We start from the raw sequence: 51,481 nt of genomic DNA, 5'->3' as shown, positions 1-51,481 counted from the left end.
TAAATGATCGTCTGAATGCTCCGCTTGAACACCATGTGTCTCAGCTCGTTCAGCAATATTGCGACGATAATCGGAAGCGGGAACAGGAATACGATCTTATAGACGGAAATAATAAGCGTATTCTGAAACACCTGCCAGAAATTTTCGTTGACGAGCAGTTTCTCGAAATGCCTCAGGCCTACCCACGGGCTGGCCGCCATGCCTTCGAAGATGTTGAAATCCTTAAACGCAATAACGATCCCGTACATGGGCGTGTACTTGAATAGCAAAATGAATGCGAGTCCCGGAATAAGCGCTACGTATAAGTCCCAATCTTTGCGAATGTCGGTCCATAACGTCTTAGCATACGATTTCCGGGGTGAGGAAGCAGTTGCTCCATTTGTTGCAGGCTCCATCTTGTTGTCGTCCCCCTTCTTGATTCTGTCGAGAAACGGCGCCTGAGAGCTCTTTTTCGCCCGGCGAATCCGTTGTTGTTCCAAGTGTAGCAAACCGGGGGGCCGTTTGTACCGGACTACTTTTACGTCTTTTGGTACTTTCGTGACAACTCCCGGGATGCTAGCTCCAAGTTGCCTTAACCGAGCGCCTCACACAAAAAGCACAATCAATGAAAGCGATTCCAAAAAGAGAAGCCGAATGTCGTAATTTGTCTGAAAATACTTCTCGACAGGCGCGTCGTCTTCCCTTGTCCGGCGAACGTATGTGCGTTATAATCGCGGTACAGCATGGTTTGGAGAACGGATATCTTTATGCCCGAAGAAGAGAGGAAACAGCCGATGCCGCAGCCGATTGCCGTAAGAAGCGTACACGAGGAGTTCGACGAGCAGGTGATGCTTGGATGCGTACACAAGCTGCTCGGCAGGTCCGATGCAGCGATCGAGTCTTGGACGTGCGCGACGATTGACTACCGGACTCCGAATTTCGTAAACGGCGGACTGTTTCGTCTGCATGGCACGGCCACGGTTGACCGAAGCTTCGTCCCGTGGTCCTTGATCGTCAAAATTACTAGGCCCGATGCCGATAGAGCGGCGGGGACGCATTACAACTACTGGAAACGCGAAGCGTTCGCCTATCGTTCGGATCTTCGGGGAATCTTGCCGGAAGGTATAGCCGTTCCGGACTGTTATGCCGTGGAGGAGAAGCCGGACGGGCGGCTGTGGCTGTGGCTGGAGGAAATTCCGGGGAATACGGACAGCGTATGGTCCGATGACGAGTACGGATACGCCGCGTGGCAGATCGGACGATTCCATGCGGCTTATTTGAACGGGCTGCCTATTCCGGAAGAAGACTGGTTATGCCGGTCCTGGCTCCGCTCGTGGGTAGCCGAGTGCAGCAAGTATACGGTCAACGTACGGGAAGCGGACTGGCACCATGGGTCCGCGGACGAGCGGCGGATTCGGTCCGTTCTGGACCGGTACGAGGACTTGCTCCTCCATATGCCGCAGCTGATCGATGGGGTGGAGCGGCTGCCTCGCGTGCTCGCCCACCAGGATATATGGCGCAAGAATATGTATATCCGTCAGGAGCCGAACCGGGATATGCGTCTGGTGCTTATCGATTGGCAGTTTGCCAGCGTATCCGGCGTAGGCGAGGAACTGGGACGGTTTTACGGCTTGACGATGAGCAAGCGGTATATCCGGCCCGAGCGGTATGCAGAGTACGATCGACTGCTGTTCGGCCGGTATACGGACGGACTGAGCGGCTCCGGATGGGGCGGGGACGTCCGTCTGGCGCGTTACGGCTTCTGCACGGCGGTCGCCGCCCGCAGTATCTGGGAAGTGCCCAAGATGATCGAGCTGCTGGCCGCCAGCCGCGGTTCGGAAGGCGCCGAGCGGGAAGCGCAGGAGGAAAGAGCCCGCCTCTTGCTGTCTATTACGGAGGTCCACATGCAGCTGCTAGAGGAAGCCAAACGGCTCCACAAGGAGTTTGGGGGCATGCCAAACTAGCCGCGGAACGCCCCCGGCTAGTAGTTACCATCTATAGCTGTACGTCAGGCGGCGCCCCCTCCATCCCTATTCTCGACGACAGGGAAGGGTTGGGGTTGGGATCGGGAAGCGCTGCTCAGGGCCGTACTTCTCCCGGCGTTACTCCCCAATACTTGCGGAATACGCGGGTAAAGTAGCTGCCGTCGTGATAGCCGACGAGACTGGCCGCTTCGCTGATTTTGGCCCCGTCGAGAAGCGCCGCCTTGGCGCGCTCCATCTTGCGCTCGATCACATAAGCGGAGAACGATTTGCCCGTCTCCTGCTTGAACAGACGGCTCAAGTACGAGGAGTTGACGAACAGCCGGTCCGCCACCTGATGGAGCGATATTTCCTGGTCCATCTCCTCCTCGACGATACCGAGCAGCTGCTTCACGATCTGATGACTGACCGACATCCGCTGCTTCTGCACATATACCGCCGCGCGGCGCACGATCCGCAGCAGCATCGCATGGATTTGCTCCTTATGGCCCAGCGCCTGCGGATTAAAGAAGTGGACGTAGTCGTCCCCGGCAAAATCTTTGAACGGCCATCCCTGCTTCTGCATAATCCGGATCAGCAGCGCGCCGAAAAACATCACGTTCTCCTGTACGTCGTCCATCGATTCGGCCGTTACGATGCCGCTCACCGACCAGAGCCTGTCGAGCGTATCCGCCGCCTTCTCCTCGTCCCCCGTCTGAAGAGCGATCTCCAGCGCCTTCTCCAGATTCGGGTCCGACGGAAGCACCGGTTTATCACCCGACTCCTCGCGGAACGGGATGGCGATATTGCCCCCGTAGATGATCCGGTTCTGCAGCGCCCGCATCGACTGCCGGTACAGCTCCGGCACCTCGTCCCGTCCCCCGGTCGTCCGGCATATGCCCGCGCTTGCGGTCAGCTTCAGACATTCTTTTACGGTGGACAGCAGCCGGGTAATATCGGTATTGACCTGCAGCATCACGACGCCGTCGTCTTTGTCCGCCGGCGCTTTCCATATAAGCGCCGTTGCCCCTCCCGGGTCGGAGCATACCCAATACTCCGGCAGCAGTTCCTTGGCAATCCCGCTTAAAGCAAACTGCAGAACCGGCATGTCCTGCTGCGTAAACCGGGTTTCCTCCTCCGACACAGGGTCCATATCCAGCGCAGCGACCACGTACCTGGCATCATGCTCCAGCTCCAGCTGCACATCCTGGCTGCGCCTCGTAATTTCCCACTCCACAAATTTGCCGTTCAGCCAGTTCACGAAGAAATTGTTCTGCAGATGCGGCAAGTTATGACGCCATTTTTCCTGCAGCGCATCCTGGCTATGCTTCAGCTCCAGCTCCCTGCGAAGCTGCTGGGCGGCCCCGAGCACGGCATCGAGGATTTCCGAATCACCTGCCGGCTTCAGCAAATATTTGGACACCCCGAACTCCAGCGCCTTCTGGGCATAGGTGAAATTGTCGTGTCCGCTCAGGATGATCGTTTTCGTCATCAGCCCCTGCTCCGCCACTTTGCGCGCCACCGTCAGCCCGTCCACGCCGGGAATCTGAATGTCGAGCAGCATCAGGTCCGGTTTCTTCCTCTCGATCAGTTCAAGGGCATCCATTCCGTTATGAGCCATCCCGACGATATCGATCCCGTGCTGCTCCCAAGGAATGTTGTTAGCCAAACTGTTGCATAGTCGAATCTCGTCTTCCACGATCAGCAAATTCATCCCGATGTTCGCTCCTTTCGCTTAATCTGGTTCCGTCTGTTCGGGAGAAAGCTGGAACGTCTCTTTGCATCGGTCAAGCGGCAGACGAACCGTCACCGCCGTCCCCTCCCCTTGCCGGCTCTCCACTTCCATCGCCGCCTGTTTGCCGTATACCATACGGATTCGGGAAGCCACGTTGCGGAGCCCATACAAATCTTTGTTCGATTCCCACGGCGGCAGCGACAATCCGGACTTGTCCGGACCGAAGATGTGCTCCAGTTCCCCGCGGATATAATCGAGCCTCTCCGGCATCATCCCTACCCCGTTGTCCGCAACGATCATATACAGGAAGCCGCCCTCCGTATACGTTCGTACCGTCAGCTGTCCTCCGCGCTCCCGTTGTTCCAGACCGTGAAGAATCGCATTTTCCACAAGCGGCTGCAGCAGCAGCTTCATCACCGGAACCGGCTTGCTCGCTTCGTCGACGTCGTAGGCGACCGAGAACTTGTCCAAGAAACGCAGCTGCTGCACCCGGACGTAGTAGTGCAGATGAGAAATCGTCTCCTCCACCGTGAACGTGTCCGTTCCTTTGCTCAGGCTGAGCCGGAAAAACCGCGACAAGTTCAGCACCATCTCGCTGATTTCGTCCGCTTCATAGTTTTTGGCCGCCCAATAGATCGAATCCAGCGTATTGTACAAAAAGTGCGGATTGATCTGGGTCTGCAAAAATTTCAGCTCGGTAAGCGCCAGGCGCAATTGCTGTTCGTAGCCGTGCTGGATCAGATGTTTCTGGTCGTAGATCATCTGGTTAAACGCCTGGGTCAAATAACCGAGCTCGTCCTGCCGGTGATTGTCCAGCTTGACGTTGAAGTTGCCGCTGCCGGCCCGCTTCATGCCCTGCATCAGCTTCTGAATCGGAGAAGCGATGCTGCTGTAGACGGCCCAGGAGATCCAGAGCGCGAGCAGGACGCTGATCGCGATAATGATATACGTATACGCCTGAATCTGCTTCGTCTTGGCGAACACTTCGCTTTGCGGCTGCATGAGCAGCAGCGACCATTTGTAATATTTGGAGCCGATCTCGACTTGAAACGTATCTTTGTCGGCCATCCGCTTCTCCAGGCTCGCCTCGGTAATGTCGCCCGTCCCCGTAATCGGCTTGCGCTCGTCCGTCAGCAGAACGATTTGCGCATTCTCGGACGGGAGCAACGAGCGGATCAGGTCAAGCAGCTTCGTCTGGTTCAGCGTGACGACGAGCAGATTGGGCTGCCGGCCCGGATTGTTCAGATCCATCGCGCGCACCAGCGAGATTCCGTCCGCTCCGATAATTTGGCCGAACGTCTTGCCGTCGGGCGTAGGCTCGTCAGGCAGCGTGTACATAATCCCGCTTCCCCCGAAACGGGCCAGCAGCTGGAGCCACGATTGCTGCGTCTGGCTGGAAATATGCCGGCTGCCGGTCGTCGTCGACACGGCTACATTGGACAAGGAATGGTACACCGATATTTGCGAGATCATATGATTGATCGACGTAATATTGGACAGCTGCTTCAGCACCTCGGTGAAGTTGGCGACGTCCTGCGGCGACAGATCCGCCCCGGACTGATCGAGCAGCCGCAGCATATTCGTATCGGTTGCGATTAAGGTCGAGATCTCCTCGACGTTCTGCAGTGTTACGTCGATATAGTCCATTGAGGACGTAAGCGCCGCCCTCGTACGCTCGGTCGTCTGGTCGAGCAGCATCTGCCTCGACTGAAAGTTCGAGAACAAGCTGACTGCCACAAGCGGCAGCAAAATAAACAAAAAATATACGGTCAGCCTCATCTGAATATTTTGATGATACAGCCGGTTAAACCAACGGAGCGGATATATGTGGAAAACCTCCGTTTCTGTTAGAGTAAACAAGGGCGTTGCGGATTAGTCCAGAGAGGCCCGGTACCATTCATTGACCTCGCGCGTAATTTCGTCTCCGCCCTCCAGCCTCCACCGGCTAACGTATTGATCGAAATCGTCCAGAGAAGCTACGCCCAGCACGATCTTAATAAACTGCTCCTCCATCGAAGAGAGCTTCAACATATATTTGCCCATGGCCGGAGTTGGAAGCCCGGTGAACCGGTTCACGATCAGGTTGTTTTCGACTCTTTTCTGGTTTTCGTATAACCGGAAATGCTCCCCGAGCGAATCCAGACGCTGTTTATCCAGCTCAGGCTCGATGACTTCCACAAGCGCGGAATAGATGCCCCGGTACTTGTGCTTGTCGTGCTCCGGGAAGTTGGTCACCATCTTGCCGTCCCTCATCGACCAGATCTCGTTCTCGAAACCGAGCTTCAGGTTGCTGTGGCCTTCGCCCGCTATAAAATTGAGCAGCCGGATGACGTCCGCCCCGTTCGGGCTGCCGGCGGGCACGATGCTGAATCCCCGAACAAGCGATGTGGAGTAGGTCCCCTTCTCGCCTCGCGGCCCTGTCGGATATTCGAGCGGAATCCACTCCGCTTTCGGATCGCGCTGCTTGTTCTGATCGATCGGCCCCCGGGTATCGTACCAGGCGGCGGAGAAAATCCCGACTTTGCCTGACGCCACTTTTTCTTCGAGCGTTTTCGTCCGGTTCAGCGGAAATTCCGGATCGATCAACCTCTCCTCATACAATCGGCGCAAAAAAGCCAGCGCTTCCTTCGTCTCAGGCAGCGTATTGGAATAGACCAGCTTCCCGTCCCGCTCCAGCCAGCTATCGAGCTGGGTGCCGAACGCGCCGAAGAACGGAGCGCTTCTCCCAAGCTTCTCCGTCAGCAGCAATCCGATCGTGTCGTGAACCCCGTTGCCGTCCGGATCGCCGAAGGTGAACGCACGGATTACTTCATAATATTCGTCCAGCGTTCGCGGCGGCTTCAGCCCGAGCCGGTCGAGCCAATCTTTACGAGCGTACATCAGCTCGACGCCCTTCACCTCATTCATGCTCGGCACCGCGTAGATCATCCCGTTAAATGTCACCTGATCCCAGGCTTCCTTCGGAATTTTCCTCTTCAGATCAGGACCGTACTGGTCGATCAGCTCGTCGAGCGGCTGCAGCTTGTGCTCCTGCACTTTGTTGGACAGCCATACATCGTCGACCGCATACATCATATCAGGCAAAGCGGTGGACGATAAGACGATGTTTAATTTCTCATGATAGCTTTCGTTCGGCGGCAAGATCACGTTGATGTTGAGCTTCGTATTCCGCTCGATATAGTCCAGATACGGATTATGGTTTTCATCCATACCCGGAGGAAAAGATGTTCCAAGAGAAGTGACTACGATGGAAATTTCCTTCTTTTGGCTTTTTTCGATCCCCGTCTTTTCGCCTGCGGACGACAATACCGCCCATACGGACAACCCCGCCGCTATCGCAGCCGTTCCCGCCGCCGCCAGAAGCACTCTTTGTCTCTTTGTCGTATTTCCCATTCGCGTCTTCCTTTCCGACCGCTTGCTAGCGGATGCGAACTTACGCGATACCCCCTGAAAACGGAACCGCTTTCAGCTTCCTTTCAAGAAATATTTTATCATTCCGGGGGGGAAAAAGAAACTCGTGGACCGCGAAGCGGCGCGTTTCGTGGCGGAATGAGCCACCCTTTCCGCTATATCCAATCTTTCCCTTGCCTTTTGGCTAATGATGCAAGTATGGTTAATACCAAAAAGCCATATGGAGGCCCCTGATGACCGATAATCTTTCCTTGGTCCGCGCCGATCAAGGCCAAAGCGAGTATGTCAGACAAAAGCTGATCGAGTATAATGCCCGCCATGTCGCCGATGAACTAAAATCCGCATACGAGCCGATCCATCTGATCATCAAAAACGAGCAAGGGGACATCGTCGCAGGACTGCTTAGCTGCCTATGCTGGAATTGGGTGGAAGTCGACATCTTGTGGGTAGACGAGCAGTATCGCCATCAAGGATACGGCACCCGGCTGCTGCAAGCGATCGAGGACACGGCCCGCTCCAAAGGCGCCGACTTCCTGAAGCTGAATACATTCGGCTTCCAGGCTCCCGAATTTTACAAAAAGCACGGCTTTCAGCTTCTGTTCGAGATCAACAACGCGCCGCGAGGCAGTCGGCATTACTACTTCATGAAGCCGCTGCAGCCGGTAGAGTGAGGCGGCCGATCCTGCTATAATGAAGACAAACTGGCGGATACAAGGAAGAAATCGAGGTGAACGTGATGGCCAAGAAAAAAAGACCGGCTCCCGCTCCATCCCCTACGGCAGGCGACCAGCCGGCTACCCTGAAAGATTTGCTGAATCCCGACGTCGTCCAGAAGCTCAAGGCCGCAGGCGATGAACTGAAAGCCGCGGAAGAGAAACGCAGGGAAGATCTGCGCAAGCAAGCGGAGTATGCGCGCAAAGCGGAGCAGAAACGGCTCGAGAACGACTTTGGTCACCTGCTCGAGCAAAGCGGGATGGACTGGCGGAAGTATAAATAACCGGACGATTGGTCCGGGCTGATGTGGAAAAGCCGACGCTGATTGTGAGCGTCGGCTTTTGGTTTTGCTCTTATTCCGGCGCATGGGACCCGATTTGCGCTTATTCGGCGCGCAAAGCCAAATACGCCCATGCCCGCTCATGATCCGCGGGCACCAGGAGCTACCATGCTCCGCTTACTCGGCGGGCTTCGCCTGGACCCATTCGGTTTCTCCCGAAGCCAGGTTGTACCAGACCGTTCCGTAGGAGGCCGTCCAAGTCTCGTAAGCACGTACCTTCTCCCCGCTATAGTGCCCTTTGCCATGGAGGCGTTCTCCTCCGACCGGGAAGTAGTAGCTTTCCGTATTCGCATCGACCTCTACTTCTTCCTCCGTAGACACGATCTGCTGCGGATCGTCCAGCAGCGCTCTCAGACTGATCCATCTTGGGCCGTCGTCCGATTGGAGCCGCACCCATTCTCCGGTCGCTTCCACGGTCTGGTAAGTGCCGGGAGCCAGCAGATGGTCCTCCCCGGTAGCATACGAGTAAGGTTTGTCGGAGTAGTACACTTCCGTTCCGATCTCGAGCGCCTTATCCATCGTCCGGTAATATTTGAGCGCCTCGTGCTTGGGCGTGATCCAACGTGTGCCGCCCTTCCATTCGATCTGATACCAGTACGGCGACCATGGTCCTTTGCCTTCCCATCCGAAGGCGACCACTTGGACGACTCCGGCGGCAACCTTCTCGCCTTTTCCTTCCGTTTCGTAAGGAACCGGATAGGCGGTCTCGTCACCGGTCAGCTTCATCGCATACGACTTCTTCCATACCGGCACATGTTCCAAAATCGCCGGGTCCTTGATCCACTTCTCTCCGAGCCACGTCTTCACCCGGTACCACGTGCCGCTGCCCGCACTGAACTGACGGGCGGTATCGGCATATTTGGGACTGTATGCGACGGTTCCCGTCACGTGAAGCTGCTGCGGCCCGATGGAAGCTCCGGTTTCCCTGGCCGGGTCCGGCCCGTCATACAGCGCCACGGTGTTCAGTAAAGTCACTTCCTTCCGCTCTTCTGCATATCCCCCATACAACACCGAGGCGTCGTCCCGAATCCATTTCGCGCCAAGCCATGTCTTTACCCGAATCCAGTTGCCGAGCTGAGCCGGATCTTCGCGACCGGTCCAATCGACCTCCAAAGACTGAAAAGCCGCAAGCGCCCCGACCGGTGTCCCGCCTTCTTCCGGACGATCGAACAGTTCCGTCTGTTCCGAGATCGTAACCGACGTCGAAAGAGTCGATCCGGCCTCCGCCTTCTCAGACGCCCAGACCGATCCCAGCAGAATAGCCGCAGAAACAAGGATAGCGAGCCTGCGTTTTCTTGTCATACCGCCTGTCCCTCCCAACATTCTTGGATATATCCGTTTAGACGAGTGCGCGGTTCATTAGTTGCGGTGCCCTCTTGCCGCGTCCGCCTTAGACGATGATTTTGCTGACGAAATAATCGACGTGTTCGCGCATCCCCGTCTCGATATCCCACGTGCTGCTTCCGTCCACCCTGAGCAAAACATAAACGCCGATCATCGCAAACAACGGGTATTGATACTCCGCCGCCAAGATGCGCGCGTCGGCTGGCTGGATGCGCCCCGCAGCGATCCAGATCGAAAACACCTTTTCCAGCGACTTCAACATGTTCCCGACTATGTCGTTTAAATAAATATCCCGAACCATCGGGTCCCGGTATTGTTCGAGATACATCATCCGCCACACTTTGGCCATGACCGGGTCGTCGATATGTTTCATCAAGCCCGCCAAGCTTTGCTTCAGGAAAAGCTCCGGACTCACGGACTGCAGCATACCGCCAAGATGGTCCTCCTGCGGTAAAATCCGCAAGATGGAACGCCGGAAATTAAAGAAAATCGTGGAGAGCAGTTCCTCCTTGCTGCGGAAATGGTTGTACAGCGAGCTCTCCTTAATGCCGACTTCCTTCGTAATATCGCGGATCGATACGCCGGTGAACCCTTTGCGGGAAAAAAGCTCGATGGAAATATCCATAATTTTGATCTTATTCGGACTTTCAATCGGTTTCCCGTCCATATCCTGGTAGAAGATCGAATCGGTTGTCATCGCCACTAGGCTGCACTCCTTTGCAAGTCGATTTAGAAGTGTTCATACGCTGCGGAGGACACAAACAGTAAGGGCGGGCACGCACTCACGCGTTATGCAACGACCTATATTATTTATAATGCTAACTAACGCCCGTTACCCTGTCAACTTTTCCCTTGCTTTGTATTCCGGCTTTCTGCCTTTGTGGTACAATCAAGCTTATTAAAAATCATTCGGGGAGTGAAGCCGCATGAGTCTGGTTATAGACGTACGCAACATCACGTGGAACCGCGATAATAAAACCGTACTGAACCATATCGATTGGCAGGTAGCGAACGGCGAGAATTGGGCAGTTCTGGGATTAAACGGCTCAGGCAAAACGACGCTGCTTAATATGATTACCGGTTATATTTGGCCGACGGAGGGTCAAGTCTCGGTGTTGGGACATCTGTACGGAACTGTAGACTTGCGAGAGCTGCGCAAATCGATCGGCTGGGTCAGCTCCTCGCTCCAGGAGAAGCTGCACATGAACGACCGGACCCAGCATGTCGTGCTGAGCGGAAAGTACGCAACTATCGGCCTGTACGACAAACCGTCCGAAGAAGACGCCCAGCGGGCCGAACAGCTGATGAAGCAGCTCGGCGTGTGGCATCTGTACGACCGGCACTATCATTCCTGCTCGCAAGGCGAGAAGCAGAAGGTGCTCATCGCCAGAGCGCTGATGGCCTCTCCGCGCCTGCTTATTCTGGACGAGCCGTGCAACGGCCTCGACGTGTTCTCGCGGGAACAGCTGCTGTCGAGCATACAGGAGCTCGTCTCCAGCCCCGACGCGCCGACGCTCATCTACGTCACGCATCATATCGAGGAAATCGTACCGGCGTTCACGAAGGCGCTGCTGATCCGCTCGGGCGAGGTTTATCAGGCCGGCCCTACGCGAGACGTACTGACCTCGCATTATTTAACCGACTTTTTCCAGGCTCCGGTAGAGGTGGAGTGGCGGTACGACCGCGCTTGGCTCAAAGTGATTTCTTGATACGGAGCGTCTGTTGCTGCAAAAGTTCGTTCTACTTATATTTAACCGGACTAATCTTCCGTGCCTGCTCCAGCGTCCTTCCTCCGCCGATTGGCGGGGCGGGACGCTTTTTGGCATTCCCCTGCCCTTCGCTTTCGCCGTCGAGCATTCGGTCGGATCGCCGCTGATCGCTGCCCTGCTGCTCAGCTGTCCGTTCGTCAGCCGCTTCTCTTCAGCAGCGCATCAAATGTGATATTGCGACGGGGGATTTTCTTCGGAGCTTGCGTAGTACTCTATAAAGGTCATCATTTTCATCTCACAAAGGGGAGCTTCGAGCGCCTATGGAACCTAGAAACGACGACCGGCTGGCCGAGCGGCTCAAGCGGAAGGATACCGAAGCTCTGGCACAGCTCATCGAGGCGTATGCCGACAGCCTGTACCGGCTGGCCGAACGGATTCTGGCCTCTGACTATAGAAAGGAAGACGTCGAGGAATGCGTCAGCGACGTGTTCCTGACCGCATGGGACAAAATCGGGCAATTCGATCCGGCAAAAGGAACGCTGCAAGTATGGCTGTTCATGCTGACCAAGTACAAGTCGCTGGACTACCGCCGGAAGCTCGCCTCATGGCGGGACCGGACAGAAGCGGAAACGGGAGCGGAGGAGCCGGCCGATCGCGGACAAGGGACGGAGGAACGGGTGCTGGCTAAGGAAACGTGGGAAGAGGTGATGCGGATCGCTGACTCGTTCGAACCACTGAACCGAACCATTTTTGTCAAACGGTATCTGTACTACGAACCGGTCGACACGATTGCGGGAAGTACGGGATTGACGCCCAAAGCGGTGGAGCGCAGACTGGCGAGGATTCGCAGCCTGTTCCGGCAGCGGATGCCGGACCGGATGGAGGAGGAGAGCTTATGAACGCTAACGAGGAAAAAACGTTGTTCCGCCTGGCCGATTCCATGGAGCCGGAAGCCGCAGCGGACCGCTTCGGCGACGTAGAGCCCTCCCGGGAGGAAGCCCGGCTGGATGCGCAGGCGCTTGACCGCATCCGGTCCAGAACGTTCGCCAAGCTCGGCCTGGCAGCGAACCCGGCCCTCTCTCCCGGAAGCGACACGGCAGCCGCCCCCGATACGCCCGCAGCCGCAGAAGCCCCGTTGTCCTCGGAAGCGGTAAAGCGCCGATCGCCGCTCCGCAGACGGCTGCTGGCCGCCGCCGTAGCGGGATTATGCCTCCTGGCAGGCGCACTGGCCTTGTATGCGTCGCCGGATGTCCGCGCACAGGTCCGCAAGATGCTGCAATTCATCCCCGGCTACGGGACCGTCCAGTCCAGCGAGGACAATGAGATCCTCTACATTTTGCCCGCACCGGTTGCGCATCTCGACGGAACGGGCCGGATCGATATTCGCGGAGTCTCGATCGGCAGCACTCATTCTTCCGCAGCTTTAACGGGGACAGCCGCCCCTATCAAAACGATGGAATTGATTAACGCGGACGGCAACCGGTACGAGTTCAAAGCCAGCATGATCGCCAGCGCCGGAGATTGGACCGGGGGCTTCTATTACACAGGGCCTATTAAGGTGACAGAGGAGATGTCCGTATCGTTTGACGGCACGCCTTCCGATATGAAGATCCGCCTAACCCCTCCGGAAAAAGTAGACCGCGTCGAGGATCTGGGCGTAACGGACGTACGAAGCGGGATTACCTTGACGGCGGTGGCGACCGCTCAACGCAACGGGCAGATGAGAGTCACGCTCGTGCCGCAGCTTCCGTCCGCGAGCCGAATCGAATCGTTCGGCCTCGGTTCTTACGAAAATATCGATGCGCCGACGCTTACCGGGCCGGCAGGAGAGCCGATCCCTTATATGCGGGACGAGAACTTCCCGAATCCGAATGAATTGATGTTCGGGCATAACGGGCAAGGAGAGGCCGGCTACAAGCTATATATTCCGGAGCTTGCGCTCGTCCGGCGTGCGGAGAAGCCGGTAAAGCTGACGATCCCGCTTCCGCAGTCGGGCGTACTCGAGCTGAACCGGCAGTGGGACCTGCTAGGTTTCCCGGTTAAGGTAAAACGCGTGGAGCGGCTCACTTACGATTCCTACGTACCGGGATCGATCCGGATCGAATTCGATCTCCAGCACGACGATACAGAGATGGAATCACTGCTCCATTTCTTTCCCGACTTTTCGGTAAAAGGCCAAAGCGGAGGAGCCTCCTCCCGGCTGAACGAAGTCACCCGAGCCATGGAGGATATGACGCTGGAGGCGGAGCCGGACCAGCAAGAGCTTACGATCTACGTCACGGAAATCCGCACGGTCGTCCGCGGTCCGTGGGAGTTCGAACTGAATACCGCCGCCAAGTAAAATGCAGCCGTCGCCTCATCCAATCGCGACGGCTGCCAGTATTGCGGCTACAACTGCCGCGACCGCCACCACGGCCCAGTCCCGGCGGCTCATAACGAGCTGCACGGCGGAGGTGCGTCGCTGCCCGGTCCGGGTATAGCCGCGCGCTTCCATCGAGACGGTCAGGTCCGTCGCCATCTGCAGCAGCGACATCAGCAGCGGCACGATCATCGCAGGCAGATCGCGAAGCCGGGTCGCTCCGCTGCGCCTCACCCGTTTGCCCCGCGAGCGTGCAATCCGGTTGAACTTGACGGCTTCCCGCCGCAGCACCGGGATGAAGCGGAGCAGCAAGGAGCCGGTCAGCGCCACCGCTTCGACCGGAAAGCGGATATAGCGCAGCGGAAGCAGCACATACTCGATCGCCCGCTTCATCTCGAAAGGTGTCGTCGTAGCCGACAGCAGGATGCCCGCGACCATGACGCAGCCGATCTTCAACAGCTCGAACGACGTAACCCCGGCCGCAGCCGCCGAGAACGTAAATACGCCAAAGCGGATCGGAGCTTCGGTTGCGCCGCCTCCCGCCCCCGGCTCCCATGCGCCGCCGGAAGAGCTTGCAGCCGGACCCGCCTCCCCGATTCCGAGGCCGGATACGGCGACAGAGGCCGCGGCAAACCATAGAAACGGCCGCATCAGCGGCACGATATGCCGCGCCGGCACCCGGCACAGCAGCAGAAGCGCCGCAGCCGCTATAGCGCCCAGTCCGAACCCGAGCCAATCGCGCTGGATCAGCACGCCGATCGAGAAGGTCATCATAAACAGCCACTTGGCACGCGGATCGAGCGATTCGACAAATCGTTTCGGCGAGCCTGCTATACGTCCGCTGCCCCGCTCCCGATCTTGTTCCGGCTCCCGGTCCCGCTCGAGCGCGGCTCCCGGTTGCACCGCCGCCCCTTCCCCGGGCGGTTCCCCATAAGCGTCCGTCTCCGAGGACGGACGCCCCCCGGCGGCACGCAGCCGGCACGCAATCAGATCGGCCGCTTCCTCCGGCGCAAGAAACTTCGCAGGTACCGGCAGCCCTAGCAAGCGGAGCTGCCCGGCCAGCTCGGCGGATGCCGGTCTGCCGATGCCGGCGCGGTCCCATACGTCCGGGCGCAAGGCCAGCTCGGAGGCAGGCATGTCCGCGATCACGCCGCCTTCGCGCAGCACGACGACACGGTCAGCCGCCGGCAGCAGCAGGTCGAGATCGTGCGTGGCGGCGATGATGCCGCCGGACGGCCTTCCCTTCCGGCTGAGCAGCGCGCTTACGAGCCTCGAAGCCGCTTCCGGGTCCAGCCCGGCCGTCGGCTCGTCAAGCATCAGCCAGTCCGGATCGGCCGCCAGCGTGGTGGCGATCGCGACTCTCCGTTTCTCTCCGCCGCTGAGCACCAGCGGCGATTCCCCCTTGAGCGAATCCGCCAACCCCATCTCGCTCATCGCACGGTCCGTGCGGGTTCGGTTCTCGTCGTCCGGCAACTTCATATAACCGAGCGAATAATCGAATTCCTTCTGCACCGTCGCAGCGAACAGCTGCGACTCGGGATACTGGAACTGGCGGCCGATCCGGTAAGCCGCCTCCCGGTTTAGCCGGCGCCCGTCCCGGATCGGTACCCCGTCCAGCTCCACCGTTCCTTCGCAGGCGGTTAGTCCGGACAACACATCGAGCAGCGTCGATTTCCCGGCTCCATTCGCTCCGACGAGCAGGGTCAGCTCTCCGCTGCCGAACGTGCAGCTCACCTCGCTCAGCAGCCGGCGGCCATCCTCGGCGACGACCGTTGCCTTCTCCGTCCTTATCGGCATAATTCCGTCACCGCTCTTCTCAGCTGCCCGTCAAGCATCGGACATTCGCCCAGCTCTATGCCGCTCTGAAGCAGCCGGTGCGCCACCTGGATCGCATAAGGCGGCCGGAACCCGAGCGACAGGCAGGGCGTCTCCGCCGGATCGAACGTTCCGCCGTTCCCAGCCGATCCGTAGAAAAACCGCTCAGGCGTGCCGTCGTACGCGATGCCCCCATTCACGAGCGCAATGACCCGGCTTGCAGGGACGAGTTCGTCCATCGATTGCGTCGTCCATACGATCGTGGCGCCGCGTTCATGCAGCTCGCGGGCAATCCGGAGCACGGCCGATCTGGTATCCAGGTCGAGCATGGACGCCGGCTCGTCGAGCAGCAGCGACTGCGCTCCGGTGACCATAGCCCCCGCGATGCACAGCAACTGCTTCTGGCCGCCCGACAGACGTTCTACCGGCGTGTCCGGATGAACGTCCATACCCGCAGCTGCCATCGCCCGGCGGAACCTTTCGGCCATCTTCTCCGGCGGAACGCCCCGATTTTCCATGCCGAAGCATACTTCCTCGTACACCGTTTCACCTACGATTTGAGCGTCCGGATTTTGAAAGACATACCCGGGCTGCCGACTCGCCTCCCCATTCGCCGTCAAGGAGCCTCCGGACAACGGGCATAATCCTCCGAGCACCCGCAGCAGCGTGCTTTTCCCGCTTCCGTTACGTCCGACGACCGCGATATATTCGCCCTCTCCGACAGCTAGGTTCAGCCCCTGCAGAACCTTTCTCGGTCCGCTTGCAGCCTGAACCGTCACTTCCGCGTTATCCAACCTCCACAATGGCCGCACCGGCATAGGCCCCTTTCCGAATCCGCATTGACAGGCTTATGCCTATCCTGTAACTTCGAATATGGTACCATAACCGGTCGCTTTCGAGAAAGAGAGGAGTTAACCACGATGAAATCGGGCCGCACGCCGCTAACTGTGAAAGGCATCGTATTCAGCGCCCTGTTCGGCGCCCTACTGGTCGCCATGAGTTATATCCAGATCCGTTTTTCTTTCTCTCCGGTGCAGATCACACTGGAAAATATGGCCGTCATGCTGGCCGGAGCTTTGCTTGGGGCTTATTACGGCTTCTTCAGCATGTTTACCGTCGTCCTGCTGCTGGCGCTCGGACTCCCGCTGCTTCACGGACAAGGGGGGCTGGGACTGCTGCTCGGTCCGACCGGAGGCTTTATCTGGATGTTTCCGGTCAGCGCCATGCTGATCGGCTGGTTCGTCAACCGGATTAAAGGAACAGGCTGGGCCGCTTATGTCGCGATGTTCCTCGTAATCGAACTGTTCGGCTCCCTGCTCCTGTATGTAACGGGCGTCCCCTGGCTGATGTACAAGCTGAACGTGCCGCTAAGCAAGGCGATGCTGCTCGGCTGCTATCCGTACTTGCCGTTCGACGCGCTCAAGGCTGCTGCTGCAGCCTTTATCGTCATGCAGCTTAGACCGGTGTTTCCTAAGTTGCTCTGATCATTCCCGCATGGCGGATCCGGACCGACACTTCAACATCGGTGATCGAGTCCTTCCGCAGCGGAAATCCCTTTGCCCCCATCCTCTTCCAATCCTTGTAGTGGCTCTTGTAAGTGTAGTATTCGAGCTGGTACAAATCGGCCTTCATCGCGATTCCGCTGCGGAATGTGCGTTCAATCTCTTCCCGGATCAGCTTCTCTGCTATCTCTTTCAGCTTCTCCTCGTCCGATGACGCGACTTGTTCGACCAGATTGGCTTCGATGGACAGTTTAATCTTGTAGAAATAGCGCCCGTTCTCTTTATAATCATTCACATGAATGCGCGGGTCCTCCATAGACAGCACGGCGAGCAGCTCCCCCTCTTCCTCGATGAGCAGAGGAGTCCGCGAAGTTTGGGAGGTCATCCAGCGCAGCCCGGACAACCGGTCGTTATCGAGCCAGCCCAGCAATTTTTCCCGGTGAATCGCAAATACTCCGTCTATATACATTTTGGTTTCGGGCTTTCCGTTTTTTTCCCATTGGTCGGGCATTATGTCGAGACTCGGCAGGATCATCGTCTTACTCGGCTCCCGAAGGTCCGACAGCATTGTCACATACCGGACGGGAACGACCCGGGAAAACTGGCTGTACGTCTCCTTAGGTTTATGAGATAACGTGGAGAGCGGAGTCAGCTCGAAAAAGGCCGGAACGACGAACAACTCCTCAATCGGCATCTTAGTTCCGAACATCCAGGGAGTAAAACGGATTTCCCGGTAACGGCTAATCGCATCTTTAAACGTGGAGATCCCCTGCTTCAGTACATTCTCTCCAAGTACGATCAGCGTAAGCTGGCTCCACATGATCCGCCCCTGTGCCGTTTTGTACAAATCGTTCATCGCCAAGTTTAAAGTTTTGCCCTTCCCTTTCCCTACCCACACTAGCGTCGGCCCGGGCTTTCGCCCTCCTTCCTGCTTGGCGATCGAAGCGAAATCGATCAATTGGGCGTATGCCGTAAACTCCCCCTTCTCGTAATCGACCCCTAGAGCGGTCACGTAGCTGATATTCTGAATCTCATGCATATCCCAGCAGCCTCCGGCCAGCAGCAGAAGAGGCACAAGCATCAGCCTCACCAAAGTTCTCTTCACGATCTGCTCCCCTCCTGATCAGGATGAGGGTCCTTGCTCAGCATATTCGGAATTTCCCGCTTTTTCTTCAGAGGCGGCTTCATCAGGGCCGGGATGAGATCGCGGAAAGAGACCGGGGATAACGGCTCCAGATAACCGACTCCGAACGACCTCAGGCCCGATAAATAAATAACGATCGTAAACATGCTAATAAAAAAACCGAACATGCCCAGCAGGGACGAGCACAGCAAGGTAAACAGGCGCATCAGGCTGACAGTGCCGCTGAGCGATTGATTGACCAGAATAAACGTGGACACTCCCGTAGCGGCCGCCACGAACAGCATCGTCGGCGATGTCAGTCCGGCGCGGATCGCGGCGTCGCCGATGATCAGCCCGCCTACAACCGCGATTGTTTGTCCCAATCCTTTGGCGAGCCGCAGCCCGGCCTCCCGGAAAATCTCAAACAGCATGAGCATGAGAATAATCTCCATGGGAGCGGACAATGGCAGACCGGACCTCGAGTTGGAGATCGTCGCCATTAGCGGAAACGGAAGCTGGTCAATATTGAAGGAGATCAAGGCGATCAAAAATCCCGGCGTCAGTATCGATACAAGCAGTCCCGTCACGCGCAGGAAAACCTCAAACGTAACAAAATAAAACGGAAAATGCAGATCCTCCGGCGATTTCAACTGAGCCGTCATATTAGTAGGAGCGATCAGCGCCATCGGAGATCCGTCCACCAAGATGGCGAGCCTGCCCTTCAGCAGAACCTGGGCGATAAAATCGGGTCTGCCTATATAATCGAGAAGCGGGAAAAGCGAATAGGAGGAGTCCGAAATCCCTTCCTCCAGCTGCGCGCTGCTGAGCAAGGCGTCAATCTCGAAATGATTCAGCCGTCTGCGCGCCTCCTCCACCAGATCGGGTTTGGTAACTCCTTGCAAATACAGCAGCGATACCGCCGTCTGGCTCTCCGTTCCGATCACGAATACCTCGTTATGCAGCTTGGTCGTTCTCAGCCGTTTGCGGACTAGCGCGACGTTGGTGGCAAGTTCCTCCGTGAAGCCGTCGCGGGGACCTTTGATCGAGATTTCCGTTGTCGATTCGTCGGGTGCGCGCTGCGGTACGTCGCATATATGGAGCGTGAACATCAGATCCGATCCGCTCAGCCGTACGATCAGTTCTCCGCTTAACAGACGTCTCATCCACTCGCGGTCGCTGGTCGCTTCGCTGAGCTGCAGCTTGTTTCTCAGCTCGGCCGCAATCCGTGCAGGCTCCTCCTCACGGTTCATCACCTCTTCGAAAGCAGGCAGTGCAAAATCGGTGATTTGCGTCCGGCTCGCCAGTCCCTCGCAAAACACCAGCACGATTTTTTTATCGCCCCGTTCGCCGTAAACGTACGACTGAACCACAATATCCGCCGACAGCTTGAAGTAGTCGCGCAAGCTCGCTTCATCCCAGTCGGAAAGGCGGCCAAGTCCCGGTTCCTCCTCCACATCGCGTAGAATATCCGGTACGGGCCTTCGGTGCCGGGTTAACCATTTTTTCCACTGCGGTTTCATTGGGATTCCCCCTTCTTGCGTGCTTGGATGTATACGATCAGGAAGAGAAGCAGGGACAACGCGAGCAAATACCAGAATACCGTGGTATAGTACCCCGTCAACAGCTTAAGAAATCCGGTATCGCTTAGCGGCGCGACAACGAGCACGAGAAGCAGCCCGCATAGTCCGAATTGGAATCCGTTTTTTTGGCGCGGCGCCTTGATCCGCCATACTTCGGAGATGAGCAGTACCATAAGCGAAATACGCACGAACGCTCCGGACAACCATTGGTAGATAGACAAAAAATCGACATGGGCAATGTAGCTTCCGATCGTAACCAGTCTCCACTGCTCATAAGACGGATAGCGCAGTTGCACGGATTCCAGCCCAAACGTCGCAATCGCTCCCATCAGCGGACCGATCGTCAGACCGCCCATGACGAGCACCAGGACGAACAAGTGAGTCCGTTTCAAGGAAGAGATCAGATAATGCTGGAGAATCAGCAGGACGATCAGCTCCATAATACTTGCCGCGACGTACTGCGCCGATTTCACCGTAGGCATGACGCCATTCATAAAAGGGGGGAACAGCAGCTCGTACCGTTTGAACTGAAAGTTGCTCCCCATCACGAAATAGCCGAACACGAGAACGGCCGGCAGCAAGAAACCGGATGCGATCGCCAGCGATTTGATGCCTTTTCTGGAAGAGTAGTAGCATAAAGTAAGCAGAACGCTGCCTGTGACGGTGATCGGTGTCTGCGGTAAAAACGTGACTTGAATCCACATAATGGTTTCTTTGAACGTAATATAAGCGTTGGCAAACAGATACAGGGAGAACAGAGCGGCGACGAGACTGGACAGCCACACGCCGGTACGATCGCGAAGCCAGCCCATGAAGTTCCGCTGATGGGTCGCTTTGGCGATATAGGCGATCAGCAGCACCCAGAGCATCAGCGGCCCCAGCGACAGAAGCACGCCCATCCAGGCGTCTTTGGCGGATGCTTGAAGCAGCAGCGGTATAATCGTTACGTGGTTTACTAGACCGACAACCAGGATGAGCATGAAGTAGATCTGCAATGGCGATAGCTTGTCTGTCCGAAGCACGGCCCACCCATCCTCCCTTAAGTTCCAATCTGCCCGGGGCGTACGATAGCCATTGTTGCCATAAGACCGGCCCGTTAGACACGAAAAGAAGGTGTTTTCCCCTCCCGCCGGGCGCAGCGCTTGCCGGCATTCGGTTTCTCCTCGACAGGGATTCGCCGGGCTTGCTGCGGCAAAGCGAAGATCGTCCCGTTGTTTGGACCACTCCCGCACCGGGTAAGTGATGTACGATACCGGGCTTCCGGACTTGATAAGCTGAAGGAGGCGTACAGCTATGCCATGGACGAAACGCAATTATCCGCCGTCGCTGAAAAATTTCGAACCCCGCGTCCGCGGAAAAGCGGTCGAAATTGCCAACGCTTTGCTGGAGGAGGGTTATGAGGAGGGACGAGCGATCGCGATCGCAACGTCCCAGGCCAAGGAGTGGAACGAGAACCATCCGGAGCAGGATGCCGCTTCCGGCGCTGCGATCAATCTCCGGGTAGTCCCGCATGAAGGAAGCTGGGCGATCAAGCGGCAAGGCTCCCGGCAGCCGGAGGCAGTCGCCCCCACCAAGGAGGCGGCGGAAAATAAAGCGAAGCAGATCGCCTCCGACGAGAACATCTGCGTTATCGTACACAGGAGAGACGGAACGGTGGAGAAGTCCTTCAATTATCGGTAGTTCCGTCCCGTCCGTCTGTCCGGGATGCGCCGGCCAGCCTGCTCTCGTCCAGGCCCCCCTGCGATCTGCGGCTCGGTGTGGGAGTGCTCGAAGCGATCCGCGAGGAGCTGAAGAGCTACTGGTCCCGGCTTGAGGACGAGGTTACAGCTTGCAGCGGGACCACATCGCACCGGAGTCTTCCTCGCGGCAAGAGAGGTACTCGCAAGTGCGATGAAGGAAGGAGTTCTCGCAGGCAGCGCACCCGGAGAGCTTCAGCCTTCCAAGTCCATTACCCGGGCGGAGGCGGCGGCGATCGTCCACCGCATGCTCGTCTGCGCCGGATTTATATCCGCTCCTTAACAACTCGCCTGACCGGATTTCGGGCTGCTTCCAAGCAGTCTGAAATCCGGTTTTTTTCATAAAAAAATAAAGAGTTGCAAAAACTAATATCATTAGTTATAGTAAAACTAACAACATTAGTTTTGATCCGAAAAGGAGATCCGGACGATGAAAACAACACATATTGGGACCCTATATCAATTAACCTTTATCCCGCACTTGTTCCCTGTCAACTGTTATCTGGTCGAGGAGGAAGACGGCTTAACGCTGATCGACGCCGCTTTGCCTTACAGCGCATCGGCTATCCTGCAAGCTGCCGCCAAGATCGGCAAGCCGATCACGCGAATCGTGCTGACGCACGCCCACGACGATCATGTCGGCGCGCTGGACGCGCTTAAGGGATCACTGCCCGGCGTGCCGGTCCATATCTCATCCAGAGACGCCCGGCTGCTGGCCGGAGACGTCTCGCTCGAGCCGGACGAGCCGAATTCACCGATACGCGGCGGCGTTCCCAAGAAACTGAAGACACGCGCCGACATCATGCTGCGGGACGGCGACCGGGTCGGCTCGCTGCTGGCGGTATCGGTTCCGGGGCACACGCCCGGCTCGATGGCGTTCCTCGATACCCGCAGCCGCACCCTGATCGCCGGCGACGCCATGCAGACTAGAGGCGGAGTCGCCGTCTCGGGACAGGTGAAGCCGCTGTTTCCGTTCCCGGCCCTCGCCACCTGGAATAAGCAAGCGGCACTGGATAGCGCGAGGAAGCTGGCGGCGCTCTCCCCCGCTCTGCTGGCCGTCGGCCATGGCAGGATGCAACACGAGCCGCTGGCCGACATCAACCGTGCTATCGCCGAAGCCGAAACCAAGCTGCGCCCGAACACGTCGGAAAGGACGGTGTAACCGCCATGTCACCCCGAATCGGACTCGATCTGACGACACTCCTGCTGGCCGCTGCGGATATCGCCGATACGCAGGGCATCGACGAGCTGTCGCTGGCCGCGCTGGCCAAGAAGCTGAATATCCGCACCCCGTCGCTATATAACCACATCGATGGCTTGCCCGGACTGCGCATGAAGCTGTCCGTCTACGGACTCGAACAATTGTACGCCACGACCCATAGCGCGGTGACGGATTTGACCGGCGACGACGCGATCCGTGCGATGAGCGCCGCTTATCTGGCTTTCGCCCGTGCGAGACCCGGCGTATACGAGCTAACGCTGCGCGCCCCGGACCCCGGACACCCGGAGGTTGTCGAAGCCGGCGGCAAACTCGTCCGGCTGCTCGTCGCTCTTTTCGAAGATTATAATATGACGGAAGACGCAGCGCTCCATGCGGTTCGTTGCCTGCGCAGCGTGCTGCACGGTTTTGCCTCGCTGGAGCAGAAGGGGGCCTTCGGCTTGCCTCTTGATCTGGACGTCACCTTTCGTCTGCTGGTGGATACGTTTATTGCCGGACTCCAAACGATCCGGACCTAATCTCATGAATGAGGTCCCGCCATGTCCATCGTCTCCATGCTTATATTAGCCGTCCGTTTTCTGCTCGAACTAGCCGCTCTGGCCGCCCTCGGGTATTGGGGATTTCGCGCCGGGGCGGGCGGCGGGCTGCTCATGAAGCTGCTGCTCGGGCTCGGCGCGCCTCTGGCCGCTGCGGTACTCTGGGGCGCCTTCATCGCACCGAAGGCTTCCTTCCCCGTAGCCATCCCGATCCGCATCCTGCTCGAAGCCGCCGTCTTCGGTTCGGCTGCCGCCGCCCTGTACGCCTCGGGCCATCCCCGACTGGCGCTTCTCTTCGTTATCGTTGCGGTGGTGGACTCTGCGCTCGTATATTCGCTCGAGCTATAAAGCTTCTACACAACTAAACAAAACCTTTCCCACGGTTAAATGACTCGGCGTGATCGGTAGCTTTTCTTACAAGCAGAAAGGATTCAGCTTCGCTGAAACTTCACCTTTCTTAGCTCTTATGAAAAACCGCCCGGTAAAAAAGCGTCCCGGACGGTCCTTTGACGTGCAGCGGAAACCCTATGTTGGTTGTGGGAGGGAATGAGTGCATGGGCTCCAGCCGCTCGCTGACGAGATTTCATGGGATCCACTCGACTCCAATAGAAGCCAGCCCGTTACCCTCCTTCTTGCGAGCAGCTCATGGTTAGCTTCGCTGACCCCGCTTGAAGCAGGGCAGAAAGCTGAGTGGCCCCGAAAAGCGACTGGCACACTTGCTGAATATCGGCACAAGTAAGAGGCCCCCTTCTCCGGGAGCCGTCTCCTCACCAGCATCCGTTTATTTGCATCAGCCTCTACACGACCGTATCGGGATTATGGAAGTTTCTCGGCCAATTAAACGACCGCAGCAGCTCCAGCAATTCGGGATTTAGCGGCTCCATACCCGATACACGCAGGTTCGCCGACAATTCGCTCCGGTTTTTCATCCCCGGTATGACGCAGCTTACCGCTTCATGCGACAGGCAGAAGCGAAGCGCCATCTCCGCCATATTGATTTCTGGCAATTGAAGCGCCTCGGCCAGCGCCGCTTTTAATTGTGCAACCTTCTCCAGCGTCTTGGGGAACCGCTCGCCTTTGAAATAAACCCTTCTGACATCGCCCGGCGCAAACGTGTCGTACGTATCCGCCGTCCAGTTGCCGATCAGCGACCCTTCGTCGAACGGTACGCGGGCCAGCACGGCTGTTCCGCTGTCCATACACGCCGGAAACAGCTCATCCGCCGGACGCTGCTCGAACAAGTTGTAGACGACCTGCTGCGAAGCGGCCAGTCCGGAACGGGCCAGAGCGATCCCGTCCTCCGGCCGGTAATCCCGGATCGATACGCCGAACTCGCGGATTTTCCCTTCACGCTTCAACTGCCGCAGCGCCTCCAGCCACTCCGTCTGCTCCAGCCCCTTCGGGAACCAGCCGTGGAGCTGGTACAAGTCGATCGCTTCCACCCCGAGCCTGCGCAAGCTGGCCTCGCACTGCTCGCGCACATATTCGGCCGGGTACCGGCCGGCCATCTCCGGATCGTCTTCCCTCGGGTGAGGCCACTGCACCGGCTGTACTTTCGTTGCGATGTAAATAGGGCCGCCGCTCCACTCCTTCAGCGCCCTGCCGATCACTTCCTCGGAATGGCCTTTGCCGTACATTTGTGCGGTATCCACCAGATTGATTCCCTGCTCCCACGCTTCAAGCAGCGTACGGACGGATTCGTCGTCATCGACTGCGCCGAATGCGCCTCCTCCCCCGATCTGCCATCCGCCGAAACCGATCTCCGAAACGTTCCATCCTGTCGAACCGAATGTGCGATAGTTCATCTGCAACAGCCCTCCGCATTCCCTTTAAGTTGTTCCTGCCGCATGGCCGGACCACGCCCGCCATCGGTGATCCCCCGTCGTATACTTCCCGAGCGGGAACTGATAATAAGACAACACCGGCGTCCGGTGTACGTCCGTACCGTCGAGCCTCAAGCCGCACCCGTTCACAAAGCCGTAGCACGCCGGACCCGTCCCCTCCTCCTCCACAAAGGCGAAGTCCGCATCCGTCCCGATCCGGTCCGTCCCCCTGCCGGACGCCTCCACAGGAGTCAGCACGGTGACGAAACTCATAGACGATTCCACCGAACGACTGAAAATGCAGCAGCTCGGTCGACATTAGAACCGCATTTTCGTCGGCATGGCCGCGATGGCTCATACCCGCACGTCACCGCGGAGTAGCGCTCGATCCACTCGATAAGGAAGAACGTCTGTACAGCTTCCCAATCTGTGATATATTTTAAAAAAAGAATGGCCCGACCGGGCCGGGAGGTGCTGGCATGACTCGATTCCATAACGCCGATTATTTGGAAAGCGCGGACTTTCCGTTTCATACGGGGCCGTATGTGCTGAAGGCCAATCAGGTCGTGGAGCCACACTCCCACGAATTTATCGAGTTCGTCTACATTGCGGAAGGCAGCGGCTATCACGAATACCGCGGGGACCGGTACCCGCTCCGCGAAGGCGACGTGTTCATTATCGAGCCGGATGCGGAGCACGCCTATCAGGTCGCCTCCGGAGGCAGTCTCCTCGTGTACAACATCCTGTTCCATGCGTCCTTTCTCGAAAACGAGCTTCAAACGCTTTCCCTCGTGACGCCGTTCGTCGATTTTTTTTACGTGGAGCCGTTTCTGCGGCAATCGGTTCAATTCCAGTCCCACCTGATGCTGGATACGCATCAGCGGATCGAGATGAAGCTGCTGCTTGACCGGCTGACCGCCGAATATAAGGACAAGAAGCTCGGTTATCGGATTCTGGTGAAAACCCGGCTGATCGAGCTGTTCGTCTACTTAAGCCGCTGCTACGAGCTGCAGTTGCACCGTCCGATGACGGCTATGGCATCGGAAAGCAAGGTGATGGAGCGGGTGTGCGAATTTATCGAGCTGCATCATTCCAGCCCTCTGTCGCTCGCCCAGGTGAGCCAGATGTGCGGTATGAGCCAGTCCGCGTTCATCTCCAAGTTCAAGCAATATAACGGCAAGACGTTTATCGAATACCGCAACGAGATCCGCATCCGCATCGCCAAGGAGCTGCTCGCCGGCACGGACGGCAAAATATTGCAGATCGCCCAGGAGGTCGGGTTCGACGACCTGAGCTTCTTCAACAAACTGTTCAAGCAGTTGGAAGGAATCTCTCCGGGCAAATACCGTCAGCAGATCAGACGGTCGTAACCGGCGGACACCCTTACTTTAGATGAGCCGGACGGCGGAAGGTATGGGCGATTTCGCACTTTTATTAGTTTTTTACGTCCGGTTTTGAAACTTCCGGGGTGAGGTTCCTTCGAATTTTTTGAACACCCGATAGAAGTAAGCGTACTCCTTGTAACGTTTGTAAAGCCTTCCGGCTTCCCGCTTTCAGTTTACCTCGAAGATCGGCTTCGAAACTTGGAGCATCTGCCAAACAGTTAAGGCGATCTACCAAACGAATATGGGGAAAATGCCGGGAAACGTTATAAACCCGCACGGCATCGCGCCGTACGGGCTCCAGACTTTTTTAGGTTATGTGTGACTTCGGCCGTCTTCCGGAGGCGAATCGCCACCCCGGTCCGTTCAGCTTCCGGTTTACAGTCACTCGGCAGTTCCAACCGAACACTTCTTAGAAACCGGCCTTGTTCCGGTACCGAATCCACTGGTAACGCACAAAACATCCGACGCAAAATCCCATAATCGCAACAATCGCAGCCAATGCTACCATGGCTGTAAAGGTATAGGCAATCGCCGTCCATTGGAACGAATACGCAGCCAAGGCGATCAGCAGAAAGCTCGCCGCCAAAATCTGATTGAACCGCTGCTCGGCCTTATCCTCCGGAATATAGGCGGAAGCAGACTTTCGCAGAAATAGCCTGGCCAGCCTCATGATCGGGTTGAAATCGAACAGCACGCCCAGCGACCCGGCCAGAAGCGGAATGACTAATATCCAGTACACTCCGGTGATCCAGGTTGCCAGGACCGACAATACGATCACCCACTGATTCGTCCGGACTAGCGGCCTCGGAATGAATTCGGGCTTATCGCTCATTCCAATCCCCTCTTTTCCACTCGGTTTATAAGATGATTATACACCGATAGCGGATTTTTGGGAACAACTCCATGCCCGCGCTGAAGCCATTCCATTACTCCCTTACCGCGGAGATCATAAGGAAAATCGGGCGGCGCATTTCATCCCGCATATCGGGGTTTGTCTCCAGCATTTCTTGGGTCGGCTTCGGTTCGGCCACGCTTCGAATCGAAAATCCCGATGCGATTAAAGTATTCATATACGTCGCTACCGTTCGATGGTATTTGATCACATCATGGTCCAGAAACCGCGCCTGCCGGGAGTCTTCCTGATGATAGCCGTCGACGGGCCAGTGCAATTTCTCGCCTTGCGGTCCGTAGTGCCAGTCTTGGGAGGATAGCGCGGTGAAGACCGGGTGCTCGACCGACAGCACGAAAGCGCCTCCGGGGGCAAGACAATGATAAATGCGCCGGCAGAGGATATCCAGACGCTCGATGTAGTGCAGCGCCAGCGAACTGATCACCACATCGAATTCGCCCGCGCTAAAGTCGATATCTTCGATCGCCAGCTGCATATACCGGATTCCGGGATCGTCGGTCATCGCTCTGGCGCGCTCCAGCATATTCCCTGACAGATCCACGCCGACCACGGAACGGGCCTGCTGCTCCCGCGCATACCGGCAGTGCCAGCCGAAGCCACAGCCCAGATCCAGTACTCTTTTATCGTGCAGCTCGGGGAGCATCGCGCGAAGCTCCTGCCACTCTCCGGCCGCATTCAGTCCCCCGACCGAACGGGGCATCCGGCTGTAATTCGCAAAAAAATCGGAGTCGTCATATTTGTTCTGTTTCACGGCCGCGGCCTCCTGACGTCTATTTTCTTGGTTCCTTGCAGCGGAGTCCTAAAGCCTCGCCGAAAACGTCATAGGTACGTACGGGGCTCTATAAGGGGGCCGCCGCACCCTTTTCGCGAGTTTTAGAAGCTTCAAACCGCTCTTATTTCCCCATAAGCGGTTTCGGACAAAATAAAAGTTATCCGGCACCGTCGCCCTGCCAAGAAGCGTGCACAGGGCCAAACAAAGCACGCTCCGTTCCGATCAGCTGACTTTACTTTTCAGCCTGCGGATCTCATCGGCCAGAGCCAGATGCACAGCGTCTTCCCCGTATTTGTTGGCCAAATGCAGTTTGCGAAAGTAGTCCTTCGCATGGATGTGATTCATTTGCTGGAACGCGAGGTTCAGTCCGCCGTTAATGACCGCACCGGCCACCGGCACAATCATGCCAAGCTCCTTCTGGGTAATCACGACGCCCAGCCGCTCGGCCACCTTCTGAATGAGTCTGATCAGACTCGGGCACGATTTCTCGGCAAGCTCGGCTGTTAATTCACCCGACATGCCTTTGGCAAACTCCGTTGCCGCCCGAACCTCGGCGAACGCCGCCGCTTTGGCGGACAAAAATCCTTCATCCGACGATGCGGACGCCGGGGCCATCGCTGCCAGCACATGCGGGATATTCATCGAATCGACGGGCGTATAGCCGTACGAAGCCGCAATTTGGCATATATGCCGGGACATCAGCGTCATCGACGCGGTCACATCGGCCGCCACGGTCGCCGGGATCAGCACACCTGCGGATAAAGTCGTCACCGCCCCCATAACGGCGCCCTCTGCCGTTACAAAAAAACCGTTGCTGACCTCGAACGTATCCGCCACAATATCCATCTCTTTGAGCGACAGCTGCCGGATCTCTTCCATCCGGCCGATCTCGATCCGGTGGTTTTTGCGGTACTCTTTGCGAACGGCATCGTCGCTTGTCATTCGTTTAGCTATTTTAATCGTTCCCCGCAGCGACTTCTCTATCGTCGCATCAATCGAGGACACCGCTTTTACGACATATTTGTTCGTAGAGGAATGAGCCGCCTCCATCAGCTTGGCCACAGGTTTTCCCATCAGCTCAAGCGTTGCCTGAACGGGATTGGTCGAAACCGCGTTTCTCGCCATCTCTTGCAGCACGAACTGTTCATATTCATTGAAGGTTGTCGTCATTGGCGCTCCTCCATCCGTATGGTAGTTCTATCGTACTGATTTCCCGGCGTTTACACAAGAGCAGCCGCTGTTGAAGTCATGTTGTCATCATCCGGCGGTATGGCTAACGAACTTGGCGATCGTTATCGGAGCCCATGAGGACGTTTGAATTTGCAACGAACCCTTGTATCGTTATCCCCGCAGATCTGGTCGTTTTTTTTCCGCTTTCGGCTCGATAACGATGCCCCGATTCGTTAGCCTGGAAAAACATCGCTTCTCCGCCCATAAGCACGATACGATTCGTTAACCATGGAACCCACTGAATGGACCGGGTCCTCAATAAGAACACTTTGCCCGGTTCTGGAAAGCCGCTCTTTGCTTGAATACTTTTGCGAAGTTAAACGGCGAAACTTACTTTTTTATAACGCCGAAAAGGCTCCGGACCTTTCTTTGCGCACCGGAGCCTCTCCCACCCACTCTATTCAATATGCGGAAGCTATTCCGTCCATGCGTTCCCGGTCGATCCGGTATAACCGGTACCTTTCCATCGTTCCTTCCGGCACGCACTCCTGCGGACGGGATCGCGCCCACTCGTCATACGGCGTGTCCTTGACCGTAAACACATAGTCAATCCGGTTGTCCTTGAGAAATTGCCAAAATTCATTCTCCGACTGCATCCTTAGCTGGTACACGGTATGCTGGAGCCGGTTGCCGAAGAACGGATAAGCGAAATCGCCAAACTTGATCGCAAACCGGGTCCCATCCGGAACCTGGTCGATGAACGCGTAATCCGGATTAAACAACCGTCCGAACGTCCGCTCCTCCCGGGGCAGGCTGGCGGCCTGTTGCAGCAGCTCGGGGCTGTATACCTGGTGCTGATAAAAAACCGATACGGCTACAACCGCCACGAGCGCTCCTTGCAGCAGGACGGCCGCCCACCGCTTCAGCTTTTCGGACAACAGGACGAACGAGGCTGCGCCCAGCGCGACGAACGAGATCGTGTAACGCGACCACCAGGCGGCCGGCTGGGTAACAAAAATGACGATCAGCGGGAGGCAGAGGAGCAGAAACGCCCGCTGCCGCTTCCAGGCGGCCAGTACCGTGAATAGCACCAGAGCCGGGAACAAAAAGACCGGCCACTGCAGGCCAAATCCGCCCAAATGCTGAGAGTAGACGACCGGCTGGGCGGGCTGCATCCAGGCTAACCAGATCTGTTCCCACCACGGGAGCCCGAGCAGCTCCGGCGGCGTATTCGGCACCATGATCATATCATGAACCGTCCCTTGTCCCGGGAACAGCGGATGCCCGAGAACGTCGATGCGGAACGGGTGCAGCGGATTGCCGTAGGTCAGCCAAGTGCGGATATACCAGAAGCTCCCGAGCAGCACGATCGGCACTACCATGAGCAGATGAAGATGAGCCGCCTGCCTGACGCTCATTCGTTTCCCGAACACTTCCCATACGCACCAGACGAACAAAATCAGTCCCGTCACTCCGACACAGGCCAGCGCGGACGACTTGATCCCCAGCGCAATCCCCCCGGCAATGCCGGACAGCAGCAGATCTCCCCTATGCCGGCTGCGGATGAAGCGGAGGACGAACCAGAACGCCACGAGAAACATCGAAGCCATCGCCGTATCGACATAATCGGCCGTTAACTGGGCGAGTACGATCGGCGTCGTGAGGAACAGACACGCGGCCCCGGCAGCCCCGGCCCGGCTCGCGCCAAAACTGCGGGTGATGCCGGCGATGGAGGCCGCTCCCGCTATGGCGAACAGAAACTGTCCCGCATCCACGATGATATCGTCCCGCAAGAATAAAACGAGCCACGTATAGATCAAATGCGCATTTTGCGGATATACATTCGTCCATATGGCGAACGGGGTGATCGTGATCTGCCGCTCCTGCATCCAGTAGGCCGGAGACACCAGATGATAAAACAAGCCGTCCCAGTCATTCGCAGGCAGCAGGCAGATCAAATAAACGCTCCATGCGAGCGCCCAAGCGGTGATCAGGATCAGGGCCAGCCATGCCGGGGAATGCAGGATTTCCCGGATCAAGGCGCTCCACCACAGGCGGTTCACCGCTTTCCCCCGGTCTCCGATCCGGTAATAGAGGATGCCCGCAACCGTCGTTATTCCCGCATTAAGCATCAGGACGACGGAAGGAACCAGCATTTCCAGAAAAACGCCGGCCGCGAGCAAGGAAACGATAATTTGCGCGAAGCCAAGCACCCACCAAGCCGCAAACTGACCGATCGCTCCCTGGATATGGAGACTTTTCATAAACCAATAAGCGCCGAAGCCTACGATCAGCGTGGCCGCGATAAATAATCCGATAGACACAGAGGCACCTTCCAATGGCATCATTAGCAACAACCCGTCCAAAGACCGGCGTTACTACTGCAAATAGCGAAGAATGATAAACACGGAAAACCCGTACAACAGAACCGTGATCAGCATGGGCTTGTCCTCGAGCAATATTTTTTCGGGGCTCCCGCCCTCATCCTTCATATAGATCAAATACAGGTACCGGAAAATACCGTACATGACAAACGGAATCGTCCACATCATATGGTAATTGCTGCCCGAGGTAAAGGTAAACAACGAATAACTGATGATCGTCGACGTCGTAACGATGCTGATCAATTGATCAAGCAGTTGCGTCGAATACAGCTTCAGCACTTTACGTCGGGAAGCTTTATCCGGCATGCTGATGAATTCGTGTCTCCGCTTGCTGACTGCCAGAAACAAGGCCAGCAGCATCGTGCATACGAGAAACCACGGGGTCAGCTGGACGCCGATAATCAGGCCGCCCCCTACAGAGCGCATCACGAACCCGGCCGCGATCATCATAATATCGAGAATGACGACATGTTTGAGCCAGGCCGAATACGCTACATTCATCAAGAAATACGCGATAAGCAGCAGCCCGAACATCGGATTTTTGGAGAGAGCGAAGGCGAAGCTGGCTCCCAGCAAAATCAGACCGAATGTTAAAGCCGCGTTTGGCGCTATTCGGCCGGCCGCCATCGGCCTGAACTTTTTGACAGGATGGGCCCGGTCTTTCTCCAGATCGAACCAGTCGTTCACGATGTACACCACACCGGATGTCGCGCAAAACAGAAGAAATCCGATGAACGCGTCCACTCCGGCGGATAAGCTGATCTTGTTTAGGGAGAAGAGGAACGCGGCGATGACCAGCACATTTTTGGTCCATTGCTTCGGTCTCAGGCATTGGATGAACGGGATGATTGAATGTACCATGAGGAACGTAACGACTCCGTTTGCAGGGATATTTTGTATGAACTTAATATAGACGGTTGATATCGACATTTGGTTACAATCCGCTACAAAAAATTCATCATTCCGACAAACTTCGGAACACGTCAAAAACCCGCACACGACGGTGCGGGTTCCCCAGCCTTATTGCGTTTCTTACTCTGCGGCTACTAACGGTGCGTAACCGGCAGCCTGATAGATCGATTCGGTCAATTGGATGACCTTAAGCGCATACTCCCCCGGTACGAGCAGCTCCTCGCGTCCCAGTATGGCGGCGACGAAGTTCCGGTCCGGGTCGGTCGTCTCCGCAGGCAGCTCCGGTGTTACCGGCTCTTCTCCATTACGGCGCAGCGTGATTTTACCGTTGTCGTAGAAAATGCCTCCGTCTTCGCCGACAAACCCATACGTTTCCAGGAAGCTCCGTTTCGGCGCTTTGCCGATAATATTCAGGCCCGCCACCGGGCCCTCGGCAAACCGGATCGCTGTGAAGGTGTCGATCTCGACCGGCGAGTCCTGACAGCTCAACTGGGTAACGACCGATTCCGGCGTCAGCCCTGTCGTCCATAACAACACGTCGATAATATGACTACCCGAGTCCATCAGCATCCCGCCTCCGGATAAAGCCGGGTTTTGTCTCCAAGTACCCGTCTGTGCATCTTTCCAATCCTGGTACAGGGTAGCGGTTATCGAGGTAAGCTTCCCGATCTGTCCCGCGGCGATCGCGGAACGGATATACATGAAGTGCGGCGCACAGTGGCGCTGGTACGACACCTGCAGCAGCTTGCCGGTTTCCTTCGCGTGAGCGATCAGCTCCTCGGCTTCTTTCGATGTGCACACCATCGGCTTCTCGAGCAGCACGTGCTTGCCCGCCGACAACGCGTCCCATGCCTGCTCGAAATGAAGCGTATGCGGCGAGCAGATAATCACCGCATCGATATCGCTGCGCTTCAGCATCTCCGAATAGTCGTCGTATTCGTCCGCTCCGTCCAGCGCGAACTTCTCCTTCAGCGCCTTTCTACTTCCCGCGCTCGGATCGGCCAGCGCTACGATAGCCGCTTCCTGGGCTTTTTTCAGCCGCGTGGCATGCGAGTGGGCGATGTTGCCCGTCCCGATCATGCCGATTCGGATTGTTGTCATTGTCGATTCCCCCATATCCTGTCGTACTGGTTTCTTCCTTGCTTCCAGTATAGGGGGGGCCGCACCCGGGTGTATTTGGCATTTACGGTTGAAAAATTGTGCCATTCCGGTTTTTTGCCCGTCCCGGCCGACTCATTTATACTGCGGCCGCTCGCACGAACGCACATATTCCGAAGGCGGGACGCCCATCGCCTTTTTGAAAGCCCGGCTGAACGTATGGATCGACTCGTACTGCATCATCGAAGCGATCTCCGTAATCGTCCGGCCGCCTTCCTCCAGCAGCCCGACCGTTTTATGCCATTTCCGCTTGGCGTAATATCCCCTCAGGCTGTCGCCCGTCACTTTGACGAACAAATGCGACAGATGAGACAAGCTGTAGCCGAGCGCGTCGGACACTTCCTTCAAATCCTTGATCGACAGCAGCCGGTCGTCAATATAAGCGACCGCCGAATAGACGGCCCGCTGTGCGGAGCGTTCGCGATGTTCCCCCGGATAGTCGGCCTGCCAATCGGAGAAATAGTTCCGGTACGTCAGCACGAGGAGCTGCTCCAAATACATGCCGGTCATCGAATGGGAGTATTGGGCTTCGCCATTCAGTTCCTTCAGCGCATGGACGAACGGCACCGTAACGTCCAGCCGGTCCCTGCACCGCATCGGCCCGGCATGCTCATCCATCGCCCGGCGGATCGGCAGCAGCGGATCGTCGGCTCCTGCCGCCTCGTCAAACCGGAAGCCGAAATAATAATAACGGAACGGGTCGCGCCCATCCACGCCGCCCTCGTGAATGTCGCCGGGCCGGCACAGAAACAAATCGCCCGCCTGCATCTCGTATCGTTTTCCGTTGACGGAAAACCAGCCCGCGCCCGATACGACGTAAGAGATCTCGTAGCACGACTGCTTGTGCGGATGCAGCGCAAATCCGGAGTCGCAGCTCAAATCTCCGAGCTGATACAAATGGATGGGACCGTACCGCTTCAACTCCGGAGCATAGACATAATCATAATGAAAGCGCTTGAAACCGGGCTTGCTCGAAATGTTCGTCGACAAAGAACCGGACATGTTCGCCGCTCCCTTCAAGGCATATGCTTCTCGTTCCTCTAAAAAAGCCGATAGGATATAGAATAAAAATTACTCGTCAGTCAACCCGATTATAACACAGCGACCCATGACGGAATATCCGTGAAATCGCGACAGATCAGCCGCTCCGGCAGCAAAAAAGCCGCATCATGGCGGCTTTCTGCAGTCGGTCTGCACTCTATATGCGCTTGTCACGCCTCTGCCTCTGCCTTGCAAACTACCCCCGCTTCAGCAGGTCGTCCCTGAGCGGCGTGAAGGCGTCCAGCAGCGCGCTGGGCTCCAGCGCTTTGACTCCGTGCTTCGCCCCTCCAGGGATAATAATCGTATCGCCGGCGCGAATGACCGTTTTTTGCTCGTCGATCGTAAATTCGATCGTTCCTTTCAAACAATAAGACATCTGCTCGTGAGGATGACTGTGCACATAGCCTTCAGCCCCTTCCTCGAAATGCACTTCCATCATCATCAGCGCTTGGCCTGGCTCGAATATTTTGCGCTTGACGCCGGGCTCCGCCGGCTCCCACTCCCCGATCGGACTCATCCTGGTAAGCCTCCTCTTGCGTAAGGTTCACGCGTACTCCAATCGCACCCTACAATTCGACGCCTGTTTGAACTTATTGGGGTGCGCGATGCCCGCGAACCCCCAAGCTTATCTGCTCTTGATCAGCAGCTCCACCGCTTCCTGTACGAGCTTGCCTGTATCGTTGCCGGCTTCGCGTTCCTCCACGATACACTTCTCCAGATTAACCGCGACTACGTAGGCCATCGCTTTATCGACGGCGCTGCGAACGGCGGACAACTGGCTGACCACGTCCTTGCAGTCTTTTCCTTCTTCCATCATCTTCAGGATGCCGCGGACTTGTCCTTCCACCCGCTTCAGCCGCCGCTTGATATCGTCATCGTAATCCATCGCCATGAGCGCCAATCCTCCCAAAGTTTGTCCGGCCGATCAAGCATTGTCGGACACCCTGTTAGTAGTTATAGATCTATTATATCGGAATAGGAGGAATTCGTCGCATCGTAGTTATCCCGGCATCTTCGATAGACGGCTGCTTATGGGCCGGACAACTGAATAAGCACGCCAGATTCAGTTTGAGGACGTGCCAGGCCCGTTCCTTCAACCGTTACGTTTACATCCTGCCGCTCGAATACATAATCAACTGTGGGCGCCACACACCGCGCTGCCACTGTCCTACATCGCAAGCGGCCCGTCCCAGGACGATATACCGCCTGTCAGATGGGATACGTCCGTATACCCGTGCTTGGCCAACACTTTGCCTGCTTGTTTGCTTCGCATCCCGCTCCGGCAATATAAAAAAACGGGCGTCTCCTTCGGAATATCCGCGAAGCTGCGCCCGAGCCGGCCGAGCGGAATGTTGACCGCACCCGGCAGATGGCCCTGTTTATATTCGTGCGGCTCTCTCACATCGATCACTTTGGAGCCTTTGGCCGCTTGGCGAAACTGCTGAGCATTCATATTCTTCAGCCCCTTCACTGGGGCAAATTGCTTATATACAAACCATACCGCCAGAGCAATGATGATCACATATCCGATCTTATCCATCCCGGATCAGCTCCTTACCTGCTTTTGATTAGCAAATCAACGGCTTCCCGGACGAGTCTGTCCGTATCGTTGCCGGCTTCCTTCTCTTCAACGATGCATCGCTCCAGATTTGTCGCTACGATATAAGCTATCGATTTATCGACCGCACTGCGTACAGCCGACAGCTGGCTGACCACATCCTTGCAATCCTTCTGCTCTCCGATCATACTCAGCACGCCGCGGACTTGTCCTTCTACACGACGCAGCCGTTTCTTGATCGCATCGTCATACATCGCGTCCCCCTCCTACTACATATATGTGAACGGCGTCCTGGAACATGCCCTTCGTAATAATCGGCGGCCTCCCGGATATCCACCAGTTTCATTCATCGCCCGTATTAGGTAAAGATTGCATATCGGATAACGCTACATACGTAAGACCGGGAGGACTAAAGAGGAACGCTTTGCATTCCTCCCGTCCCGTTCGGTTATCCTTTTCTTACGAGAAACGTAAACACTCCGTTATTTTCCTTCGCTTCGACCATTTCGTTTTTCGTCTGGCCTACCCAAGCCTGGAAGTCGTTCATGGAACCTTTGTCCGTCGTTTCCAGCTGCATCAGCTGACCCGGCTGTAGCGAGTCCATCGCCTTCTTCGCTCTGACGATCGGCATCGGACAGGCCAATCCTTTAGCGTCAACCACGATATCCGCCATAATGCATCCCTACCTTCTCTTCATATTTCGTACCTATGGAGATTAGTCGCGCTCCGTAGCGCCCTGCCACCCTGACATGCCCGGCACAACATTGTACACGTGCGCGAATCCCCGCTCCGTCAGCTTCTGGCATGCTGCATCGCTCCGGCTGCCGGACCGGCAGATGACGTAATACTCCTGATTCGGATTTAATTGATCCAGACGACGCTCCAGCTCACCGGCCGGCACCGAGACCGCTCCCGGAATACGTCCAAAGGCGAATTCCGCGGGCTCGCGAACATCCAGTACCTGTACGTCGCCTCCGGAAGCCAGCTTCTCCTGCAGCTGCTCGCTGCTGATTACATGCGGATATTTGACCTCCGGCTTCGTCTCCTGTTCGTTCGACTTCCGGATGAAATGCCGGTATACCCCCTGATCTTCCTTTATGCCGACATATTGGTGACCCGTACGGCCCGCCCAGCTTTGCAAATCCGCTACAGATCCTTTGTCGGTAGCCCGCACCTCAAGCACTTCGCCGGCTTGCATCTCTTCCATTGCTTTTTTGGTTTTCACGACCGGCATCGGACAAGCCAGACCTTCGCATACCAGCACGCGGTTGGAATGAATGTCAACAGTCATAACTGCGCAGCCTCCCTTGTTTGTTTGATAGACCTCTGAAATCCTGCTTTACTTTCCGTACTCTACCTGTCCGTCCCAGCTCATCATGCCGCCCTGCATATTGATCACGTTGTACCCGATCGACTCCAGAAACTCGCAAGCCAACCCGCTGCGGTTGCCGCTTCGGCATACGATAATCGTCTCCTGCTTGGTGTCGAGCTCTTGATGTCTTTCGTTCAAAGTCCCCAGCGGGATGTGCCTGGCCCCCGGAATATGCCCGGACTCCCATTCGTCCTGCTCGCGCACATCGATGATGGGGAGGCTCTCCCCTCGCTCCAGCTTTTGTCTCACTTCGTGCGGTAAAATATCCTTCGAATATTGACCTGCCATAATAGAATCACTTCTCCTTCAAGTTATAAGGTTCACGCCCGCATTCCATTCCTCTTTGGAAGCAGCGGTAACGTCATTCATCTAAAGCTGCGGGTGCCTCTTGCTGATTAAACTTCCCCGTCCCTCCGCCATACATGCCTGCGCATTAGGAAACGCCCAGGTTATTTATCGTGAACGGCGCACCGGTTCGGTCCAAGCTCCATGTTCTGCTGCTCTTCCTCGCCAGGAGTCAACCTTCCCATATTCGTCTGCCGGATTTCCTGATACGCATTCGGCTGCGGCGGCAAATGCTCCGTAACCGCTGAGCGGAACAATTCTTCGTCCGTTATATTGAGACCGGGGTTGGAAAGGTATAAATCGCCTAGACGAGCGGACACGATTCCGCCTTCCCCGAGCTCCGACGTTTTGCCGAAGTGGGCCGGAAGTACAAGCAGTTCCTCCGGAAGCTCCCGGTAAGTCGTATACAGCGAGGTCCGCAGATCCCCCACCCAGTCCTCCGCTTTGCCGGCGAGATCGGGACGGCCTATAGATTCGACAAACAGGATATCACCGCTTAACAAATACTTCCCGTCGACGATCAAAGACGTGCTGCCTATTGTATGTCCGGGTGAATAGATCGGCTGGATCGCAATTTCCGTGCTCCCCACCGTAATCGAACTTCCCTCTTCGAGGGGAACGTAATCGAACGTTACTTCCGTCGCATCTTTCGGGGGAAGCCAGTAGGCAGCCAAAGCGTTAATCGCAAGCTTTCTCCCTCCGGATATATGATCCGCGTGGAGATGCGTGTCGATCGTATGCTTGATGACAACCCCTCTTTCCCTCGCATACCGCTCGAACACATCGGTCATTCGCACGGCGTCGATGACAGCCGCCTCCCCGCCCGAGATCACCATGTACGAAAGACAGCCTTTTCCGATCCGCACGAACTGGATCAGCTCGCCGCCGTCCTTCAGATCCCCTACCTTAACCGGCTCCAAATACTCGATCCAGGCTTTCATCCCGCCTTGCAAATACGAAACGCCAGTCCTCCCCGCTTCGATAAGCTGCTCAGCTACATAGATCGAAGAGCCTTCCTTGGCGCATACGACCAAAAGCTCTTTTCCCGGCGGAATAAGCTCAAGCGCCGGCTCGATGCTGTCCAGTAGATCGAAATACGGGATGTGGACAACTTCGACCCGCCCGCCTTCGATCCGCCATTTCTCATAGTCGGAAGTATTGCGGACATCGAGGATCATCAGCTCCTCCCGATCTAAAATCTTCTTCGTCAACTGCTGTGCTGTCATCGCTGTTAAGGATGATGTTGTCATCTCTTATATCCCTCCCTGAATGGATCCCGTTTTAAAGGTCATATTCAATATCAAATACCCATGGGGGTATTGATTTGAGTAAAAATATATACCCTTACAGGTATACGTATATATTAATCGTTTTGAATCGGGATGTCAACCTTGCGGGAAGCTTCCAACAGTTTCTTGCATGTGCGGCAGGTTCGTTATGAAAACTAAGGAAAAACAAAAAAACCGGCATCGCCGTTTTTGGATATCAAGACGGCAACCCGGTTCCCTATACCTATATAAACGATTCCAAACGAAACGGCTGCCCGCTCTTTTATTGCCGGCTGAAATATTAGCTGCCCGTCCGGTCACCAGCCTGAATTAATATCGATTTCATCCTGCTCATATGCTCATTAAGCTCCATAAGCTCGTTTTCATCCAGCAAATTCAGCATGCTCTTGATCCGGTCGGAGATGATCCGGTGGTATTCGGCACACACTTGATCTCCGGCCTCGGTTATTTCCACGTATACGGAACGGCGGTCGTTCAAGCATGGAAGCCGGGTAATCAAGCCTTGCTTCTCCAGCCGATCCAGAAGAGGGGTCATATTCGGCCTCGAAATGTTCAGCTTCTCCGACAGCTCGGATACGATGGAACGCCGGACTTCGCGCAGCAGCACAATAATATGGATGCTGGAACCGGATAACTGGATCTGGGGCATATCGCATTTCGGAAGCGGATCGAAAATTTTCCTTTTCAGCAACGGCATCAGCAACATGAAGTTTTCTACAAAATGCTCAAGCAGCAACTCTCTTTCTCTCATGACCGCACCTTCCTTATAATTATAGTTTACCATAACGGTGCCCACTTTTCGATTGAACGGAATTAGTTATTATTTTATAATTACCACGTATATAGATAAAGGAGGAGAAGAGAAATTGAATTCCACTGCTGCTTCAAGCCCTGCGGCTCCCGTGGATGTGGGGAACGTCAAGAGGCTTCCTATCTTGATTTCGCTTATTATCGGGGCATTTTTCTCGATTTTAAATGAAACATTGCTGAACATCGCCTTCCCGCAGCTGGTGATCGAGCTGAATGTGTCGCCGTCGACACTGCAATGGCTGGCCACCGGCTACATGCTAGTGGTCGGAGTGCTCGTGCCCGCCTCTGCCCTGCTCGTGCAATGGTTTACGACCCGGCAGATGTTCCTTGGGGCGATGATCTTGTTCGCAATCGGTACGCTTATATGCGGGATCGCGCCGGGGTTCTCGTTCCTATTGGTCGGCCGTCTGCTGCAAGCGGGCGGAACCGGATTGATGCTGCCGGTACTGATGAACACCATCCTCGTGCTGTACCCTCCGGAGAAGCGGGGAGCCGCTATGGGAAGCATCGGGCTGGTTATTATGTTCGCCCCTGCCATCGGCCCGACCTTATCCGGACTTATTCTGGAGTCGCTGCAATGGCGCTGGCTATTTTTTCTCGTATTGCCGTTTGCCATATTTTCGATCGTGTTCGCATTTATTTATTTGAAAAACGTATCGACGCCTACGAAACCGAAGGTGGACGTCCTATCTATCGTCCTGTCTACGCTCGGCTTCGGCGGCATCGTATACGGGTTCAGCAGCTCCGGCGAAGGACACGGCGGCTGGTCGAGCCCGCAAGTGTACGGCACCGTTCTGGTGGGCGCGGTCGCTCTGCTGCTGTTCGTATTCCGTCAGCTGCGGGTGCGGGAGCCGCTTATGGACCTTCGGGCATTCCAGTTCCCGATGTTCTCCCTGACCACCGTTCTGCTGATCATCATGATGATGACCTTGTTCTCGACGATGTCTTTGCTGCCATTCCTGTTCCAGGGCGCTTTAGGTCTCACCGTATTCGCTTCGGGCCTGCTCATGCTGCCGGGCAGCTTGCTGAACGGATTAATCTCGCCGCTCACAGGCAAACTGTTCGATAAGTTCGGGCCGCGGGCGTTAGTTATTCCCGGAACGGCTTTCCTGGTCGTGATTATGTGGTTCTTCACCCAAGTGTCGGTGGAAACGCCCAAGACGACGTTCCTGATCCTGCACATCTGCATGATGGTCGCCATCTCGATGATTATGATGCCTGCCCAGACGAACGGCCTCAACCAGCTGCCGCCTCGTTATTATCCGCATGGCACGGCGATTCTGAATACGCTGCAGCAAGTCGCCGGCGCGATCGGCGTCGCATTTTTCATCAGCGTCATGTCTTCGGGGCAGCGGCGTTTCCTGGAGCAGTCGGCCGATCCGACCTCTCCCGCACAGGCGGCGGAAGCGATGGTGGCCGGCGTCCATAACGCCTTCATGATCGGCTTCGGCTTCGCCGTCGTCGCGCTGATCCTGGCTTTGTTCACGAAGCGTACTCAAGCGCCGAAGCAGTAACAGCCTGCAGCCACAACAAAAAGAGGTCTTCCCGCATTTGGTGCGAAAGACCTCTTTTAACGTTCGCCTGACGCTTAGCTTAGCGGCACACGTTGCTCGTCGAACCTGATTCAAGAGCGATTGCCCGGGTCCTGACGCTGCTCTTTAAGCAAGTCCCGGATCTCGGCGAGCAACTGCTCCTCCTTGGACGGGGCCGGCGGCGCAGCCGGCTTCTCCTCTTCCTTGCGCTTGAGCAGGCTGAGTCCTTTGATGAACATAAAGATCGAAAACGCTACGATCACGAAATCGATGACCGTCTGCAGAAACGCGCCATACTTCAATTCCGCTCCGCCAAATTTGAAATGGAGTGCCGATACATCAAGCCCTCCGAGCAACAGTCCGAGCAACGGCATCAACAGATCGTTAACAAGAGAGGCCACAATTTTGCCGAACGCTCCCCCGATAATGACCCCGATCGCCAGCTCCATAATATTCCCTTTGAGAGCGAACTTTTTAAATTCCTTCATCATTGCCCGCACGCCACATGCCTCCGCTTCTAATCTCGCTTACACCGCTTCGGGAGGTATGTTCCGGCTAAAGACCGTGCTTGTCCGGCTCCCCCCGCTGCGATGCGTTTTTTTGCGAATAATCCGCTATATCGTGAAGCATACCATAAAAACAGACGATTATGTATACCCGAAAATAACTACGTTTGCATGCCTCCGGTCTTGTCAGCCCTGCTTTTCGCGGCCCAGCGAACTCCCCTGATGAACCTGCCGCCGCCGGGTTTATTGACAGTGATCGCAATCTCAATCCGATACTTGCGGCAGGTCCGCGCGCTTCTTCACCCTGTACCAGTACGTGTAGATTTCCTGAAAGTTCAGCTTCTCGTATAGCCGAACCGCGGGTAGATTTTGCTGCACCACGAGCAGATAGCACCTTGCAGCGCCCTCTCTCCTGGCCCATTGGAGCATGTGCAGAATCAACTGCTCCCCGTACCCTTTATTCCGTTCATTCGGGTTCGTGACGATATCATACAATCCGATGTCCCCCTGCTCGATCACGCCAAGGCCGCAGGCAACCGGCTTTCCTTCCTTGTAGAGCGTGAAAAACCCTTTCTTTAAACAAGAGGGTTGCAGCAGCCGGGCCGTGATGCCTTGATTCGTCTCGGACAAATGCTGAAAAGCCGCCATCGTCCGCAGCCAGTCCGTGCTTAACGTTTCTTCGATGCGAATCTCCGGCAGGCTTGGTTCCCTGAGGCCGGTTAGCGGGGCCGTCTTCACGCTGGTGGGATCAACCCGCTCGTAGCCGCGTTCTTCCAGAAACGGGTCCAGGTCGCCGGGAGTAACGAACGGAGTTATTTTGAAAATTGTATCCAACCCCGCACTGGTGTACAGACTCTCGCACCGCCGCACTTTCCCGCTTATAGAACCGGATTGCATCTCCGGAGCATACAGAGGCTGGATCGAATTGGATCTCTTCGTGTATCCGTCCGCGAATCTCAGCAGCCAGCCGTCGTACAGAAACGTTTGCAGGGCGGGCCATGCGTTCAACGAACGTTCTTCGATTTGCTTGTGTTCTTCGATCTGCTTGTGCATGGATTCACTCCTTTCCCTAATGAATTGAGAATTAATATACATAAACATGTATATTAATTCAATATGTTTTATAAAATCGTCCTCTAGCCGAGTCCCAGCCTCACCGGTATCTTGGCATTTCATTCCGTATATCTCTCTATCTGTACCGGTACAGATTCCGATTTTCCATAGCGAACGGCTTGTTAAAAACAGGTACAATGAGGGTACCGTACTCCACTACGAAAAGAGGTACTTCCCATGTCAGCAAAACGAAATGCCTACATCGCCGCGATCGTGTACGCCATGATCATCGGCCTGTCCTTCCTGTTTGTCAAACAAACGCTCACCGTCGCCTCACCGCTCGATACGCTGGCACACCGGTTCTCGATCGCATGGCTGGCGGCCACCGTCTGGCTGCTCGCGACGAAGCAATCCGTACGGGTGACGAAATCAGATTTGCGGACGATCGCTCCTTTAGCGGTTTTATATCCTGTCCTCTTTTTTGCGTTTCAAGTATTCGGCTTGCTGTACAGCTCCTCTTCGGAGGCCGGCATTATTTTGGCGACCGTCCCGATTTTCACTCTCGTATTCGCGGGACTTGTATTAAAGGAGACTTCCACACCGAGGCAAAAAATCGCGATCGGCCTGTCCGTGCTCGGCGTCATTTACATTTTGTATATGAACAGTGCGGGAACCGGCACAAGCGGCAGCATACTCGGAAGCGGACTGCTCGCCCTGTCGGCCGTCGTCGCCTCGCTGTACAACGTGCTGGCCAGAAGACTGACGCAGCGTTATTCCTTATTTACCTTAACGTATGTGATGTCTTTTTTCGGATTTATCACGTTTAACGTACTGGCGATCTCCGATCATCTGATTCGAGGCACCGTCCATCAGTTTTTCCAGCCTTTCCTGCACGCCGATTTCGTCGTTGCGGCTTTGTATTTAGGGGTGTTGTCCTCTCTCTTGACGTCCTACTTGTCCAACTTCGCTTTATCGCGGCTGCCCGCGTCCCAGATGAGCGTGTTTAGCAATTTGGCTACTCTCATTACGGTGATGGCCGGGATCGTGTTCCTGCAGGAGGCGTTTCATTATTATCACGCCATCGGCGCCGGCATGATTATAGCCGGGATTATCGGCGTCAACTATTTGGCGAAGGCGAAACGGGAGCGGGAAGAAAAACGTCCGTCCAACTCGTGACATCCGAGGCCCCCAAGGTGAAAAAAGAGGAGGCATCCGCCCCCTCTTCCGATCCGTTTTATACCGGCTCCAGCAGCCGTTTTTCCAGACAAGTTGCGATGGAGAGCGCCTTCTCGGTTTTTTCGAACCGGATATGAACCCGCTCCCGATTCACCCTGACAATCGTACCGCGCCCGAACACCCGATGCTTCACTTCCAGACCGGGGGCCAGCTCCTTTTGGTTCGTGATGGCGTTCGGATTAAAAGCTTCCGGAACCGCTGAATTCCATCGTTCCCCCATTTGCCCGGGCGACTGCTTATACCCTCTCCCGGAAGACGCAGCCGCCGGTTTCCTTTCGAATGTTGCAGGCGGCTTCGGAGGATTCAGGATGGTCATGACCGCAGTGACGAAACGCGACGCCGTTGTTTTCTCTGTGTCCCGTTCCTTATACGTAAGAAGCTCCAGATGCTGCTTCGCCCGGGTCATCCCGACATAGAACAGCCGTGTGGCCTCCTCGATCAGAGAGGCGCCTCTTTCAGGGGAGCCGGATTTGAGATCTTCCGCCGACGGGATGATGCCCTCCACCAGATCGATCATATATACCCGCTCGAACTCCAGCCCCTTCGCACTATGGAAAGTTGAGAAGGTGACCGCATTTTGCCCCTTTCGCGACTTCGCCGTTTTCAGCACCGACTCCAGATACTTGAGCCGGCTTGCGAATTCCTCCATCGTTTGCAGCGTATCGGCGATTTCCTCCAGCGTGTTCAGAATGCCCAGCAAATATTCCTTGCGGAATCCGAGACGCTCGCACATCTTCTCCAGCGCTTTCTCGTACCCGAGCCGCTCGCGGATGACTTGGATCGCCGGACGCGGCGGCATCCCCCGCATTTGCCGAAACGTCTCTTGGCTTGCCTTCAAAGGTTTGATCTGATACTCATTTAACTGAACCCGATCAAGCAGCGTATCGAATACCGATTCGTTGGTATGGAACGCTTTGACGGCCGCCATCTGCTGCTTCGTAATATATCCGTTAAATTTCGCGTAGATTTTCTCCAGAAGTTCGGGACGCCTGTCGGTATAGGTCATCCTCATGAAATTCAAAATATCTTCAACGACCCAATGCGAGAAAAACCGGTTGTCCGCATCCTTCATATAAAACGGAATACCGGCCCGGTCAAACTCGTTCATCAGCGGGATCGAGGACGAATTGTTGCGGTACAGCACCGCCACCTCCGTCAAGTTTTCCACCTTCTGAATCTCCCGTACCAAATATTTGGTCTGATCGGCGAAATTCGCCAGGCTCCGGACCCGGATCGGCTTCCCTGCCGGGTTTCGGGTAAACATGTTTTTGTTGTACCGGTCTTTGTTGCGCTTGATGAACTGATTCGCCACGCTCACGATATCTTTGGTCGACCGGTAATTTTGCTCCATCAACAGCGTAACCGCCTTCGGATGCACGCGCTTGAATTGAAGCAAATACGAGGGCTCCGCCCCTCTCCAGCTGTAGATCGACTGGTCGTCGTCCGCCACCACGCATAAGTTGCCGTGCCCCTTCACCAGCTTCTCGATGATGGCATGCTGCACGACCGACGTATCCTGGCTTTCGTCCGTCAGCACGTAATCGTACTTCTGCTGATAGCTGCGAAGCAGCCCGTTCTCCCGCTCCAGCGCTTCGTTTGCGATCGTGAGCATGTCGTCGTAATCGACCAGCAGCTTCGGGCGGCCCGAACGTTTGAACGCCTCGTATTCGCGCAGAATACGTTCGGCTTGCTTGACGTCAGTCTTCACCGCGTTCCACCGCTCTTCGGGGATCATCTTGTTTTTGATATAGCTGATATAGGTGGTCAGCTCGTCCATCTGGTCGTCGGTGATGTTCTCCCCGTTGATCGACTGGAACAGTCTCCGTAAAATGATTTTCTTGTGAAGCGGCAAATGTTCTGCGCCGGGGTCTCCCTGATCCTGATCCTGCACTTGCTCTTCCGGATCGACATCGCCCTCTATGATCTGGAACGGGATTTCTTTTCGGTGCAAATAGATACGCATCACTTCAAAAGCAAGACTGTGAATCGTCGAGAAGTGGACCGGCGGCAGGTCCGGGAAAAAACGTTGAAACCGTTCTTTCATATCGCTTGCCGATGCCCGGCTGAACGTGACCGCTTTGATTCTGGAAGGGTCTACTCCTTTCCCTTCGATCAGGTGGCCGATCCGCATAATAATCGTCGTCGTTTTCCCCGATCCGGGCGATGCCAGCAGCAGCAGAGGGCCTTCCGTCTGCAGAACCGCCTTTTGCTGCACTTCATTCAAGGCAACGCCCAGTTCCCGCTGCTTGCGGGCCAAAAAAGCATTCCCTGCACTCATAGTTCGACTTCCCTTTCCGCTCTACCAACTACCGTTTCATTCCGATACTATCATTATAGCATTTCAATCATTGAATAATTCATCCAGCACTTTGGCCCGGTTCTCGAGAAAACGCCTTGTGATGATGTAATGCAGCGTCTCTTCATACCGGATCTCCGATACCGGCAAAACGTCGAAATTTAATATTTGCGCATCCGGGTATCCGAGCAGCACCGGAGAATGGGTCGCGATAATAAACTGGGCTTCGTTCTCCAGATCCTTCATGATGCGCATAAGCGCCAGCTGCCGGGCCGGCGACAACGCCGCCTCCGGTTCGTCCAGCAAATAAATCGCCTTCCTGCCGAATCGATGCTGAAAGAGAGAAAGGAACGCTTCCCCGTGCGATTGCTTGTGCAAGGAGCGTCCGCCGTAATATCTCAAGCTTTCGGGCATCGTATCCAAATGAGAGGCGAACTGATAAAACGTCTCCGCCCGCAGAAAAAAGCCGTTCGTTATTTTCGGCATCCAGGAAAGCCGGATATGGTCGCCCAGCGCGGATTGGGAAGCGTCTACTTCGTATCGATTATTTTTGCCGCCGCCAGCCGTATGAAAGCCGCATTGATAGGCAATCGCTTCGAGAATCGTCGATTTCCCCGACCCGTTCTCTCCTACGAAAAACGTAACGTTCGATTGGAACGACAGCCGGTCCAGCGCATTCACGGCCGGGATCGAGAACGGGTATTGGCCCGGATCGGTTTGCCCGCTTCTCATCACTTCAAGACTTCGCAAAAACATCGGAATCAACTCCTGTCTGCCTAATGAATATGGGACTGTTTGCGATAGTCGGTCGGCGACATTCCTTTCCACTTCAGAAAAGAACGGGAGAACGTCTGAAACGACCCGAAGCCGGCCTCGTAGGCGATTCGCGACACCGGCAGCTCGGTCGAGGCGAGAAGCCCGCAAGCGTGACGAATTCGCAGTCCTTGCACAAAGGGAACGAAATTTTGCCCGGTTCGCACCTTGAAGCATTCGCTCAAGTGGGAGGCGTTGTAATGAAACTGCCGGGCTAACCGCTCCAGCGTCAGCTCTTCCCGGTAATGCCTATGAACGTAACGGATCATTTGCCAGAAGCCGGCCTTTGCGGACGGGGATTCTTGCCTGCCATCACAGGCGGTCTCCGAACCGCCCGCATGCCGACTGGATCTCCACCGTTCAAACCATACCAGCGCCTCAAACAGCTTGGACTTAATCATGATGCTGCGCATCCGTTCGTCCCCGGCCGCCTCCCGCCTCATATCGTCGAATAGGCCTTTCGCCTGCACCATCTCGCGTTCATTCAGCTGGATATACGGCGGGAGCCGGTCGGATTCGTCCAGCACGATTCCGGCCAGCCCCTGATCCCCTTCCCTAGAATCAAACAGCAGCTCAAGATCAAAATTGCATATATACAAATGCAGACACGCCCCGGGATCGCTCCGGATCGCATGAAACTGATACGGGAGCAGGAAGATCATCGTGCCGGGCTCCATCGGATGCTGAAGTCCGTTGATCGTTTCGGTGCCGCGGCCTTCCAGGACCAGGATGAACTCCAGAAAATCATGACGATGCGGAACGACCGACTCGACCTTCTCGATTTTGAGACTGAACGGAAACGAACTGTTCATGTTCGGATAATCCGTCAAATATATCGGATTCACGGGCATACCTTCCCTCCCGGTTACTCGTCTGTTGGTATTCCCATTATACCAAAAAAATGAGATAGGTTGCCGGACGGATGGAATGTGATAAAGGGGTCCTCTCTCTATAATGGAGACAGAAAACCGCCTGAGGAGGGATCTGACGAATGATCGAAAGAAGAGGGATCGTACTCGATTTGGACGACCTGCACGACGAGTGGCCTGGCCTTCTGCATCAGGCGAATCTGAATGTGCTGGGACTGCATAATTGGGGCCCGGAGCCGGAGATTCGCTCTAAAATCGATGCGATGATCCGTTTTTTTGAATCCGCAGAAGGTTTCAGGCTCGCTAACCGGTTAGACGATCTGAACATTGGGCTGGAATTCGAGCTGCACGCCATGTGCTGGCTGCTGCCAAGCGAGTACTATGGAAGGCATCCTCATTGGTTTCGGATGGACGAGAACGGCGTTAGAACGCCGCACGACAACTTTTGCCCGTCAAGCGAAGGAGCGCTCGAAATAGTTAGGGACCAGGCGATCCGGCTCGCCCGGAAGCTAAAGCCTACGACCGGCCGGTACTACATGTGGCAGGACGACAACAAGCCATGGTGCCGCTGCGAGAACTGCCGGACGTATTCGGACGGCGACCAAAATCTGCTGGTCATGAATGCGATACTGGAAGCCATACGGACCGTGGATCGCCACGCCAAGCTCTCGTACCTCGACTACATGGCCACACTGGAATCGCCTCCGGGGAAAGTCCGGCCGCACGAGGGGATTTTCCTCGAGATTACTGGCCCCGGCATACACCGGATGAATGAATCGGGACTCCGAGGAGTGGACGGGGACGAGAAATTCCAACAGGCGCTTGCCCGCAATTTGACTGTATTCGGTACAGAGGAGGCTCAGGTACTGGAATATTGGCTGGACGTCTCGCTTCAGTCCAGATGGCGGAAGCCGGCCGGCAAGCTGCGGTTCGACGAAGTGGCCGCCGCCAGGGATATCGCCTATTACAGATCACAAGGCATTCGTTCCATCACGAGCTTCGGCGTGTTCATGGACCAATCGTATTTCCGGGAACACGGCATTCCTCCGGTTGAAGCTTACGGACGGCTGCTGGAGTGAGAACGAAAGGGATGTAAATATCCAAAAAAAACAGGTTACCCTGTTACGCCGTACTAGCGGCATTTACCAAGGTAACCTGTGCTCGTTTTTTATAACCTAAATCAAATCCGAAGATTTTAACAGCCGCTCCACCATAACCGCAACCTCAGCACGAGTCACGAAGGCTTTTGGCGCCAGCAGGCCTCCGTCTCGCCCCGTCACAATTCCGGCCGCTATACTTGCCGAAATGCCGTGAGCCGCCCAGCCGGAAGTCTCCGCAGCATCGGTGAACCCGTATAACGCACCGTCTGATGCATCCGCTGCCAGTCCTGTAATGGACATCGCTTTCGAAACAATGACCATCGCTTGCTCACGGGTAATCCGTTCGTTCGGGCGGAACGTGCCGTCCTCGAAGCCGTTGATCAAGCCGTACGCATACGCCGTCCCGATCACACCGCTATACCACTCCGATGCCTGCACGTCCGAGAAAGCTGCAGACCCGTCCTCAGGTTTCAACCCCAGGCCTCGGACTATAATCGCAGCAAACTCGGCCCGTGTAATATTTTTGTCGGGACTGAATACGCCGTCGCCTGTCCCGTTAACGATTAACCGTGAGCCCATATTGTTAATCTGATCCTTGGCCCAGTGACTCCCTGCATCAGCAAACTCCAGCGGATGCCAGATTACCGAATACGTACTGTTAGTCAAACTGTTGATTTTGGCCGTATATCTCCCGTCTACAACCCCAATCCTGGTCGGCACATGGCGTACGGTTCCGTCCGGTTCCACAACCACACCGGTTGTAATTCGATTCGGGTGTGTGCCGTCCGGCATAACGATGGTGCGTTCGACATACGTATTGAATTGGCTGACTTCAACTGTCCGCTCCCCGTACACCGCATAAATTTTGAATTCAAGCGGAGGAGCGGCGAGCTGCCATTCCCCTTTTGCCGCCGCGGTTTCAACCAGACGCAGCGTATTTGCCGATGGCACGGCAATTTCAATATGAATGCTGATGTCCCGCAGGTCGGTATCTTTCCCGATTTGCTGTGCAATGGAATCTATGCTCATTTGCTGTACAGGTATCGTGTAGGCAGCCTGACCGGTGCGAAGCACGAAAATTGCTTGTTTCATTTGCATTAGCTTGACCATGCTGCCGTTAAGCTCGGCGATAACTACGTCGCTGGCTTTTGTCACGGAAACCGTGACGACGGCCCCCTGATCTTCGCTCTCCAAGCGCTGCCGCAGCTTGTTCTCATCTACGGCAATCGACAGGACTTGCCGGCCGTTCACTTCCTTCACCGTTGCAGTGCCCGCGCTTTCGGCCCGGCCGTTCACGAGTACATTCGCACCGCCGGTTCCCTGCGAATCCGTTTGTCCGGCCGGGCCCTTGCCGCTTGCCGAGCCGCTGCCGTCAGAGGAGCTTTCGTCGTCTTCGGACGAAGCCAACGGATAAACGGCATTGGATTCCGCCGACCATTCGCTTTGGCCGACCGCATTTTTGGCCGCCACCTTGAATGTATACCTTGTTCCATTGGTTAGGCCGGTTAGCGAAATCGGACTTGATGTTCCGCTCACTCTAATATTGTCGGGCAAGGCAATGACCTCATACTCCGTAATGGCGCTTCCACCATTGTCGGCAGGTAGCGTAAAACTGACGACGGCTTGCCGATCCCCGGCTGACGCCGTTACATTCGTCGGTACGCCCGGAACCGATGGGAGCGTCACAAAGCTGCTATTTACGCTGACCACGCCCTGGATGCTCTGAATGACATAATACGTCTTGCCCGCTGTCAGGCCGCTGAATCGCCATACGCCGCCGCTCTGATCCGAAGGACTGTCCGAAATCACATGCCCGTCCGTGTCATACAGTGTGATCGTGGCCCCTGACAATACGTTGCTCACATCGACTAAACCAAGTCCAGCCGAAGCCGTCGGGGTCCTTAAAGTCACGCCGACAAAAGCGGAGTTCTCGCTCTCCTCGCCACCTACCGTCTGTGTGGCATAAAAGCCGAGACTGTTCGGCACCACACCGGTGAACGCGTAAGTCGCTCCCGTTACACTCGTCGCTGTCGCTACCAACGTGCCATTGGTCAAGTACAGCTTCAAGGTTGCGCCCGCAGTGA

50 protein-coding genes and 1 pseudogene are annotated in these 51,481 nt (G+C 55.9%); 16 read left to right on the top strand and 35 right to left on the bottom strand.

Annotated elements, in window-relative coordinates; genetic code table 11:
* Positions 1–395, bottom strand: a pseudogene (locus PV433_RS16340) (sugar ABC transporter permease); the annotation flags it as partial.
* A 378-nt stretch (positions 396–773) separates the two neighbouring features.
* Here PV433_RS16340 and PV433_RS16335 point away from each other — a divergent pair.
* Positions 774–1,943, top strand: a complete 1,170-nt coding sequence (locus tag PV433_RS16335; protein WP_332073137.1) for an oxidoreductase family protein — start codon at positions 774–776, stop codon at positions 1,941–1,943.
* A gap of 115 nt (positions 1,944–2,058) precedes the next feature.
* On the opposite strand, the gene PV433_RS16330 is transcribed toward PV433_RS16335, so the two are convergent.
* The 3 genes from PV433_RS16330 to PV433_RS16320 form a co-directional block, all read right to left on the bottom strand.
* Positions 2,059–3,654 carry a response regulator transcription factor gene (locus PV433_RS16330; RefSeq protein WP_332073136.1) on the bottom strand — a complete coding sequence of 532 codons (1,596 nt, stop codon included), beginning with the start codon at positions 3,652–3,654 and terminating at the stop codon, positions 2,059–2,061.
* A gap of 21 nt (positions 3,655–3,675) precedes the next feature.
* Positions 3,676–5,454: a cache domain-containing sensor histidine kinase gene (locus PV433_RS16325; protein ID WP_332073135.1), complete on the bottom strand. Its 1,779-nt coding sequence runs from the start codon at positions 5,452–5,454 to the stop codon at positions 3,676–3,678.
* Between the two features lie 93 nt (positions 5,455–5,547).
* Positions 5,548–7,068, bottom strand: coding sequence for an extracellular solute-binding protein (locus tag PV433_RS16320; RefSeq protein WP_332073134.1), 1,521 nt, complete (start codon positions 7,066–7,068; stop codon positions 5,548–5,550).
* A 251-nt stretch (positions 7,069–7,319) separates the two neighbouring features.
* Between PV433_RS16320 and PV433_RS16315 the strand changes: the two genes are divergently transcribed.
* Together PV433_RS16315 and PV433_RS16310 are read left to right on the top strand one after the other, a co-directional pair.
* Positions 7,320–7,757 (top strand): GNAT family N-acetyltransferase, encoded by a 438-nt coding sequence (locus PV433_RS16315; protein WP_332073133.1) that lies wholly within the window; start codon positions 7,320–7,322, stop codon positions 7,755–7,757.
* Between the two features lie 65 nt (positions 7,758–7,822).
* Positions 7,823–8,083 (top strand): YqkE family protein, encoded by a 261-nt coding sequence (locus tag PV433_RS16310; protein WP_332073140.1) that lies wholly within the window; start codon positions 7,823–7,825, stop codon positions 8,081–8,083.
* A gap of 174 nt (positions 8,084–8,257) precedes the next feature.
* Here the strand turns inward: PV433_RS16310 and PV433_RS16305 are convergent, their stop codons facing one another.
* Together PV433_RS16305 and PV433_RS16300 are read right to left on the bottom strand one after the other, a co-directional pair.
* A complete protein-coding gene (locus tag PV433_RS16305) occupies positions 8,258–9,442 on the bottom strand; it encodes a hypothetical protein (protein ID WP_332073132.1) in 1,185 nt (394 codons plus the stop codon).
* Positions 9,443–9,530: 88 nt separating this feature from the next.
* On the bottom strand, positions 9,531–10,181 hold the full coding sequence (locus tag PV433_RS16300; protein ID WP_332073139.1) for a TetR/AcrR family transcriptional regulator: 651 nt from the start codon (positions 10,179–10,181) through the stop codon (positions 9,531–9,533).
* 229 nt (positions 10,182–10,410) lie between these two features.
* On the opposite strand from PV433_RS16300, the gene PV433_RS16295 reads away from it, so the two are divergent.
* The 3 genes from PV433_RS16295 (at position 10,411) to PV433_RS16285 (ending at position 13,534) form a co-directional block, all read left to right on the top strand.
* Positions 10,411–11,193: an ABC transporter ATP-binding protein gene (locus PV433_RS16295; protein WP_332073131.1), complete on the top strand. Its 783-nt coding sequence runs from the start codon at positions 10,411–10,413 to the stop codon at positions 11,191–11,193.
* 320 nt (positions 11,194–11,513) lie between these two features.
* Positions 11,514–12,092: a sigma-70 family RNA polymerase sigma factor gene (locus PV433_RS16290; RefSeq protein WP_332073130.1), complete on the top strand. Its 579-nt coding sequence runs from the start codon at positions 11,514–11,516 to the stop codon at positions 12,090–12,092.
* Entirely contained in the window at positions 12,089–13,534 is a 1,446-nt protein-coding gene (locus tag PV433_RS16285; RefSeq protein WP_332073129.1) for a hypothetical protein, read from the top strand. The genes PV433_RS16290 and PV433_RS16285 overlap by 4 nt, the downstream gene beginning before the upstream one ends.
* A 15-nt stretch (positions 13,535–13,549) precedes the next feature.
* Here PV433_RS16285 and PV433_RS16280 read toward each other — a convergent pair whose 3' ends face one another.
* Complete coding sequence (locus PV433_RS16280) at positions 13,550–15,349, bottom strand: ATP-binding cassette domain-containing protein (protein ID WP_332073128.1); 1,800 nt, start codon at positions 15,347–15,349, stop codon at positions 13,550–13,552.
* A complete protein-coding gene (locus PV433_RS16275; protein WP_332073127.1) occupies positions 15,340–16,179 on the bottom strand; it encodes an energy-coupling factor ABC transporter ATP-binding protein in 840 nt (279 codons plus the stop codon). The genes PV433_RS16280 and PV433_RS16275 overlap by 10 nt, the downstream gene beginning before the upstream one ends.
* A gap of 108 nt (positions 16,180–16,287) precedes the next feature.
* On the opposite strand from PV433_RS16275, the gene PV433_RS16270 reads away from it, so the two are divergent.
* Positions 16,288–16,851, top strand: a complete 564-nt coding sequence (locus PV433_RS16270) for a biotin transporter BioY (protein ID WP_332073126.1) — start codon at positions 16,288–16,290, stop codon at positions 16,849–16,851.
* Here the strand turns inward: PV433_RS16270 and PV433_RS16265 are convergent.
* Genes PV433_RS16265 through PV433_RS16255 form a run of 3 tightly spaced genes read right to left on the bottom strand, consistent with a single transcriptional unit; the run spans position 16,838 to position 20,594 of the window.
* Entirely contained in the window at positions 16,838–17,974 is a 1,137-nt protein-coding gene (locus tag PV433_RS16265; protein ID WP_332073125.1) for a Ger(x)C family spore germination protein, read from the bottom strand. The two genes, PV433_RS16270 and PV433_RS16265, sit on opposite strands and share 14 nt — an antisense overlap.
* Complete coding sequence (locus PV433_RS16260; protein ID WP_332073124.1) at positions 17,971–19,512, bottom strand: spore germination protein; 1,542 nt, start codon at positions 19,510–19,512, stop codon at positions 17,971–17,973. The genes PV433_RS16265 and PV433_RS16260 overlap by 4 nt, the downstream gene beginning before the upstream one ends.
* A complete protein-coding gene (locus PV433_RS16255; protein ID WP_332073123.1) occupies positions 19,509–20,594 on the bottom strand; it encodes an endospore germination permease in 1,086 nt (361 codons plus the stop codon). The genes PV433_RS16260 and PV433_RS16255 overlap by 4 nt, the downstream gene beginning before the upstream one ends.
* A gap of 271 nt (positions 20,595–20,865) precedes the next feature.
* Here PV433_RS16255 and PV433_RS16250 point away from each other — a divergent pair, with 271 nt between their 5' ends.
* From PV433_RS16250 to PV433_RS16230, 5 genes are all read left to right on the top strand, one after another.
* Positions 20,866–21,252, top strand: coding sequence for a DUF2188 domain-containing protein (locus PV433_RS16250; RefSeq protein ID WP_332073122.1), 387 nt, complete (start codon positions 20,866–20,868; stop codon positions 21,250–21,252).
* Between the two features lie 210 nt (positions 21,253–21,462).
* On the top strand, positions 21,463–21,591 hold the full coding sequence (locus PV433_RS34120) for an S-layer homology domain-containing protein (RefSeq protein ID WP_442951535.1): 129 nt from the start codon (positions 21,463–21,465) through the stop codon (positions 21,589–21,591).
* Between the two features lie 147 nt (positions 21,592–21,738).
* Positions 21,739–22,470 (top strand): MBL fold metallo-hydrolase, encoded by a 732-nt coding sequence (locus PV433_RS16240; RefSeq protein WP_332073120.1) that lies wholly within the window; start codon positions 21,739–21,741, stop codon positions 22,468–22,470.
* 5 nt (positions 22,471–22,475) lie between these two features.
* Complete coding sequence (locus PV433_RS16235) at positions 22,476–23,045, top strand: TetR-like C-terminal domain-containing protein (RefSeq protein ID WP_332073119.1); 570 nt, start codon at positions 22,476–22,478, stop codon at positions 23,043–23,045.
* A 21-nt stretch (positions 23,046–23,066) separates the two neighbouring features.
* Positions 23,067–23,411 carry a DUF2568 domain-containing protein gene (locus PV433_RS16230; protein WP_332073118.1) on the top strand — a complete coding sequence of 115 codons (345 nt, stop codon included), beginning with the start codon at positions 23,067–23,069 and terminating at the stop codon, positions 23,409–23,411.
* Positions 23,412–23,860: 449 nt separating this feature from the next.
* Here PV433_RS16230 and PV433_RS16225 read toward each other — a convergent pair whose 3' ends face one another.
* Both PV433_RS16225 and PV433_RS16220 read right to left on the bottom strand, forming a co-directional pair.
* The gene (locus tag PV433_RS16225) at positions 23,861–24,868 is read right to left on the bottom strand and encodes an aldo/keto reductase (protein WP_332073117.1); all 1,008 of its coding nucleotides are present in this window, start codon (positions 24,866–24,868) and stop codon (positions 23,861–23,863) included.
* A gap of 24 nt (positions 24,869–24,892) precedes the next feature.
* The gene (locus PV433_RS16220; protein WP_332073116.1) at positions 24,893–25,159 is read right to left on the bottom strand and encodes a hypothetical protein; all 267 of its coding nucleotides are present in this window, start codon (positions 25,157–25,159) and stop codon (positions 24,893–24,895) included.
* 206 nt (positions 25,160–25,365) lie between these two features.
* Between PV433_RS16220 and PV433_RS16215 the strand changes: the two genes are divergently transcribed.
* Positions 25,366–26,256, top strand: a complete 891-nt coding sequence (locus PV433_RS16215) for a helix-turn-helix transcriptional regulator (protein ID WP_332073115.1) — start codon at positions 25,366–25,368, stop codon at positions 26,254–26,256.
* Between the two features lie 424 nt (positions 26,257–26,680).
* Here PV433_RS16215 and PV433_RS16210 read toward each other — a convergent pair whose 3' ends face one another.
* From PV433_RS16210 to PV433_RS16135, 16 genes are all read right to left on the bottom strand, one after another.
* A complete protein-coding gene (locus PV433_RS16210; RefSeq protein ID WP_332073114.1) occupies positions 26,681–27,103 on the bottom strand; it encodes a DUF4395 domain-containing protein in 423 nt (140 codons plus the stop codon).
* Between the two features lie 94 nt (positions 27,104–27,197).
* A complete protein-coding gene (locus PV433_RS16205; protein ID WP_332073113.1) occupies positions 27,198–27,932 on the bottom strand; it encodes a class I SAM-dependent methyltransferase in 735 nt (244 codons plus the stop codon).
* A 243-nt stretch (positions 27,933–28,175) separates the two neighbouring features.
* Positions 28,176–29,123 (bottom strand): EcsC family protein, encoded by a 948-nt coding sequence (locus tag PV433_RS16200; RefSeq protein WP_332073112.1) that lies wholly within the window; start codon positions 29,121–29,123, stop codon positions 28,176–28,178.
* A gap of 461 nt (positions 29,124–29,584) precedes the next feature.
* The gene (locus tag PV433_RS16195) at positions 29,585–31,447 is read right to left on the bottom strand and encodes a glycosyltransferase family 39 protein (RefSeq protein ID WP_332073111.1); all 1,863 of its coding nucleotides are present in this window, start codon (positions 31,445–31,447) and stop codon (positions 29,585–29,587) included.
* Between the two features lie 54 nt (positions 31,448–31,501).
* Positions 31,502–32,368 (bottom strand): decaprenyl-phosphate phosphoribosyltransferase, encoded by an 867-nt coding sequence (locus PV433_RS16190; protein WP_332073110.1) that lies wholly within the window; start codon positions 32,366–32,368, stop codon positions 31,502–31,504.
* Positions 32,369–32,539: 171 nt separating this feature from the next.
* Positions 32,540–33,520 (bottom strand): Gfo/Idh/MocA family protein, encoded by a 981-nt coding sequence (locus PV433_RS16185; RefSeq protein WP_332073109.1) that lies wholly within the window; start codon positions 33,518–33,520, stop codon positions 32,540–32,542.
* 132 nt (positions 33,521–33,652) lie between these two features.
* Complete coding sequence (locus tag PV433_RS16180) at positions 33,653–34,579, bottom strand: AraC family transcriptional regulator (RefSeq protein WP_332073108.1); 927 nt, start codon at positions 34,577–34,579, stop codon at positions 33,653–33,655.
* 235 nt (positions 34,580–34,814) lie between these two features.
* The gene (locus tag PV433_RS16175; RefSeq protein ID WP_332073107.1) at positions 34,815–35,135 is read right to left on the bottom strand and encodes a cupin domain-containing protein; all 321 of its coding nucleotides are present in this window, start codon (positions 35,133–35,135) and stop codon (positions 34,815–34,817) included.
* Between the two features lie 108 nt (positions 35,136–35,243).
* On the bottom strand, positions 35,244–35,510 hold the full coding sequence (locus PV433_RS16170) for a metal-sensitive transcriptional regulator (protein WP_190931776.1): 267 nt from the start codon (positions 35,508–35,510) through the stop codon (positions 35,244–35,246).
* Between the two features lie 276 nt (positions 35,511–35,786).
* Positions 35,787–36,158, bottom strand: coding sequence for a rhodanese-like domain-containing protein (locus tag PV433_RS16165; RefSeq protein ID WP_332073106.1), 372 nt, complete (start codon positions 36,156–36,158; stop codon positions 35,787–35,789).
* A 14-nt stretch (positions 36,159–36,172) separates the two neighbouring features.
* Entirely contained in the window at positions 36,173–36,430 is a 258-nt protein-coding gene (locus PV433_RS16160; protein ID WP_332073105.1) for a metal-sensitive transcriptional regulator, read from the bottom strand.
* Between the two features lie 194 nt (positions 36,431–36,624).
* Positions 36,625–36,849: a sulfurtransferase TusA family protein gene (locus PV433_RS16155; protein WP_332073104.1), complete on the bottom strand. Its 225-nt coding sequence runs from the start codon at positions 36,847–36,849 to the stop codon at positions 36,625–36,627.
* 42 nt (positions 36,850–36,891) lie between these two features.
* A complete protein-coding gene (locus PV433_RS16150; RefSeq protein ID WP_332073103.1) occupies positions 36,892–37,467 on the bottom strand; it encodes a sulfurtransferase TusA family protein in 576 nt (191 codons plus the stop codon).
* Between the two features lie 48 nt (positions 37,468–37,515).
* The gene (locus tag PV433_RS16145; protein ID WP_332073102.1) at positions 37,516–37,836 is read right to left on the bottom strand and encodes a rhodanese-like domain-containing protein; all 321 of its coding nucleotides are present in this window, start codon (positions 37,834–37,836) and stop codon (positions 37,516–37,518) included.
* Positions 37,837–37,997: 161 nt separating this feature from the next.
* Positions 37,998–39,143 (bottom strand): MBL fold metallo-hydrolase, encoded by a 1,146-nt coding sequence (locus PV433_RS16140; protein WP_332073101.1) that lies wholly within the window; start codon positions 39,141–39,143, stop codon positions 37,998–38,000.
* Between the two features lie 319 nt (positions 39,144–39,462).
* Entirely contained in the window at positions 39,463–39,933 is a 471-nt protein-coding gene (locus PV433_RS16135; RefSeq protein WP_190931769.1) for a MarR family transcriptional regulator, read from the bottom strand.
* Positions 39,934–40,084: 151 nt separating this feature from the next.
* On the opposite strand from PV433_RS16135, the gene PV433_RS16130 reads away from it, so the two are divergent.
* A complete protein-coding gene (locus tag PV433_RS16130) occupies positions 40,085–41,506 on the top strand; it encodes an MDR family MFS transporter (protein WP_442951536.1) in 1,422 nt (473 codons plus the stop codon).
* Between the two features lie 110 nt (positions 41,507–41,616).
* On the opposite strand, the gene mscL is transcribed toward PV433_RS16130, so the two are convergent.
* Positions 41,617–42,015: a large conductance mechanosensitive channel protein MscL gene (gene mscL / locus PV433_RS16125; protein ID WP_332073138.1), complete on the bottom strand. Its 399-nt coding sequence runs from the start codon at positions 42,013–42,015 to the stop codon at positions 41,617–41,619.
* Positions 42,016–42,294: 279 nt separating this feature from the next.
* The gene (locus tag PV433_RS16120) at positions 42,295–43,083 is read right to left on the bottom strand and encodes a GNAT family N-acetyltransferase (protein ID WP_332073099.1); all 789 of its coding nucleotides are present in this window, start codon (positions 43,081–43,083) and stop codon (positions 42,295–42,297) included.
* A 237-nt stretch (positions 43,084–43,320) separates the two neighbouring features.
* On the opposite strand from PV433_RS16120, the gene PV433_RS16115 reads away from it, so the two are divergent.
* The gene (locus tag PV433_RS16115) at positions 43,321–44,259 is read left to right on the top strand and encodes a DMT family transporter (protein ID WP_332073098.1); all 939 of its coding nucleotides are present in this window, start codon (positions 43,321–43,323) and stop codon (positions 44,257–44,259) included.
* A 58-nt stretch (positions 44,260–44,317) separates the two neighbouring features.
* Here PV433_RS16115 and PV433_RS16110 read toward each other — a convergent pair whose 3' ends face one another.
* From PV433_RS16110 to PV433_RS16100, 3 genes are all read right to left on the bottom strand, one after another.
* Complete coding sequence (locus PV433_RS16110) at positions 44,318–46,597, bottom strand: ATP-dependent helicase (RefSeq protein WP_332073097.1); 2,280 nt, start codon at positions 46,595–46,597, stop codon at positions 44,318–44,320.
* Between the two features lie 63 nt (positions 46,598–46,660).
* Positions 46,661–47,371, bottom strand: coding sequence for an AAA family ATPase (locus tag PV433_RS16105; RefSeq protein ID WP_332073096.1), 711 nt, complete (start codon positions 47,369–47,371; stop codon positions 46,661–46,663).
* A 20-nt stretch (positions 47,372–47,391) separates the two neighbouring features.
* The gene (locus PV433_RS16100) at positions 47,392–48,273 is read right to left on the bottom strand and encodes an AraC family transcriptional regulator (RefSeq protein ID WP_332073095.1); all 882 of its coding nucleotides are present in this window, start codon (positions 48,271–48,273) and stop codon (positions 47,392–47,394) included.
* Positions 48,274–48,419: 146 nt separating this feature from the next.
* On the opposite strand from PV433_RS16100, the gene PV433_RS16095 reads away from it, so the two are divergent.
* Positions 48,420–49,376 carry a DUF4838 domain-containing protein gene (locus PV433_RS16095; protein ID WP_332073094.1) on the top strand — a complete coding sequence of 319 codons (957 nt, stop codon included), beginning with the start codon at positions 48,420–48,422 and terminating at the stop codon, positions 49,374–49,376.
* A gap of 96 nt (positions 49,377–49,472) precedes the next feature.
* Here PV433_RS16095 and PV433_RS16090 read toward each other — a convergent pair.
* The coding region (locus PV433_RS16090; RefSeq protein WP_332073093.1) for an S-layer homology domain-containing protein at positions 49,473–51,481 on the bottom strand (2,009 nt) is incomplete at its 5' end.

Origin of the sequence: Paenibacillus sp. GYB004 (assembly GCF_036577605.1) — a bacterium.
In the GTDB taxonomy this organism is placed as follows: Bacteria; Bacillota; Bacilli; order Paenibacillales; family NBRC-103111; genus Paenibacillus_AB; species Paenibacillus_AB oceani.
Note: the sequence above shows the minus strand (reverse complement) of the source record. Positions and strands in the feature narration are given on the sequence as shown.

What these genes read in the sequence shown, in the direction of transcription:
- PV433_RS16115 (WP_332073098.1), top strand. Translation starts at nt 43,321, where the DNA reads ATGTCAGCAAAACGAAATGCCTACATCGCCGCGATCGTGTACGCCATG.
- PV433_RS16180 (WP_332073108.1), bottom strand. Translation starts at nt 34,579, where the DNA reads ATGTCCGGTTCTTTGTCGACGAACATTTCGAGCAAGCCCGGTTTCAAG.
- PV433_RS16220 (WP_332073116.1), bottom strand. Translation starts at nt 25,159, where the DNA reads ATGAGTTTCGTCACCGTGCTGACTCCTGTGGAGGCGTCCGGCAGGGGG.
- PV433_RS16210 (WP_332073114.1), bottom strand. Translation starts at nt 27,103, where the DNA reads ATGAGCGATAAGCCCGAATTCATTCCGAGGCCGCTAGTCCGGACGAAT.
- PV433_RS16185 (WP_332073109.1), bottom strand. Translation starts at nt 33,520, where the DNA reads ATGACAACAATCCGAATCGGCATGATCGGGACGGGCAACATCGCCCAC.
- PV433_RS16230 (WP_332073118.1), top strand. Translation starts at nt 23,067, where the DNA reads ATGTCCATCGTCTCCATGCTTATATTAGCCGTCCGTTTTCTGCTCGAA.
- PV433_RS16200 (WP_332073112.1), bottom strand. Translation starts at nt 29,123, where the DNA reads ATGACGACAACCTTCAATGAATATGAACAGTTCGTGCTGCAAGAGATG.
- PV433_RS16160 (WP_332073105.1), bottom strand. Translation starts at nt 36,430, where the DNA reads ATGTATGACGATGCGATCAAGAAACGGCTGCGTCGTGTAGAAGGACAA.
- PV433_RS16145 (WP_332073102.1), bottom strand. Translation starts at nt 37,836, where the DNA reads ATGGCAGGTCAATATTCGAAGGATATTTTACCGCACGAAGTGAGACAA.
- PV433_RS16150 (WP_332073103.1), bottom strand. Translation starts at nt 37,467, where the DNA reads ATGACTGTTGACATTCATTCCAACCGCGTGCTGGTATGCGAAGGTCTG.
- PV433_RS16120 (WP_332073099.1), bottom strand. Translation starts at nt 43,083, where the DNA reads ATGCACAAGCAGATCGAAGAACACAAGCAAATCGAAGAACGTTCGTTG.
- PV433_RS16235 (WP_332073119.1), top strand. Translation starts at nt 22,476, where the DNA reads ATGTCACCCCGAATCGGACTCGATCTGACGACACTCCTGCTGGCCGCT.
- PV433_RS16335 (WP_332073137.1), top strand. Translation starts at nt 774, where the DNA reads ATGCCGCAGCCGATTGCCGTAAGAAGCGTACACGAGGAGTTCGACGAG.
- PV433_RS34120 (WP_442951535.1), top strand. Translation starts at nt 21,463, where the DNA reads ATGAAGGAAGGAGTTCTCGCAGGCAGCGCACCCGGAGAGCTTCAGCCT.
- PV433_RS16320 (WP_332073134.1), bottom strand. Translation starts at nt 7,068, where the DNA reads ATGGGAAATACGACAAAGAGACAAAGAGTGCTTCTGGCGGCGGCGGGA.
- PV433_RS16215 (WP_332073115.1), top strand. Translation starts at nt 25,366, where the DNA reads ATGACTCGATTCCATAACGCCGATTATTTGGAAAGCGCGGACTTTCCG.
- PV433_RS16305 (WP_332073132.1), bottom strand. Translation starts at nt 9,442, where the DNA reads ATGACAAGAAAACGCAGGCTCGCTATCCTTGTTTCTGCGGCTATTCTG.
- PV433_RS16135 (WP_190931769.1), bottom strand. Translation starts at nt 39,933, where the DNA reads ATGAGAGAAAGAGAGTTGCTGCTTGAGCATTTTGTAGAAAACTTCATG.
- PV433_RS16315 (WP_332073133.1), top strand. Translation starts at nt 7,320, where the DNA reads ATGACCGATAATCTTTCCTTGGTCCGCGCCGATCAAGGCCAAAGCGAG.
- PV433_RS16270 (WP_332073126.1), top strand. Translation starts at nt 16,288, where the DNA reads ATGAAATCGGGCCGCACGCCGCTAACTGTGAAAGGCATCGTATTCAGC.
- PV433_RS16300 (WP_332073139.1), bottom strand. Translation starts at nt 10,181, where the DNA reads ATGACAACCGATTCGATCTTCTACCAGGATATGGACGGGAAACCGATT.
- PV433_RS16110 (WP_332073097.1), bottom strand. Translation starts at nt 46,597, where the DNA reads ATGAGTGCAGGGAATGCTTTTTTGGCCCGCAAGCAGCGGGAACTGGGC.
- PV433_RS16260 (WP_332073124.1), bottom strand. Translation starts at nt 19,512, where the DNA reads ATGAAACCGCAGTGGAAAAAATGGTTAACCCGGCACCGAAGGCCCGTA.
- PV433_RS16105 (WP_332073096.1), bottom strand. Translation starts at nt 47,371, where the DNA reads ATGTTTTTGCGAAGTCTTGAAGTGATGAGAAGCGGGCAAACCGATCCG.
- PV433_RS16330 (WP_332073136.1), bottom strand. Translation starts at nt 3,654, where the DNA reads ATGAATTTGCTGATCGTGGAAGACGAGATTCGACTATGCAACAGTTTG.
- PV433_RS16285 (WP_332073129.1), top strand. Translation starts at nt 12,089, where the DNA reads ATGAACGCTAACGAGGAAAAAACGTTGTTCCGCCTGGCCGATTCCATG.
- PV433_RS16165 (WP_332073106.1), bottom strand. Translation starts at nt 36,158, where the DNA reads ATGGATAAGATCGGATATGTGATCATCATTGCTCTGGCGGTATGGTTT.
- PV433_RS16295 (WP_332073131.1), top strand. Translation starts at nt 10,411, where the DNA reads ATGAGTCTGGTTATAGACGTACGCAACATCACGTGGAACCGCGATAAT.
- PV433_RS16325 (WP_332073135.1), bottom strand. Translation starts at nt 5,454, where the DNA reads ATGAGGCTGACCGTATATTTTTTGTTTATTTTGCTGCCGCTTGTGGCA.
- PV433_RS16225 (WP_332073117.1), bottom strand. Translation starts at nt 24,868, where the DNA reads ATGAACTATCGCACATTCGGTTCGACAGGATGGAACGTTTCGGAGATC.
- PV433_RS16250 (WP_332073122.1), top strand. Translation starts at nt 20,866, where the DNA reads ATGCCATGGACGAAACGCAATTATCCGCCGTCGCTGAAAAATTTCGAA.
- PV433_RS16240 (WP_332073120.1), top strand. Translation starts at nt 21,739, where the DNA reads ATGAAAACAACACATATTGGGACCCTATATCAATTAACCTTTATCCCG.
- PV433_RS16170 (WP_190931776.1), bottom strand. Translation starts at nt 35,510, where the DNA reads ATGGCGATGGATTACGATGACGATATCAAGCGGCGGCTGAAGCGGGTG.
- PV433_RS16280 (WP_332073128.1), bottom strand. Translation starts at nt 15,349, where the DNA reads ATGCCGATAAGGACGGAGAAGGCAACGGTCGTCGCCGAGGATGGCCGC.
- PV433_RS16175 (WP_332073107.1), bottom strand. Translation starts at nt 35,135, where the DNA reads ATGAGTCCGATCGGGGAGTGGGAGCCGGCGGAGCCCGGCGTCAAGCGC.
- PV433_RS16290 (WP_332073130.1), top strand. Translation starts at nt 11,514, where the DNA reads ATGGAACCTAGAAACGACGACCGGCTGGCCGAGCGGCTCAAGCGGAAG.
- PV433_RS16155 (WP_332073104.1), bottom strand. Translation starts at nt 36,849, where the DNA reads ATGGCGGATATCGTGGTTGACGCTAAAGGATTGGCCTGTCCGATGCCG.
- PV433_RS16190 (WP_332073110.1), bottom strand. Translation starts at nt 32,368, where the DNA reads ATGGTACATTCAATCATCCCGTTCATCCAATGCCTGAGACCGAAGCAA.
- PV433_RS16095 (WP_332073094.1), top strand. Translation starts at nt 48,420, where the DNA reads ATGATCGAAAGAAGAGGGATCGTACTCGATTTGGACGACCTGCACGAC.
- PV433_RS16310 (WP_332073140.1), top strand. Translation starts at nt 7,823, where the DNA reads ATGGCCAAGAAAAAAAGACCGGCTCCCGCTCCATCCCCTACGGCAGGC.
- mscL (WP_332073138.1), bottom strand. Translation starts at nt 42,015, where the DNA reads ATGATGAAGGAATTTAAAAAGTTCGCTCTCAAAGGGAATATTATGGAG.
- PV433_RS16140 (WP_332073101.1), bottom strand. Translation starts at nt 39,143, where the DNA reads ATGACAACATCATCCTTAACAGCGATGACAGCACAGCAGTTGACGAAG.